This window comes from Myxococcales bacterium, assembly GCA_022563535.1.
Lineage (GTDB): Bacteria > Myxococcota_A > UBA9160 > UBA9160 > UBA4427 > DUBZ01.
Genome location: JADFNE010000038.1, coordinates 1 through 40,968 on the forward strand (window position 1 = coordinate 1; position 40,968 = coordinate 40,968).

The following is a 40,968-nucleotide window of genomic DNA, read 5'->3' on the forward strand; positions in this document are numbered from 1 at the left end:
TGATCAATGTTCGCCATGTGGTTTGTATTATAGTGGTTTTGTGACTCGGCTAGTGGAATTGGGGCGGCTCGGCTACAAGGAGGTGGGAGTTATTTGCGCTCTCTGCCGATGCTCCTGTTTTGCGAAGAATTCCTTCTTATTTAAATATCCACACGTATCCTTTGAGTCACAATCACGCGGCGCGTGAGGGACCTCGTCGGCGGAAGGGTTGAAGAATGAAGCGAGTTTACGCGACACAAATTCAGAACGGGCATCTTTGAGATCGCCGCGGGTTTCGCCAAAGCGTCATCCAAGGCAAGATTGCTCTTCCAATGGCAGATCCGAACCCCATCGCGAAGCAGGTGTTCGAAGATCGCAGTGACAAAGAGAGTCGTGTCCATGGTGAAGCAAGCAGGCTAGCAAAACCGCCGTAGACACGCGTGCTGAATGCCGCTGACCGTGCCATCCTTCGTGCGTCCACCTTCGCTAGACGACAACCCAAACTCGGCGACCCTACGATCTCACAATTCCTCGAACGACTTTGAATGAAACGACTTCGGATTGAGCGAAACGTGCAAGAGTCATCCCATCCCACAACATCGGACATAACAACGCTGGACATGCTGACGAGGCCGAGCTGGTTTGCTCCGCTGTTACTCGCGCTCGCCGCGGGTCTCTCGTACGTGTTTGCCGATCGAAATCTTCCGATCCCGGACGAGGGGGCGCTGCTGACCGCCGCCGTCAAAGTCCTGCATGGCGGCGTGTTCTATCGCGATGTCGACGCCTACGCGTTGCCCGGCGCCACGTATCTGCTCGTCGGCGCCATGTCGATCTTTGGCGAGCATCTCTCTGTCGCCCGGGCGCTGGCCGGATCGATATTCTGCGCGATGACGTTGGGGGTCTACGCCTGCGCACTCACGCTGGTCGACGCGAAGCGGGCGGCGCTTTGCGGACTCTCGCTCCTCAGCCTCAAATTCTTCGCGTATCCGATCTACTCCACCTACTTCTATGCCGATCCGTCCCTTGCAGCGGCCATCCTCGCCCTCGCGATCTTCCTGCGACACAAGTTTGACGGAGCTTCGGCACGGCTCTTCTGGGTCGGCATTTTCGTGGGACTGTCCATCGTGACCAAACAGTCGACCGGAATCTATGTTGCGGCCGTATTCGCGCTGGTGCTCTGGTTTCCCGTGCTTGCCCACGGCCCGAGGCGACAGGGTAGGCGGGTCGAAGAGGTTTCCGCCTACAGTGCAGGACTGCTGCTCGTCATCGGTTCGATGTCCGGATATTTTGCGAGCCACGGCCTTTTGGCAGAGATGGTTCACAGCGCGCTGGTGCGCCCGTTTACGGGCTACCTGGGGACGAGCAACATCCCATTTGCACCTGCCCTCGAATGGTGGAATTTCGGCGCGCTTCGCAGTGAGGGCACCGTCTACCTGGCGCAGCACTACCAGGAACTCGTCTACACTAACTCGCTGCCCGGTGGCGCCGCGCTGCAGAACCTCTATTGGACAGTGGGCGAGTTGGCTTCGCGGGTGCTCTACGGCGCGATCCCGATCGTGTTCGGGACGTGTGCGTGGTTGTGGATCCGCGCGTTTCGCGAAGCGCCCAGTAACGCGGACACGCCGCAGTCTGTCCTCGCGCGATCGCGGTTTTTCATCGCAGCCGGCGTCACGCTGGGCATCACGGCCTCTGCGTTTCCGCGGGCAGATTTCACTCACATCATTACGATCTATCCCGCAGTCGTGTTGATCCTGTTTGCACTCTGCCGCCCTTCCCTGCTCGGCACCGGGTGGAAAGGAGGAGCCGAGGCAACGCCGGGTAACCAGATGCGGCGATTGAAAATCGAAGCCGCCTTCGTCGCGCTGCTATTGATGACCACGACGGCACTTGCCGTGCGCTATGACGCAAGACTGACCCATCGCCTCTCGATGGATCGGGCGGATCTCTGGGTGAGGACCGAGGACGCATGGCTAAAGCCGTTGATCGAGTACATCCAGCGCGAGGTTCCAGAGGGCGAACCCCTTTTCATCTACGGCCATGAAGCACAGTGGTACTACCTGTCCGATCGCTATACCCCCCGTGCTTTCTCCCAGCTATATCCCGGAATGACCGGCGACGACACGGGCGAGAAAATCGCAAGCTTGATCCGCAAGACCCGGCCGCGCGTCATCGTTCGGGGCATCCTGAAATGGAAGGGCGTTCCCCCGGTCGTGGACTACACCCGGAAGGTCAAGGATACGATCCCCCTGCTCTACAAGGACGTTCCCCAGATAACCCAGCTACGGCCGCACCCATGGGTATTCGGGGTCTGGCGGCTTCGAGGTTGAACGCTCGCTCAAGAGCACGCGCAAAACAAATCGAGTGCACAATTTGTCAGGGCACAACCAGGGTACCTATCCATGACCACAATCGGGGCATAGGGAAATCAAGAGGGATTTCGCATCTCACTGCCAACTAGCGGACTGCCAATCGCTCCGAGTTCATGTGAGTTTTGGCCCGATGCGGGGCACCGGCGCTGGAATCGCGTTCCAACGGGGTCTGGGAACGGGCTTCTTGTCGTGCAGCCCGAAGACAGGGGTGGCTCTCTCATTTCAAGTTTTGACATAAGACCCGATATCGGCCATTTCTTCAAATTCGCGGCTTAATTTTACTATTCCCGACGAACTCATGACACCGAGCAAGGAGCCCACCGGTGGATTCTATATCATCGAAGTCGAATCGATGAATGAGGCGGTGGAGTGGGCGAAAAGAGGGCGATTTCGACCCGGGGCGAACGAAGTGAGAGAACTCCGAGACGATTGAGAACGCGCCGTCGAGCGGACGGGGAGGGCAGGGTGAGATCGAACTCGAAACATTCCGCAGGGCGTTCGAGCGCGCTCACACGGGTGTCGTTGCTGATCGGCTTCTGGATCGCGGGGTGCGCAACGCCACCTGTCGCCTCGGTCCCCGTGGATTGGAACGCTGTCGACGATTGGTCGGTTCACGTCGTCACCGAAGACGCCGATGGCGATCTGCGGGTCGCACGCATCTGGATTGTGGTGCTCGATGGCGCGGGAGTCATCCGAACTCAGCAGAGCCGCTGGTGGAAGAACATCCAACGCGGCTCATTCTGTCGCATTCGCTTCGACGGTCGCGAGTTTCCCGTTGACGTAGAAGTGTTGACCGATCTGGCGGTTCGCCGTCGCGTAGATATCGCCTTTGCCGAGAAATACGGATGGCAAGAACGAATGGTGATCGCCAGCGACCGAGCCGCGACAGACGACCACTACATGCTCCTCACGGCCAAGGGGAGCTAGGAGCCTCTCCTCAAGCCGCCGGTGCAGAGGCTTCCTAATCGTGAGCGTCTAGCTTCCCCGGAACGTCACCCCTACCAGCCATCTGTTTTCCCGCAAATTCACATGCCCGCCACCGCTGCTTTCCCGAAATGTCAGGGTCTGCCTACCCCGTGCTTTCCCGAAATATCACTCTCTATTCTTTATATAGGGTGACATTACGGGAAAACTAGGAGTGAGCCGTGAGGCACGTGAGTTTGCGGGAAAGCGAGGGATGGGGCGGGGCGGACTGAGTGGAGCGAAAAGTGTTGCTTAGCGGAAGTCATGCCTGGTCCAGATAAGCCCGACGACCTAGACCCGTCGATACGAGAGCTACACTAAAAGGATGGCGACGGACTTCGACAGTGCTGGCGTGTACTTCTTGAGCGTCGAGGAGTTCGAGGGGTGGCCGGAGAACGACAACCCCGATAATTCTGCCGGAAAGAAGAGTCGGGCCGCCGAAGGTAGACGTGGCAGCAACACTGCGGGTGAGCAGCGGGAGATGCCCGTCGATACAGCTTCGATTTCCCGAAGACAGGGATGGTTCTCTCATTTCAAGTTTTGACATCAGACCCGTTATCGGCCATTTCTTCGAATTTGCGGCTTGATTTTACTATTCTCTGCGGCCACTGGCGGCGGATGACCTTCAGCCACGCCGAAGACGGGCAGCCCTGGGACGGCGGCGAGGAGAGAGAATGAGTTCGTGTCCTGCAAGGCGATGCGGAGTAGTGGCTTGATTCTGTGTTTCAATCTTTGGCAGATCTTGCGATTGCCACGGAGCGCGCCATTGTCGATACTCCCGCCGGCTGGGGTCGATTGATTCCCGGTCAATGCTTGGCTTTATGGCAAGAGGTGTAGGCATGCTTTGGTGGCATTGGATGGTCCTGGGGAGTGTTTTCCTGGGCGCTGAGATTGTAGTGGATGCCGAGTTCTACCTGGTCTTTCTAGGCGTGTCCGCATTGCTCGTAGGCTTGTTGGGAACGACCTCGGTCGCTCTGCCGATATGGGGTCAGTGGTTGCTCTTTGCCGGGGTCTCGGTGGCCAATCTGGTCATTTTTCGAGCGAAGGTCTACAAAAAGATTCGAGGGCAGGTTCCTGACCGGGTAGAAGGAGTCGATGGTGAAATCGCTCTGGTCAGTGAAGAAATTCCTCCCGGCGAAATGGGCAGCGCCAAGCTCCGAGGCGCAGACTGGCAAGCTCGCAATATCGGAAGCGAGCCCCTCGCAGCCGGCAGCCGAGCCATCGTTCAGCGGACCAACGGCCTCGTCCTCGAACTTCGTGCCGAGCCCTGACCCGCTTGGATTCTGAGCCAGCTTTCTTTAATCGAACAACGGGCACCCAGCCAAGGAGGAACCGATGGAAAATATTGGATTCATAGCGGCAATTGCAGTTGCGTTTTTGGTCATCGTCACGTTGGCCAAAACGGCGCTCATCGTACCCCAACAGAGTGCTTATGTGGTCGAGATACTCGGCAAGTACAAAAAAACCCTTCGAGCGGGTTTCCATATTCTCATTCCGTTTATTGAGCGCGCTGCTTACAAGCACTCCCTGAAGGAGCACGCGATCGATATCGAAGAGCAGGTCTGTATTACAAAAGACAATGTCCAGGTCGGCGTCGATGGTGTTCTCTACCTGCAAGTTATGGATCCCGAACGTGCGTCCTACGGCATTGGGAATTTCATCTTTGCAATTTCTCAACTCGCCCAGACGACCCTGCGCAGCGAGATCGGAAAGATCGACCTGGACCGGACCTTCCTCGAACGCGCCAGCATCAACGCCAATGTCGTGGAGGCGGTCGACCAGGCCTCGGAAGCCTGGGGAGTCAAGGTGTTGCGCTATGAGATCAAGAACATCAAGCCGCCCGTAGATGTGCTGGCTGCCATGGAAAAGCAGATGCGCGCGGAGCGGGAGAAGCGCGCGATGGTTCTCACCTCAGAAGGTGTACGGGACTCCAAGATCAACGAAGCAGAGGGCCAAAAACAGGAAGTCATCAAGCGATCCGAAGCGGACCAGTTGAAGCAAATCAACGAAGCCAATGGACAGGCAGCGGCCATCCTGGCCATCGCCAATGCAACCGCCGACGGCCTCCGGACGGTCGGCCTTGCGATCAACGCGGAGGGAGGCGAGTCCGCGATGAAGTTACGGATCGCGGAGCAGTATGTGAAGAGTTTCGGTGAACTCGCCAAAGAGGCCAACACCCTGGTGATCCCGGCCAACCTGGCCGATATCGCTTCCATGATTGCGCTGGCGACCAATGTTTCTTCCTCGACGAAAGTCCCGGCAACGGGTCCGAGGTCAATCCCAGGTAATTGAGCGAGGTGTGATCGGTCGTTTCGAGATCGAGAACAATGAAAGAAAAGTCGCAGCACCCCATGAGTCAACATCAGATCCTGGCGTTGGTGCATGGATAGAGGCTCGGAAGTGGTGAACGGCACCAGAACGCTTCGGATCTCAGCAGACGCAATCGGCTCCGGGAAACCAGCGCCGCACGAGGGGTCGAAGTCGTCGTTCCACCTTCGAAGAGTGCGACGCGATCGCGTCAACGAAGATCGCGGTCGAGTACTCGCGATCGTACGATCAGGAGGCACCTCGATGACGACCGAGTCCCCCGGCACCTCAACCGGTGGCGCCGCGCCTCCGGCGCCTTCGGTAATCAAGGCGTTGGCGCGGGTGCACGTGTTTCTGAATCGCCTGACCGGCGGCCGCCTGTTCAACAGCATCAGGGGCGACGACGTTTGCTTCGTCACCATGAAGGGCGCGAAGAGTCGCCGCACCTTAACGATCCCCCTGATGTACGTTCCTTACCGGGAGGGTGTGCTGCTAGTCGCATCGCTGGGCGGCGCCCCGAGGAACCCGGCCTGGTACCACAATCTCGTGAAGCACCCCGAGATCGAGGTGAGATACCGGGGCCGCCGCATGAAGCTCAGCGCCCGCCTGGCCGAACCCGAGGAGAAGTCCAAGCTCTGGCCGATCTGCGACCAGCACTACGCCCCCTACGCCGACTACCGAAAGCGCACGGTCAGAGACATCCCCATCTTCGTTTGCGAGCCGCCGCCTTGAGAATCGCCAGCTGCGAGGCCTCGGCCGCCTCCGCCGCACCACTTGCCAGCGCGCCACCCGCAGCCAATCCCAGCGGCCAGGCCGGCGGCAATCACATGGGCAGAGCATGCCTGCTCTAATTCAAGCGCCTGCGCCTGGCTGCGAGCCCCACGAGTCCGATTCCGAGTGACCCAATCGCCAGTAGGCCGTGGCTCCGAGGAGCGTGAGCAGAATTTCCACGGTCGTCGTCTTTGGCAGATCGAGCCTCCGTAACACGCGAAGGGTGAAGGAGCCGCCGTCTATTTTTCTAGAAGATCAGCCGGGGGCGGGACATTCCCCCTGCGGACCGGAAGATGCGCTATCGCCGAGCACGCCCCCGGGTTCGGCTTGCCGCTGGGGTCCGGCAAAGGCCTGTGATTTTCTCGGTTTCAAGCGCATTAAGCCAGGCGCGCTGCGTTCGGCAGACCGCTTGAAAGACGGAGCATTTCTGGCCTGCGTCACAGGTAAGACTGGCCAGCGGGCATCCTTGCAACGGGAGCGGTCCCTCGACCGCCTCGACGACGTCGCGGAGCGAGGTCTGCTCCGGGTCGCGCGCGAGCGAAGTGCCACCGCCCACCCCTCGGTGGGTCTGAAGGATTCCTGCCGAGGCCATGCGCCGAAACACCTTCGAAAGCGATGCCTCCGGTACTCCCTCCGCGTTGGCAATCCGGGAAATCTGGAACACCGTGCCGCGCGGGTGGCGGAGCAGAAAGCGCAGACCGCGAAGCGCGTAGTAGGTTTCCTTTTTTAGCTGCATATCCCCGGCCTAGTGCAACAGGGGGTCGTTCCCGCGCGAGGCGACCCGCACGCGGTGGAACTCATCGCGAGTACTGTCCCTGAGGTCATCATCATCAATCAAGCACGGGAGGCCGAGCGCGACGGCAATCAGAACTCCCTCCCCCGGAGTACAGCGTACCGCAGTAACCCCGTCCGGCCCCTGCAGGTAGACTAGAGCCACCACTACGCCGGGCGCTTCCCTCTCGAATCTGATTTGGCGAGGAACTTCGCCGCGCTCACGAGAGCGGTCTAGGAAATGGTCGACAAGCGACGGTGGACCCCCTTCGAAGTCCTCAAGCAGTGCGCCGACGGCAGCCTCGACGCGCACCCCGAGGGCTATCCCCTCGTCGAGTGGACCTGCCCCAGCAGCGCAGGGTAGGAAGAGCGCCACGATCTGGTGGCAATGAGAGCAGTGTTGCAATCCGACGATCCGCACTTCCATTGCGGGCTCCTCTTTGCTCACAAACCGTCTAAAGTTAGCATTCTATATCTACAATGCTGACGGCGCGTAGAACTTCTCGCTGATCTATCAGGATGAGGGCGAGCCGGAGGAGAATTGAACGAGTTCGTCTGTGTTCCGCACGATGGACGTAAGTCTTCACCGACGAGTCGAGACGTTGAGGTCTTACGTCCGCCGCGCGGAGGAGTTCAAAGACCACGCCGGAGAGGGGCTGCTGTGAGTCCGAGCCCCGGCCCGGCACTGGCTGTCCGTCCTCAATATCGGTCCGTCCCGGAATCGTTGAGCTATTTCCCCGCCCGTCCAACCCATGCAGGCTACTCCTGCCATCCGTTCGGCCCGTAAATTGCCCCCGCGGCTCCTCTCAGATCCCCCGTCAGTGAAGGCATCTAGTTGTAGAGGCCCTCGTTGTCGGGTAATTCGAGAGGGCGCGAGGAGCGGAATCAGGCATCGCCTCCGTGTGAGGCTTCCACGGAGCGATTGAACCGTGCCTAGCCCATCTCGCGCTCGACGAAATCCGCAAAGCTTCGGGGGATCTGCGACCGAGCGTTGGGCCACCAGCGTTTGACACCAGGCTGTTTGATGACCCACCGGAGTATCTCCTTCTGCGCTTCCCACGACTCCGAATCCAAGTTGCCGTCGCGGTGTAGGTCGTACATGCGCGAGAAGCCGAAGAAGAATCGCGTGAGCAGTAGCGAGAAGCGCAGCCGCTCGGCGCGACTCAGATCACGCGAGTCTGCGAGGCCGAGTTCGTAGAGGCTCGCAGTATCGGAGTCGCCAGTGACTAGGTTGATGAACCCCGACATGGACATGTCGCCGAGGATTTCTTGCTGGGCAGAACTTCGAACGGCGCGTGTGTTCTGGCGGATCTGTGTCGCTAGGTACAGCAACGATACGATCACGCCGATCGCGCCGACGAATTCGCCGATATTCCCGAGGTCTTGGAGTGTCACCGTACGCCGCCTAGCTTTTAGGCTGCGAGCCTTCGACCGCGAAGGCAGCAGTCTTCGCAGCATCGTAGCAGTGTGGGGAACGGCTCGGCAGCACAGAATCCCATTTGGGATTCGGGGTTTCCTGGTTCCATGCGGTGGCGAGGGCTTCGCTTCCCCCGTTCGTATTACACGGTTGAACGCTTCATCTACTTGTAGAGACCCTCGTTGTCGGGTCATGGGACCCAGTTGCTAAACGATCAGAGTAGTGATGTGGCGTCGATTCCTATTCGGCCATCTAGCCTATTCATACGACAGAGAACGGATGTTGCGGAGGAACCGCGAGTCTCACAACGACCCGCCGGGAGGCTGCGCCGAGAGTGCCTACCACCAGCAGCCTGTATAGTAGTTGAGCAGGCGAGCGACCATTAGACGGAGTGACCTGCCGAGGAGTTCTTCCATTGCCGTCAGCCAGGTACCCGCGCGCATCCAAGTACACAGACCTTGATCTGGTCTACTCCCAGTGCAGCGGCCCGGGCGGGCTTGAGCTTGCAGAGTTTCTCGGCGATCGCCTTGAACTCTCGCCGGGGATGCGCGTCTTGGACGTGGGCTCGTATCGCGGCTACCAGAGCTGCTTCCTTGCGAGAGAATATGACGTTCAGGTGGTCGCCATCGATCCATTGGACGACCGTGAGGACGGGCGTCCAATGGCCGAGCACACCCTCGCCAACGCTGCTTCCTGGGGAGTGGGAACATCGGTGCTTCCACTCAAGCTGCAGCTGAAGCCCAGTCCGTCAGAAGGCCACTCCGTCCCGACTACGCCATTCGCTGAGAATACTTTCGATGCAGTGTATTGCACTACGGCACTTGAAATGGTTCGGTCGTACTGGGGTGAAGCTGGCTACCAGAGCTGCCTCGCCGAGATTAGGCGAGTCCTTCGACCCGGTGCCGTCTTCGGGTTGGCGGAACCCATGCATCATGACAGGCCGATCCCGGAGGATCTCTTGCCCCACGTGTCACAGAAATTCGGGTGGAAGGAGTGCTTTCGAAGCCTCGGACATACCGTCGAATCTGTGGACGCAGCGGGGTTCGTGACGCTCGAGTCGGGCCACGCACCCGACGCACAGGCTTGGTGGCAAGCTTACGCTTCCCACGATCCTTTCTGCAAGCTCAAGCCGGATGGGGATCCCAAAACCCTCGCTGTCGATGCCGGCCGCTGGGTGAGCTTTGGGTACGTTGTCGCTAGAAATCCCGAATGATCGGCCTACCGATCGGCGTCGGCGTGGTTGCCCTCGATCCCTGCACCATCCGGATTACCAGCGAGAGCGTGCATCTACTCGTAGAGCCCCTCGTTGTCGGGTGATTCGAGTGACAGGGTGGCGGCAATATTCCCGCAAGGGAGAGGGATGCCGTTGCGGTTGGAATCAGAGTCTATCCGGCCCGAACTCACATCAGATCCGACCCTAGGGCAGAGTGGCGGGTCGAAATACTCCCATTCTCGATCCCCCGTCAGTGAAGGCATCTAGTTGTAGAGCCCTTCCCGCGTGATACCGAGTTCTTTTGCGGAGCGGGCCCGCTTGCCGGTGTTGTTTGCCAAAGTGCGCCGGATGACCTGTGCTTCGACCTGGGCCACGATCTCGCGCAGGGTCTTGCCGATATGCTCTTCACTGTCGATCGGAGTTCTGACGTCGCAAATCGACTCCGACAGAAACTCTGGCGTGATGAGGGATAGGGGACCCGCCAGGGCGATTGCCCGCTGAATCTCGTTTTCGAGTTCGCGCACATTTCCGGGCCAGGGATAGGTGAGAAAAAGTTCGGCGGCCGCCTGAGAGAGTTCGGCCGGTCGTTGATTCGGCGAGGCTTTACCACCGCCGTTGCTGTACAAGCGCAGAAAGTGTTCGGCGATCAGGATGATGTCGCCGTTTCGCTTGCGCAGCGGTGGGATCGAAATTGGAAACACCGCGAGCCGGTAGTAGAGGTCTTCGCGAAATGCCCCGCGTGAGGCTTCGACCCGAAGGTCTCGATTGCTCGCGGCAATGATGCGGACATCTACCTTCCTGACCTTGCTGCTCCCGACGGGCCGGATCTCCTTTTCTTGCAGCGCGCGCAGCAGCTTGGCCTGGAGCGGCGCGGAGGTTTCCCCAATTTCGTCGAGGAACAAGGTGCCGTGTCGAGCCAACTCGAAGAGACCAATTTTGTTCGTGTTGGCTCCGGTAAAGGCGCCGCGAACGTATCCGAACAACTCGCTTTCGAGCAATGCATCGGGGATCGCGGCACAGTTCAAGGCGACGAAGTTTTCCCCGGCTCGGGGACTCATCTGATGGATCGCCTTGGCAAAGATTTCCTTGCCGGTGCCTGTCTCTCCGTAGAGCAAAACCGTTGTGGATCCGCTGGCCGCTCGTTCGGAGAGATCGAACGCCGCGAGAATGGCTTCACTGCGACCGATGATCTTGTGACTCGCTGCGCCGCGACCCTCGGCTGTGTGTTGCGGGGCGACTCGCAAGCCGGTTCGACCGCGGTCCAGAACGACTTTTGCGATTCGTGCGCACAACTCTCGTCGCCAACGGGCGCCCTGAAGGCGCGAATCCGAAATCAGGATCTCGCCTCCCCCAAGCGGGATGTGTTGGCGCAATTCCATAGCCGCAGCGGCCGGTGCGAGAACCAGGAGCGGTGGCATGTCCTTGATTGCGATCAGCTTCGCGATCGCATCGGGCACGGGTTCCATTTCTTCGAGGGCCAGCACCGCGGCTTCAAAACTCGAAACCGGAAGGTCTGTGGCTGTCTCGACATCACGAGCCCAGACGACGTCGAGGCTTTCGGCTTCCAGCAGTCCGTTCTGGACCAGGCCTTGCTCCGGACCGATCCATAGGATGGTATGAATGGCTTGCATGACTCATCTCCAATATTCCCAGTGTGTTGGCTGTCGTGGAGATGGCAGCAATTGCAACCGGCATGCCGAGTCTGTTCGACCGCTGGGGGCGAACTGATGCGCCGCCGCGCTTGGGTCGTATGCGACATCGAGCCAAACGTGACACGGGAATTGATCGAGGGTGTCGTGCTAGGCGCGGTTTCCCAGCGCACGGTCCAGGTTGAAGGCGGCGCTGATGAGTACGAAGTGGGTGAACGCCTGTGGGAAATTGCCGAGTGCCTCGCCGTTGCTTCCGGTTTCTTCCGCGTAGAGGCCCAGATGGTTGCCGTATCCGATCATCTGTTCGAAGAGGAGACGCGCGTCATCCAGGCGTTCGGGGTCGTCGACGCCGGCTCGGGTCATGGCTTCGACCAGCCAAAAGGTGCACAGATTGAAGGTGCCCTCGTTACCGCTGAGGCCGTCCTCGGTCTTCGAGACGTCGTAGCGGCGGACCAGGCTGTCGGAGACCAGGCCTCCATTCGCGGGCGAATGGTTGATCGCGTCGATGGTGTTGAGCATGCGGGGATCACTCGGAGAGAGGAAAAACACCAGGGGCATCATCAAGCTGGAGGCGTCCAGGGCGTCGCTGCCGTAGCTCTGGACGAAGGCCTGGCGTTTGTCGCTCCAGCCCTTCTGCATGATTTGCTCATAGATTTCATCGCGGACGCGCAACCAGCGTTCTCGATCTGCGGGAAATGAGCGTTTGTCCGCCAGTCTCAGGCCTCGGTCGATCGCTACCCAACACATGAGTTTCGAATAGACGAAGTGCTGTTGGCCTCCGCGCACCTCCCAGATGCCTTCGTCGCGTTCCTGCCAGTGATCACAGACCCAGTTGATCAACTTTCTCAAGCTGGACCAGAGGTCGAAACTGATGGGAGTCCCGTACTTGTTGAAGAGGTAGACCGAATCCATCAGCTCGCCGTAGATGTCGAGCTGCATCTGGTCGAAGGCTCCGTTGCCGATGCGCACTGGACGCGATTCCCGGTAGCCCTCGAGATGATCCAGGGTTTCCTCGGGCAAATCGTGGCGCCCGTCAATGCCGTACATGATCTGGAGAGAACCATCGGGATTGAGTTCTCGACAACGCGCCTCGAGGAAGTGCATGAACGCCTTGGCCTCTTCGGTGAAGCCGATACGCAAAAACGCGTATACCGTAAACGCCGCGTCGCGTATCCAGGTATAGCGGTAGTCCCAATTCCGCGACCCGCCCAGGGTTTCGGGCAACGATGTCGTGGGCGCCGCGACGATGGCGCCCGTGGGCTCGTAGGTGAGCAGTTTGAGCAACAGCGCGGAGCGGTGGACGTGTTCGCGCCAACGTCCTGTATAGGTGCACTGGGAGAGCCACTTGCGCCAGTAATTCACGGTGCGCTTGAACAGCATGTCACTCGTTTCGTCGTCGATGCGAGGGCCCGGACCCTGGCCGCACTCGACTTCGCGCAGGGTAAGCACCAGGCTTTCGCCTTCCTGCAGCTCAAACTCGGCCTGGGCTCCCTTGCCGTCGGTTGAAAGCGGGGTGGGGGAACAGAGTTCCAGACTCAAATCTGCGGATTCAAAAACGGCGCCGGTCGGGGAAAGGCTCACTGTGTGTTCGTCGCGAGCAAAGTTGAAGGCGGGGGTGCAGTCGAGTCCGAAAGTCATGTTGCCCCGCACGACGTGGACATGGCGCACTATCCAGCAAAATCCCGTCTCACCCTCTGCGAGGCCGACTGGCATGTAGTCCGTAATCTGTGCGACGCCGTGGGTCGACAAAAAGCGTGTCACCAGAATGTTCGTTTCGGGCCAGTAGAGTTGTTTGAAGGTGATGTCCGGGCCCAGGGGCGCCAATTTGAAGCTGCCGCCCTTTTCTTTGTCGAGCAGCGCGCAAAAAACCGCTGGCGAATCAAAGCGCGGGAAACAGAGCCAGTCCAGCGAACCGTCGGTGCAAACGAGCGCCGCCGTGTGCATGTTGCCGATGATTCCGTGTTCTTCGATCGGAGGATACGCCGATGCCATTAATCAATTCTCACCGTGTCACAGTTGCTTCGTTTCCGAAGTGAGTTGCTCGCCGGCCGCGTGATCGATCAAATACAGCAAGCTACCCGGGTTGGGTTGGACTCCCTGAGAGGGATAGCGGGAGAAATTTTCGGGACCTTCGAGAACTGCAGCCAGCGCCTCTGCCTTGGCTTGGCCCGGAATCATGAACACGACGCGATCGGCTGCATTGATCAGCGGATAGGTGAAGGTCATGCGTGAGCAACCCAACTTCGCAACTTTGTTGCCCACGACCCAGCGTTCTCCCTCGTGCAGGGCGTGGGTATCGGGAAACAATGAAGCCGTGTGGCCATCGGCGCCCATGCCCAGCAGAATCAAGTCGAAGCTCGGGGGCGGATCTCCCGCCAAAATGCCGAAGCCTTCTGCGATCTGGTCTTGATACATGCGCGCCGCTTGATCGAGATCGACCTGCTCGGCACACATGCGGTGGATTTGAGAATCGTCGACCCGGAGTTCGTTGAGCAATGTGTCTTTTGCCATTCGGAAGTTCGATTCCGAATGTTCGGGATGCACCGTGCGCTCGTCTCCAAAGTAGAACTGGATTCGGTCCCAGGAGATCTTCTCTCGATACGGGCTTCGGGTCAGGATGCGGTGCAGGCGACACGGCGTCGAGCCCCCGGAAAGCGCCACCCGAAAAACGGACCGGGCGTCGAGCGCCGCAATGTAGCAACGGACGAATTCCTCCGCGGCTGCGGTGCATACGGCCTGGGGGTCCTCGAGACATTGCACTTCTCGTTTCGGCAGCTCGCTCAAGTTCCCAGCTCCATCGCCATTGCCCGCGCAATCCCAAGGGCTTTGCGAAATTCGGCCTGTCCGGTGCGATTTGCCAGCTGCCAGGCCAGCATCAGGATCGGGGGATCGTTGGGCGTGGATATGAAATTCTCGGTTTGTGTTCCGTGGTCGATTCGGATCGCCACTCGCTCGCTGTCCAGCGCTTCGAATTCTGCTTCGAGTTTTGCTCCCGTCGGTCCGACGCCTCGTGAGGTCACGGTCGCGCGGCGAATCTCTGCCGGTCCCCCGTCGTTGCGAGAGATCTCGACCTGTACGGGTCCGCTGGCAGACAAGAACTTCATCATGAGGTGCTTGTTCGAACCCACTTTTCCGCCTTGAGGCTTCCAGGACAGGCAGTGAGCCAACCAGCCGATGAAGAGCCAGACCATGGGCAAGGCGTGGGGGCCGTGTTCGAGTTCAATGCGCTCGATGTGATTCAGGGCTCCCGGCAGCACGTGCGGTGCCAGCGATTCGCAGAACAGGCGTCGCCAGAACCGCGAGCGCATCCACGCGAGGTCCGTCACCAGACTCCGCTCTCGCGTTCCGAGCACCCAATTTGACGTCGCGATCAAACCGGTGCGCGGGTCGCGCCATCCCCGACTGTCATAGATGATGCTGCTCGCCATTTCCTGGAGTTCCAGGAACAGGTCTCCGCCGGTCGGCGGCGGTTGGATCGAGTTCCACCAGAGCGAGGTCGGCAGATCGCCAATCAACAGGGGGCGAGCGGCGGAGGCGAGCCTGCCCAGCCCGTCGGCAGATGCGCTGATGCGCACCTGTTCGCTGCTGATATGACGTCGCTTGCCCAACTGGGTCACGCCGGCGGTAACCTGGGCCACGATTCCTTGCGACTGTTCCGGATCTTCCCCCACCAACAAGATGATGCGCGCCGGATGGCGGCGGGCCATCAAGCTGAACTGCGGAGCCAATGCATCGGCTTCAGCGGGGTTGTCGCAGTAGACGATCAGGTTCGACATACACGCACGGGTTATGGGCTGATTATCGGCTGATGTGGCGTCGATGTTACACGGCGCTGCGAGCCGCAACCTGACGAACTCCTCCTCGACATGCTGCAACTCGACTGCGCGGGGCGGGGCCAGCGCTTCGTAGTCGTGAGGAGCAGAGACAGGAGAAGCGCTCACAGGGCTCTCCACTTGCGGCCGTCGCCTTCAATCAAGCGATCGGCTTCGATCGGCCCCCAGGTGCCAGCGCGGTATTCGGGCAGCCAGCGCGTACCGCTTCCCTCCCAGGCATCGAGAATGTTCATCACCCACGACCATGAGGTTTCTACCGTGTCCCGGCGCATGAACAGTGTGGCGTCTCCGGCCATGACGTCGAGCATCAGGCGTTCATAGGCCTCGGGGGATTGGTCGCCGAAGGTACTGCCGTAGCTGAAGTCCATCTTGACCGGATAGATCTGCACCTTGCTGCCGGGAAGTTTGGTCGCGATGCGCAGCGAAAGGCCTTCATCGGGTTGAATGCGCAGAACCAGGACGTTGGGTTCGAGCGGGACTTCTGGGTCCACGTTGAACAGAACGTGTGGTACGGCTTTGAACGTCACGGCAATTTCGCTCGCGCGCTTGGTCATGCACTTGCCCGTGCGCAGATAGAACGGAACCCCGGCCCAGCGCCAATTGTCGATGTAGCACTTGAGTGCGACAAAGGTTTCGGTGGCGGAATCTGCCGCGACATTCGCTTCGCGACGATAGCCCGGGACCTCGAGTCCGTGCATGAAACCCGCTCCGTATTGAGCGCGGACAACGCATTGGTCGACGTTTGCGGGGTCGATTGGGCGCAGGCAGTTGAGCACTTCCTGCTTTTGGTCTCGCACGACTTCGTCGGCCAGGGACCACGGGGGTTCCATCGCGGTCAGACACAGCAACTGCAAGATGTGGTTTTGGACCATGTCGCGCAGGGCGCCGGCCTCTTCGTAGTAATTGCCCCGGGTTCCAACTCCGACTTCTTCGGAAACCGTGATTTGCACGTGATCAATGTACTTCTGGTTCCAAAGGGGTTCGAATATCGCATTGGCAAAGCGCATGACCAAAATGTTCTGCACGGTCTCTTTGCCGAGGTAGTGATCGATTCGATAGATCTGGCTCTCGTCGCAAACCCTGGACAATGTCGCGTTGATGCTGCGCGCGCTTTCGAGATCGTGACCGATCGGCTTTTCTACAATGATGCGAGAGAATTTGCTCGTGTCGGTCGGATCGCTGATCAAGCCGGCCGTCTTCAAATTCTCGAGACTCACCTCAATCAGGCTCGGTGCAATGGACAAGTAGTAGATGCGGTTGTTGGGAATGCCGAAGTTCGGTTCGAGTTCGGCGAGTCGTTCGACCAGGGCCGCATACGCCTCGGGTTCGTCAAAGGGCCCCGATACCCAGTGCAGGCGCCTCACGAAGTCCGACCAATAGGGCTCTTGAATAGGCCGTCGAGAAAACTTCTCGATCGATTCCCGCGCCAGTTCTCGATACTTTTCGTCGTCGAGGGCGGTACGAGCAAATCCGATCACACAAAAATTGGCCGGCAAGACTCCGTCGAGGGCCAGGTTGTACAGGCCCGCCAGAAGTTTTCGCCGGGACAGGTCCCCGGCACCGCCGAAGATCACGAAGCTACAGGGCTGAGGTTGTAGTTGGGTGCTGAGACCAGCCAGCAGCGGATTCTCGGTCGTGAGGTCAATCATCAAAGATGCTCCTGTCGCGGACCAGCACGGGGTGAACTAATTGGTTTCGACGTGACCGCCGAACTTGTGTCGCATCGCGGAGAGGATCTTCTCCGCGAAGGTGTGGGACTGGCGCGAGCGGAAGCGGGTGTAGAGGGCGGCCGTCAAAACGTCGGCGGGTACTGCCTGTTCGACCGCGGCATTGATGGTCCAGCGTCCCTCGCCGGAGTCCGTCACGTAGCCCGAGTAGTCTTCGAGATCGGGTTGCTCGACCAGGGCCTGGGCCGTGAGATCCAAAAGCCACGAACCCACCACGCTACCGCGGCGCCATACCTCGGAGATGTCGCCCAGGTCGAGGTCGTAGCGGTAGAGCTCGGGCACCGTGTCGGCGCCGGCGGAGCGCATGATGTCGAAACCCTCTGCGTAGGCCTGCATCAGTCCGTACTCGATACCGTTGTGAATCATCTTGACGTAGTGACCGGCTCCGGCGGGGCCGCAGTGCAGATAACCTTCTTCCGCCGTTCCCTTGCCTTCTTCGCGTCCCGGTGTTCGGCCGACATCGCCGCGTCCCGGTGCCAGGCACTTGAAGATCGGGTCGAGGTGTGAGACCGCATCGGTGTCGCCGCCGATCATCAGGCAGTAACCGCGGTCAAGTCCCCAGACACCACCGCTGGTACCACAGTCGAGATAGCGGATGCCCTTCGGTGCCAGTTCCGCGGCTCGGCGGGCGTCGTCTTTGAACATCGAGTTGCCGCCGTCGATCATGATGTCGCCCTTGGCGAGCAAACCCGAGAGTTTCTGAACCACAGATTCCGTGATCTCGCCCGCAGGCACCATGATCCAGACTGCGCGGGGTGCGTCGAGCTTCGAGACGAGTTCTTCGAGGGACGACGCTCCGGTGGCACCTTCGTTCTCCAGTTCTTCGACGTTCGCCGGCGTCTGGTCGAACACCACGCATTGGTTTCCCGCACGCATGATGCGGCGAACCATGTTGGCACCCATCTTCCCCAGGCCGATCATTCCGAGTTGCATTGTTTCTCTCCTGTCTCTCGTCTCGCTCATGTTGTCGTGTTAAAGCCACGGGATGCATTTTGCTGCTCACGGGCTCGGGTTCATCGTTCTCGTACCTCGACCGCGTCGCCGTCCTGAATGATCACGACGTCGGCCATTTGAATGAAGAGTCCAGTTCCGAGGACTCCCGGGATGTCGAGGATGGCGTGTTCGAGCTCGGCTGCGTTCTGGATTGGAGCAATTTTGCAGTCGAGGATGTAGCCGCCGTTGTCGCTGATGAATGGAGCGCCCTCGTCGGTGCTGCGCCGGGCGGGCTCACATCCCAGGCTGCGCAGCGCTTCGCGACAGTGGGCTTCGCCAAACGGGAGGACTTCGACCGGAAGTTTGCCGCGGCTGCCCAGGACTTCGACGAGTTTTTCGGCACCCACCAGGATGATCAACTTCGAAGAACTCGCAGCGACGATCTTCTCGCGCACATGCGCTCCGCCGTAGCCTTTGATCACGTCGAGATTGGGCGCCACCTCATCGGCGCCGTCAAAGCACACGTCGATCGACCCGGCTTCTTCGAGGGTCATGAGCGGGATGTCGAGTTCCTGGGCGAGTTTCGCCGTCGTTTCCGAAGTGGGCACCCCCGAAACGTTCAAGCCGCTCTGCACGCGAGCGCCCAATGCGCGAACAAAAGCGGTCGCCGCCCGGCCGGTTCCGAGTCCGAGGATTTGTCCGTCACGGACCCATTCGAGGGCCTTTTCCGCTGTCGCGAGCAGGCCGTCTGCATTCCCAGTGTCCGATGATTGATTGCCGCTCATGATTCCCCCAGCGCAAACTCCGCGTTAGTCCCAGTCCTGGTTCGATGGTTCAAATACTCGTGCAGTCTGATTTGGGGCGAAGTCTGCGCCGTAGCGTGTGCGTCCCGCTAAGCGCCACCCCCATGTTTTTCGATCTGCTCCTTTGCCGATGCCGCGATGCGATCCACGGTAAAGCCAAACTTGTGCTGGAGCTCGGCGAGTGGTGCCGAAGCTCCAAAGGAATTCATTCCAATACAGCAACCTTCATTGCCGACATAGCGCTCCCAGCCAAAGGTCGAAGCCAGCTCGACCGAGACGCGCGCCCTGATGTGCGGGGGCAAAACTTCCGCTCGGTACTCTGGACTCTGCTGCTCGAAGAGTTCCCAGGAAGGCATGCTGACCACGCGAACCTTCACGCCCTCGCCACTGAGTTGTTCACTCGCCTCGAGGCAGAGCGAAACTTCAGTGCCGCTCGCAATCAGGATGACTTCGGGTTCTCCTTCGCTGGGGTCGGATAGAACATAGGCCCCTTTGGCAACTCCCGAAGCGGGGGCCAGATTGGCTCGATCCAGGGTCGGCATGGCTTGGCGACTGAGAATCATGGCGACGGTCTCGTGGCGCAGCGCCATGGTGACCCGCCAGGCTTCGGCGACCTCGTTGGCGTCCCCCGGCCGGAACACAATCAGGCCCGGAATCGCTCGCATCGACGGCAGCTGTTCGATGGGTTGGTGGGTGGGCCCGTCTTCGCCCACGCCGATCGAGTCGTGGGTGAAGATGTAGATCACCGGGAGCTCCATCAGTGCGCTCAGCCGCATGGCGCCTCGGGCGTAGTCGCTGAAGATCATGAAGGTCGAACCGTAGGGGCGCAGTTTTGCGGCCGACATGCCGTTCAGAATCGAAGCCATGGCGTGTTCGCGGACGCCGAAGTGAAAGTTTCGTCCCCCGTATTCATCGGCGCGGAAGTCGCCGGCGCCTTCCGCCTTGATCCGGGTGAGGGTCGAGGGGGCGAGATCCGCCGAGCCTCCCACCAGCCACGGCACCCGGCCGGCCAATTCATTCAGCACGATTTCGGACGCCTGGCGCCCGGCCATGCCCTTGGCGTCGGGCTCGAACTTCGGGATCGCCTTTTCCCAGTCGGCCGGGAGCTGGCGGTGTTGCATGCGATACAACTCGTCCGCCAGTTCTGGATACTGTTCCTTGTATCGCTCGAACTGAGCCATCCAGGCGCCTCGTAGGGCAGAACCCCGATCGCCGATGCCGTCGGCAAAATTTTCGCGCACCGCTTCGGGGACCAGGAACTTTTCGTCTTCTGGCCAGCCGTAGGCTTGCTTGGTCAGGCGTATTTCTTCGTCGCCCAGCGGGCTGCCGTGGGCCGCGCTGGTGTCTTGCTTGTTGGGTGAGCCGTAGGCGATATGACTGTCGACAATGATGAGGGTAGGGCGGGAACTCTCGGTCAGAAACGCATTGAACGCGCGATCGAGACGGTCGACATCGTTGGCATCTCCGATTCGCAGTACGTTCCAGCCATAGGCCATGAAGCGCGTGGCCACGTCTTCCGAGAATGCCAGATCGGTGTGGCCTTCGATCGTGATGTGATTGCTGTCGTAGATCCAACACAGATTCGACAACTGCAGATGGCCCGCGAGGGAAGCCGCTTCCGATGAGACATCTTCCATCATGCAGCCATCGCCGCAGAGCGAGTAGGTGTTGTAGTCGAACATGTCGAAACCCGGTCGGTTGAAGCGGGCCGCCATGTGTCGCGAGGCGATGGCCATGCCGACACTGGTCGCTAGCCCCTGGCCCAGGGGACCGGTGGTGGTTTCGACGCCCGAGGTCCAACGATATTCGGGGTGACCGGCGCACTTGCTTCCCAGTTGGCGGAAGTTTCGGATGTCGTCGAGGGTGACGGCCTCGGTCCCCAGTTTTTCGTACTTTCCGTTGACCGCTTTGACGCCGGTGAGGTGCAGCATCGAGTAGAGCAGCATCGATGCGTGTCCGGCGGAAAGGATGAAACGGTCCCGGTTTGGCCAGATTGGATCTTCGGGGTCAAAGGCCAGAAAGTGTTGCCACAGGGTGTAGATTACGGGTGCCAGGGACATCGCCGTACCCGGGTGCCCCGAGTTCGCGGCCTGTACTGCGTCCATGGACAGCGTTCGAATGGTGTTGATGGAGGTGAGTTCGATCCCAGTAGCTTCGCTCATGCGTGCATCCCCTATGACCCGCGTCGAGGCGGGTCATTCCCAATGTTGCAAATTGATGGATCAAAGTCGCGCGGGCGAGCGCGGGTCTTCGACCCAACGATGTCGGCTAGATTTCGGCTATGGGAGCGTCAGCTTTGGAGAGCGCGATGTACTGCTGCGGCGAGATGTTCCAGTCCGGCGCGGACGTCCGCGCCGAGATGAATGCGTAGGGCGCGACGTTCGCGCCCCGCCAGGACTTCCAGATCCCCTTGCGCCTGTGCGCTCTTGAGGACCCCAAATGTGTACTTCTGACCGGGGATCGCGAGATCGTTTGCATCGTCCGCGGTCACCTGGAGAAAGACTCCGCGATTCGGGCCGCCCTTGTGCAGCTGTCCGGTCGAATGCAGAAAACGCGGGCCGTAGCCGAGGGTCGTGGCCACCTTGTAGTGATCCCGCACTTCGTGTCGCAAGCGCTGGAGCGGCTCGTCGTGGCTGTTGTTCATCTCCACGTAGGCGTTGATGGCGAAGTAGTCTCCGCGTCCAATGCGGGCCAGATGAGACTTCACGATCGCATCGAGGTCGTCTCCGCTGATTGCCTGGGCGTTTCGTTCGTCGGCATACACCGAGATGCCGTCCGCCTCGAAGATCGCCGTCTCTGCCGGCAATGAGCCGTCTTTCTCGTAGGCGTCCATGAGCGCTTTGGCTGCAATCTTGGCGGCCTCGACGTCGGGCTGATTGAAGGCGTTGATTTTGAGAATCGATCCCGCCACCGCGGTGGCGACCTGCCAGCGGAAGAATTCCTGGCCCAGATCGCGTTTGTCTGCGAGTTCGAGACGAACCACCGGATGCCCTGCTGCTTCGAGCGCGCTGACGGCGGCGTCCTGGTCGGCGCACGCATCGCTTGCGAGGCGAATGTAAACGAACAAACGGTCGTCCCCGTATTGATCGGGAGGCGCCAGCTGTTCGCCGTCCACGGGAACAATGCCGCGGTCCTGCTTGCCGGTGGACTCGGCGATCAGCTGTTCAATCCACGCGCCCAGGGTTCCAATTGCGGGGGATGCCACCAGGGTGAGTTTGTCCCGGCCCTGTCGCGCCAGGATGCCGAGGATCACACCGAGACGGATGCCCGGGTTGTGGGCTGGGGGGACCGAGCGCGAACAGGAGTCGACCATCAGCTGGGTGCGCGCGAGGAAGTCTTCGACGTCAATGCCGAGACACGCGGCCGGCAACATGCCGAACGCCGAAAGTGCCGAAAAGCGTCCGCCGATCGACGGGATGCCGTACACGATCGATGAGAATTTTTCGCTCTTCGCCTGTTCGTCCAGCTTCGTGCCGGGGTCGGTGATGGCGACGAAGCGAGTTTCTGCGCCTGAGCCGCCCAGCGCTGCCGAGACTTTGTCCCAGAAGTAGGCTTTGAAGGTGTTGGGTTCGATGGTGCCACCGCTCTTGGAGGGCACGACGAACAAAGTCTTGGTGAGATCGATTTGCGATTCGACTGCGGCGATCTGGGATGGGACCGTCGAGTCGAGGACAAGCACTTCGGGATAACCGCTGGCAGGACCAAAGGTTCGGCTCAAGACGTCCGGGCAGAGACTCGATCCGCCCATTCCCATCACCACGACGTGGGCAATGCTCTCGTCTTTTACACGAGCAGCAATCGTTTGCAGGCTGGTGAGGTTGTCCCGCCAGCTGTCGAGCACAGGCAGCCAACCCAGCCACTCTGCCTCGTCGTCACCGCTCCACAGCGAGGCGTCGCCGTCCCAGAGCCGGCGAACGTTGCCGTCGGCGCGCCAGTGATCCATTTCGATCGCCACTGCGTCGGCGCTCTCACCGAGCTTGGCGTCAAACTTGGCCAGACGGTTCCCTAGCGCGGATTCGCGCTTGGATGCCACCGCTGCGAGCAAAGTGTCAAACGCGTCACTGAAGAGTTGGCAGCCCTTGGGAAGCAGTTCGTCGGTGATCTCCTTGAGGCTGATCCCCACTTCCTCGAGATCGCTCAGAATCTTTCGCGCGTCGGCAATCGACGCCTGCTTGTCGGCTCCGAGGGCATCGCTCGCGGTACCTTCGGCGCGAAATGCGTCGAGGGTTGCGGTGGGAACGGTATTGACGGTGAATTTTCCGATCAGGGCATCGACGTAGAGAGTCTTGGGTAGATCGGGGCTCTTGGTCCCGGTGCTGGCCCATAGAACCCGTTGGGGCATGGCGTTCTTGGCTGCGAGCGCCTTCCAGCGATCTCCCGCGATGACCTCGTCGAAGTGGGCGTACGCCATCACTGCGTTGGCGATTGCGACCTTGGAGCGAAGACCTTCGAGGGTTGCGCGTTTGCTTGCGTCTTTTTCGTTCTCGAGCAACTGGCTCAACTGCGCATCCGCCATGGCGTCGATGCGACTTACGAAAAAACTCGCGACACTGGCCACCCGGCTCACATCGCCGCCATTGGCCGCGAGGGTTTCGAGGCCCTCGATGTAGGCGTCAGCCACCGCTTTATAGGCATCGACTGCGAAGAGCAGCGTGACGTTGATGTTGATTCCTTCGCCGATCAGCTGGGCGATCGCGGGAACGCCCGCGCTCGTGGCCGGAACCTTGATCAAGAGATTTTCGCGATCGACCGCTTTCCACAGACGGCGCGCCTCAGCGAGAGTGCCCTGGGTGTCATCGGCCAGGTATGGAGAAACTTCCAGGCTCACGTAGCCATCGACTCGGTTCGTCGAGTCGTACACTCCGCGAAGCGCATCGGTTCCCATTTGAATGTCGGCGATGGCGAGGTGTTCGAAGAGCGTGACCGCCTCTCCGATCCCTTGTCCGACCAGTTCTTTGATCGACGGGTCGTAGTCCGATGAACCGCCGATCGCCTTCTCGAAGATCGCTGGATTCGAAGTGACGCCGAGAATTCCGTCGTCGCTGATCAGGCGCGCCAATTCGCCGGAAGAGACGAGTTCGCGACTGATGTTGTCGTACCAGATGCTCTGACCAAAATCTTGGACCTTTCGAATCGGATTACTCATTTCGCGTACGTCCTCGTTCCCAGCTCGCAGGGGGTCGGTGTCACATTGATGTTTGTCGCTTCGTTGTCGCGCAATGCTACGGAGTAGGTCAGCTAGGTCGCGCAGGCAATACTCGGTGAATTTATCGGTCTGCGTAGTTGAAACCTCACAGAAAAGTGATGGGTTGGACGGAATCTGGCGTCGATGTCGAACTTCATTCCCAGAAACTGCTGAAACTTCCGCAGTCGATCTCAGGGATTTCCCCGGGTGCCTCTACCGGGTTTTCAAGAACCACGGGTTCGCCGTTTCGGAACCGCAGGTCGATCCGCCCATCGAAGTCGGTGTCTTCGTCTTGCTGGACGACCGTTTGTCCCCGATATATCTGCACGACGTCGGGCCGCCCGTCACCGTTGGTGTCGGCTTCGACCCCGACCAACTCACCGTTGCGATAGAGCTCGCGCCGGTCCGTCACGCCCCGGTTTTCGCTGTCGATCAACGCGTGGGAAGCCACCCCGTTTGCGAATGAGAGTTGCACCTCGAAATCGCCGTCGCCGTCCTTGTCTGTGCATTGACGGGTCACCTGGCCGGAACTGGCATAAAAAACCTTCTGGTCCGGCCTGGCCGTCTTGCCCCTTGCCATCTCCTGAATGACGAGCTTCCCCCGCTCATCGAATTCGTAGAGGAGATGCGCACGACCGCGTCCCTCGGTGTCTCGCGCGCGGCGAAACAGTCGCCCGTTCTTGTAGTAGTTCCACTCGTCGTATTTACAGTCGCCATCGGAGTCTTTCTCTTCGGCCGTGACGTCGCCATCTTTGTTCAGCCAGCGCCGGATGTCGACGCAGTTTCGGCCGGCACTGCGCATCTCGAGCAGGTTCGCGCTGCCATTCTTGTAAAACACGGTCAATTCGATCTCGCCGTCTCCGTCCGCGTCCGTCTCGCTGCGAACGACCTGACCGGCTTTGAAGTGACGCGTGGTTTCGAAGCGTCCGTCGAAGTCCGCGTCGTCCTGGCTGCGGGTGATCGTGGTGCCGTCGCTTGCGAAGTGGGTGCGGAGATCCGCCTTGCCATCGCGGTTGCGGTCCTCGAGTTGCTCGACCTTGCGGCCCTTCTCATAGACGAGCTTTGCGATCCAGGCGCCGGCGAGATCGCCGTCGTGAATTGTGGTCTCGACGAGTGTGCCGGCTATGTATCGGCTCACCTCTTCGAAGCGTCCGTCGAAATCTCGATCACGCTCCTCGCGTTGAATCAGACCTGCTCGGTGAATTCGTACCGCGTCGATTTTGTTGTCAAAGTTAGTGTCGAATTTTTCGCGCAGGGGTTTTCCGGCGGCATCGAGTTCCACCCATAGGTCGATCGCGCCGTCCCCGTTGCGGTCGCGCTCCTGGCGAACCTGCTGGTCTGCGGAAAAGTAGAGCGTCGAATCGATCTGACCGTCGCCGGTCGTGTCGATTTCTTGTCGCACCCGAATTCCCGCTTCGAAATAGGTCACGATGTCGAAGCGACTGTCTGCCCGGGTGTCTCGCTCTTCCAGGATCTTGCTGTCGGCTTCGAAGTGTTGGCGCAAATCGAACAGGCGATCGCCCGTGGTGTCCCGTTCAAATACGCTGACGCGGCCTTCCGGATCGAGTTGGCCTCGGGTTTCAAACCGCCCATCGTAGTCGTCGTCGCGTTCGTAGCGGATCGCGACTTCGTCCACATGGAAGAAGCGCTCGTCGGTCTTGCCGTCGGCATTTCGATCTCGATCGACCCGCTGGAGTTTTCCCAGTTCGTCGTTGTAGCGAAACGTGTCGGCGTCACCGTCGCCGTTGCTGTCGCTAAAGACCGTGAGCGGTTGTTTGCTGTCGGGGTCGAAAACGATCCACAGGTCTACCCATTGGTCGTGATTCTGGTCTTGTTCGCGACGAATGAGGGCGCCCACAAAATCGCCTTCGGATGCATAGAAACTCCAGCTGTCGATTTCGCCGTCGAAATTTTCGTCGAGTTCGACGCGAATCAGCACCCCGTTCTCGTAGTACTCGGTGCGGTCGGGCTTGCCGCGCCGGCGAGAATCGATGCTGCGCTCGACGATCAAACCCTCGTCGAATAGGCTGGTGGTTTCGAAAAATCCGTCGGGCTCGCTGTCGAGTTCTTCCCGGCTGATCCTCTCTTCGAGGTCGAACTGGTAGCGGACGTCGACGTCGCCATCGCCGTTGCGATCCTCTCCCTGATGCGTTTTGCGGCCTTCGGTAAAGAAAATTGCGGTGTCGAGTTGGCCGTCGCCGTTCGAATCCACGTGCTGTTCGCTGATGAGTTCATCTCGGAACAAGGTGACGAGGTTGGGGACTCCATCGCCGTCCGGGTCTTCGACTTCCTTGGTTTTCACACCCCCTTGATAGAATCGGGTGATGTCTGGGTAGCCCGCGTTCTTGGTGTCGATCTCCTCGCGCTCGAGATTGCCAGCCGGGTCGAGGAACGCGTGGACTTCTGGCCGGCCGTCGAGTTTGGAGTCGAAGATTCGTTCTCGCTGGATTCCCAGCCGGTACTCGATCCGGGTGTCGAAACGGCCGTCTCCAGTGGTGTCGGCTCGGCGCAGTGTGATCGACGAATCCGCATAGGTTGTGACGACATCTTTGTTGCCGTCTCCGGTCGTATCTTCTTCGGCGCGAATGGTTTGGCCGTCGCGGAAGTAGAGCGAGAGGTTGAATTTGCCGTCCCCGTTGTTGTCCTGGTGCTCCAGCAGTTTGCTGCCGTCGAGATCGAATTCGGCGTGGAGATCGACTCGCCCGTCGCGATCCCGGTCTTCTTCCACAACGCTCGGCTTCCCGCCCAGGTAAAAGGTCCAACGATCAAAGCGCCCGTCGAAATCGCGATCCTCTTCCCGCCGGCTTGCCTCGCCGTCAATGAATTCGCTGCGGATGTCTACCTGGCTGTCTGCGTTGGTGTCGTCTCGCTGGCGCACTGGGAGATCGTCGGCGTAGTCGATCCAGCGATCGACGGCGGCGTCGCCAGTGGTGTCGAGTTCGCGCAGACGAATGTGGCCGTCTGCGTACTGGCTCCACGAGTCGAGCCGGCCATCGTGATCGCGGTCGCGCTCGGAGCGCACGGGCTTGCCTTGCTCGTAGAAGACGAACTCATCGTGGCTGCAATCGCGGTTGGTGTCGCTGCGTCGTTCGCTCAATTCTTCGTTTTCGTCGTAGAGCAAGACGATGGGGATGCACTCAGTCTCGGTCGCTCGGGCGGGTGTGGTGAAACCGAGTCCCAATCCAATCATAACTCCAATTACAGCTTCAATTACAACTCTAATAGCAACAGCGGCGATCAAGAGAAAATTGCAGGGCGTTCTGCGCGTCATAGGGCGAGGAGAGTAAGCAATCTCTCAGGGCACTTCAGGATTGCTGAAGGTAAGCCTGAAGATTTTTTCGGTAAGACAGCGATTTTTGTCGTTGAGGGGTGGGAACGGCGCAGCGTTCCGGTAGGCGATCATGGCACTTTCGGCAAAGGGTCGGCTTGTCGATTCGATCATCTCGAGCTTCGCGATAGATCCCGATTGATCGATCGCGATACGAAACTGGACCACGTCGTCGGGGCTGGCGTCCAGCGGGGGCTCCCATCGAGCGTAGGTGCGGCGCGTGATTTCATCCAAATAGCGCTGAACAAAAGCACTCTGCAGGCAAGAGATCGTGGCGACGGCGTTGGGATCACCGCCCGCAAATCCCGCGGCAAGGTATTCGGCGGAAATCCCTGTCGCGATCGTGGTCCCGCCAGTTTCGCTGCCTGCGATGGCCGTCGGCACCGCAGTCGCAGCTCCCTTGTAATGGGTCGCGTTCAGCTCCGACAAAGTATCGAAGGCATGTGGGGCGACGAGGTCCGTGGCCGTCCGGATTGCAACCGCGCTGGGACCGCTGATCTCGACCTCGGGTGCGACGAGATCGGCGGCGGCGATTTCCAACGGTTGAATTGCGCTGATGTCTGCTGCGCTCGGGGTAGCGTGGATTTCGGCCTGGGGCGCCAGCGGAGCGTTCATGACCTCGGTCAGATCCAGTGACTTGGGCGCGACGAGATCGAGGCTCGTTGCTTCGATCCTCGGTGCGGGAACCGCCGCGAGGTTGACCGGCTCCATCGCTGGAGGGACGACGCTGGCCATCGGCGCCGAGAGCAGCTTGGGAATCGGCAGGGGAGAGGGATCATTCGAGCCCGGCAGTTCGATCGGCTCGTTCAAGATAACGACCGGAATCAATTTTTCGGCCGCCTGTTTCGCGATGGTTCCCAGCAAGGCGATGCTTGTGATGATCAAGATGTGAAGCAGTGCCGACGCCGCGCTGGAAATCAAAATCCGCCTGCGGTCTTCGGGTTCGGGCATGCTGAGCCCCGGCAGCGCAGCCGCGCTCGCGGCAACGACCAGGGGGTCGAGCGGTTGACCGGTCTTGAAAATGCTCCCGGGCGCGCCCATGCGAAGTCGGGGTGCTGTGTGCACTCTCGATCGTTTGCGATTCGATTTCAGGCTGCGACTCATCGCTCGCTTGGGTCCCTCACCGGTAGGCTCAGTACGCTGCGGGTCATCGGGGAAGCAGGGCAGTGCTGCGATCCATTCCCCTGGATCACGAGATAGCGCACTCGAGGCGGCTCCGGGTAGGACGCTGCTCCGCGCCGCTCGGTTCCCGTCCACACAGACTCGAAACTGGTACCTCGGGTTACCGAGCCCGAGCCTGTGCAGGTCACTTGGGCCTCCGTTAATCTCGGGTGCCGACGACCGCCCTGATCCCGCGCAGATTCTCGAGAGGGAAGTCCATGTTTACAAGCGAGCACTTCATCGATCTCATCATCATGGGATGGCTATCCAACATTCCGCTGGCGATCGGTTCCATCATCAGCATCTCCGTGTTTTGCGAGCGGCTCGTGAGCTTCAAAGGTCTCGAAGCGTCGTCTCGCCGGATGGCAGCGTCGACGATCGATGCCATCGTGCGTCGGGACCTCGAAGCTGCAAAGCGCATCTGCGCCGATTCGAAACTTCCGGTGGCAGCGGCGTTTCACGAAGCCCTGGGTTGGAACAACGTCGCGGCCGAAGATTTGGATCGCGTCCTGGCGACCCGGCGCGCTGAACTCGCCAGTGGACTCAAACGCGGCGTCTGGATGATTGGTACCGTCGGATCACTCGCGCCCTTCGTCGGATTGTTTGGCACGGTGGTGGGCATCATTCGCGCATTCGGGGTGATGTCGAGAAGCGGCGATACCGGCTTTCAGGTGGTGTCGGCGAACTTGTCTGAGGCGTTGATCGCAACGGCCGCCGGGCTCGGGGTAGCGATCGTCGCCCTGATCTTCTTCAATTATCTGCAGATCCGGATCGGATCCCTGAACGCGGTCTACGCCCGGGCGAGCGAACGGCTCGTGCAGGCGCTCATCTATGTAGAAACCAACGCAGAAACCAGCGCCGGCGAAAGCGAGTCCTGAGATGGGCGCCAAACCGATTGGCGGAGGAATCGAAGATGTTGGCGACGAGATCGTCGCCGAGATCAACGTGACTCCACTCACCGATATTTTTCTGGTTTTGTTGATCATCTTCATGGTCACGAGCAGCGTGATCGTGGAAGAGGGCAAGAACATCGATCTTCCGGACGCCTCGGTGGCGGAGGACACTACACCAAACGGTGTTATTGTTTCGATGAGCGCCGAAGGGGAAATTCTGATCAACGATCAGCTGGCGGAACCCGGATCGGTGTTGCGGTTGCTCGAAGTTGCGCTCGAACAGGCGGACGACAAGATCGTGATTCTGCGGGGCGATGCGAGTGTTGCGTTGGGGCGAGCGGTCAATATTTTGGATCTTGCACAGCAGGCTGGGGCCAAAGGGATTGCGATTTCGACGGAGCAGCCTACGGGAGCTTTGGAGATTCAATAGAGGGATTTGGTTTTGACTTTGGTCGGGGGACGCCAGAATCGGCGGAGCGAAGGGGGGCTGCGGTCTAAATTTTGTGGGTTAGGACTGGCGGTGGTGGAGCCAGGTCAGGCCTCCGGCGATGAGCAGGATTTCTGGGATCAGGAGGCCGACTCCGTAGAAGGCCTTCAATGAGTTGGCGATGGGGACGGGGAACTGGATCAGCCCTGCACTTTTGGGGCGCAGGGTGATGCGATCTTGGCGGGCTACGGCCCAGTGCGCTGCGTTCATGACCAGGTCGAGGTTGTAGAGGGCGCGCAGGTAGCGGTTTGACGCGAAGTCGCGGTCGCCGAAGGCAACGATTCGGGCCTCGCCACCCGAACGCGGGTAGCGGCCGGCGACGCCGAGATACTGGTAACCCACGCTGATGCCCGGCGGCATGGTTGGCGGTTCGCGTGAACCGAGTTCGAGTGGACCTTCGTGCAGCCAGGCGTGAGCGCTGGTGTAGACCACGGCCTGGAGATCATCGCGCGGTTGCGGTTTGTGCAGTGCGAAACTTCGAGCGCGACGAAAGACCGTATTGCGGTTGCGCTCGAGGCCTTCGGTGACGGGGTGTGTCGCGTAGTTGAACACGATGGGACTCAACCCGCGGATATCGCCATCGACCGGGTCTGAGATTGGATCCACCACCAGGGCGTCCGGAGATTGCAGACCGAATTCGGCCAACAGTCCCTCGAGCCCGCTCTGGACCCCGGGTTCGATGAAGGCGAGCAGACTGCCGCCGGAGTCGAGGTAGCCACGCAGCGCCGCGAGCGCATCGCTGCGCATGTTGCGCTGTGGACCGATCGCGACCACCAGATCCGCGTCTTCGGGGATCTCGCTCATGACCGCGCTGGGCAGGGTGCGGACATCGAAACCCTCGGTCTGAAAGCCCACCGCCAGGCCTGAAAATCCCGACGCAGATCCATCGTCGATGTTGCCTTCTCCGCTACCCGTGGTGATGTAGAGAACGATGTCCCCGCGCCGAGCGAGGCTGGCGAAGGCTTCGAACAGCGCACCTTCGGTGGGACGTGACACTCGAATCCAGTCGTCGCCATGTTCTACGATGACGGTATTCGAGGAACCGATCCCGAAGCGATCCTCCGCTCCGGGTGACTCTTCGATCAAGAGCGTGTGGATCTGGACAGGGCGGTCCCGGGCAATTTCTCCGAGCAAAAGCCGGGTGCGGCGGATGCGGGGATCGCCCGGGTCGTGAAACAAGGTCAAGGAAACCGGACCCTCGAGCCGCGCAAGGGCGTCGCGGGTAGCCGGGGCAATCTGGAATTCCCCCTCGAAGGTCAAGTCGAAGCGCAGCTCGGATTGCGCGGCCAGCCGTTCCAGCAAGACGACACTGCCCGAAAGCACCACGGTATAGAGCAGCACCCGGTAAACGGATTCGAGCCGCACCCCGCGCCTCGTCCGGCGAATCTTGTGAAGTGTTGCGACCGCTGCGAAGAGCAGTGCAGCCAGGCCGATGACGAGATGCGCCGTCGCAAAGACGCTGAACTCTCCCTGTAGGCGATGACTTGCGAGTCCAAAAGCCGCGGCGATGCTGCCGAGAAGAAGGGCTTTGCGATTCATATGCCCACTCGTCGCAGCTCAATGGATAGCCGGGTCAACGCCGCCGAGATCATCACGAGCGCGAAGAAGTAGACGAGATCTGAGAGCAGGATCAAGCCCTCGGACATGTGCGCGAAGCGCTCGTGAAGCGCGATGGCGTCGAGCGAGATCGCCACCGATTCACTGACAAAGGCGTGGGTCCAGCCGAAATCGTAGAGAATGAAGGTGAAGGCCACGGTCGTTGCCGCCGCCACGATCTGGCTCGAGGTGATTGCTGAGCACACGAGCCCAATTGCGGCGATCCCAGTGGCGAGGAGCGAGAGTCCGAGAAAAACGCTTGCGAGGTGCTTCCATCCGAGGCCACCCTGCTCGATCGCCGTCGCGGGGTAGACGAAACTTACGGCCATCATCAAGACCACGAACCCGAGGGTCACGCTGTACTTCGAGAAGATGATCTGGGCGGGGGTCAAGCCGCTCGTCAACAGAAGTTCGTCGGTGCCGCGTTGTCGCTCTTCGGCAAAGACCCGCATGGTGACCAGCGGGATGGGGATGATGAGCAGTACACCGAGTTGTTCCATTACGGGGTTGAAGACCGTATCGATCAAGTTTACGTGGGTTGGAATCGTGTCGGATTCGAAGCCGCCCATGGTATTGCTCGCAAACAGAAAGAGAATCTGGTTGTAGAGGCGCAAGTGTTCGAAGAAGGTGATCGCCGTGACCAGAGTCACCATGAAGAGCACGCCGTACGCGATCGGCGATCCAAAGAGCACGCTGCATTCTTTGCGCATCAAGGCCCAGGTTCGAATCATGGTGCTGCCGCCTCGGGTGCTTTGGATGCAAAGACGCCGCGAAACAAGTCGAGACTCTGGCCATCGCCCAGGATCTCCTCGGTTGGCCCGAGCGCGACGAGCCTTCCCTCGAACAGGATGGCCACGCGTTGGGTCAGCGCCCGGGCTTCCGCCAGGTCATGGGTACACAGAAGTAACGTCTGATGGCCGCGAAGATCCGCGAGGCTTTTGTGTACGTACGCGCGCTGTAGTGGGTCGAGGCCGCCGGTCGGTTCGTCGGCGATCACCAGAGTCGGTTGGTGGATGAAGGCCTGGGCGAGAGAGACGCGCTGCTGAAAACCCTTTGAGAGGTTGCCGATGCGCCGATCGCGCACGGAAGTGAGGTCGAAGCGTTCGAGCACATGGGACATCGCGCTCGCCAACGCGTCGCCTGCGAGTCCGCGAATTCCCCCGGCAAAGCGAAGGAAGCGAGTAACCGAGAGTTCGGGGTAGAGCAGCGAGGATTCGGAAACAAAGCCCAAACGCTCCTGGACAGCGCGAGGTTCGAGTACCGGTGAGTGACCATCGACGGTGATTTCGCCGGCGCTCGGCACCAGAAAACCCGTGACCATGCGGATGAAAGTCGTCTTGCCGGCACCGTTTGCCCCGAGCAGGCCAAAGCTTTCACCGGGTTCGATCTCTAGTTGGATGTCTGCGAGAGCGACGTGGTCGCCGAAGCGTCGTTCCAGCCCGCGCGCCACCACTCGTGCGCCTGTTCGGGTACCTGCCGGGGCACCCACCTCCACCTATAGATCCTCCAGCACGTCGAAGAAATTGCCCCACGTCTTCGAGACACAGCTCGGGTCTTTGATGCTGATCCCGGGAACTCGCAGCCCCGCCAGGGCAAAGGACATGGCCATGCGATGGTCGTCATAGGTTTCGATGGTCGCGTTGTGGAGCGGCCCGGGTTGAATGCGCAGCCAATCTTCTCCCGCTTCGGCGCGTGCGCCCATGCGACACAATTCGGTTTCGAGTGCCGCCAGCCGGTCGGTCTCCTTGATCTTCAGGTTCCAGATGTCTTTGATCAGCGTGGGCCCGTCGGCAAACAGGCACACCACCGCGTAGGCGAGGGCAGCATCCGGCGAATTGTTCATGTTGACTTCGCCGAGACTCGTTAGTCCATTCTTGGGTCCGATGAGTTCGATTGCGTTTGCTTCGCGGCGCACCTGACAGCCCATCCCTTCGAGGAGATTCAGAATGGCGAGATCCGCCTGGATCGAATCTGCCGGAATGCCTTCGATCAGGACGCGCCCCCCGGTGATCGCGGCGGCGCAAAGGGGATAGACCGCGGACGAGGCGTCTGGTTCGACGTGATACACCCTGGGCTGATAGCGCTGACCCGACTTCACCAGCAGGGTGTTCTCTCCGAGTTCGCCTTTTGTGGCGCCCCACTTTGCCTCTACCCCAAACGCACCCATCACTTCGAGGGTGAGATCAATATAAGGACGCGAGACGATGGCCCCGAGAAAGTGAATCTGCACGTCCTGTCGGGCGTAGGGGGCGACCATGAGTACGGCCGAGACGTATTGGCTCGAGGCAGAAGCGTCCATATACACGCTGCCCCCCGGGAGGCCGCCGCCCAGCACCTTGATTGGCGGGCATTCGTTTTTGCCGAGGATCTCGACCCGGGCGCCGAGGCCTTCGAGCGCGTCGCGCAGATGCGAAATAGGCCGCTCGCGCATGCGTTCGTTTCCGTCGATCACGACCGGGCCCGCCCCCAGCGTCATGACCGCCGTGAGAAATCGCGCGGAGGTCCCGGAGTTCATGACGTAAAGAGGGTCGCTCGGCGGGGCGAATTCCGGACCGTGGCCAGTGACGAGAAAAGTGCTGCCATCGACATCCACTTGTCCCCCCAAGGCCCGCAGTGAGTCGCACATGACCTGGGTGTCATCGCTCGAGAGGCAGCCGCCGAGTTCGCTCTGCCCGTCGGCGAGAAAAGCAATCGGGAGCGCCCGGTTGGTGATGCTCTTGGATCCGGGAACCCGCACCCTCGCGTCGATGGGGCCGCGGGGTCGAATCGCGAGAGGTTCGAGAACGGATCTCATCGCTGCAGCCAAACGCCGGACCCGAGTGGGCGAATTTGTTGGGCGCAGCGGGGTGAATGGGCTTCGGAATTCATCATTGACTCGATTGGGCTGGTTTGGGCGCGGTTCTTGGGTGGTTTAGCAACTCCCCCGCCTCTTGGCGTCGGCGCGGGCAAGAGGGCAAGCCGGTTGCGAACTGGGGAGAATCGGGACCGGGACTGAAGCCCGCCTGTGCCGCAACTGGGATTGGCAATTGACACCCTCCACGGGCTCAGGCAAACTTTGCCACCGCACCAAAAGCATTGCGACGACGAGGGTTTAGCTTAACTCGGCTGGCTAACTCCGGCACGCGCACGCGCGCCGCTGAAATTGGATCCAACTTGCACGATTGCGCGGACTCGCGTCGAGGGAAAGATAGATAGGGTTAAGAAGTGTCGGCCACGCGCCCCGATCGAAGGCCTTTTGCGCGGGCAGTGGACGACTGAGGAGAAACCAGTTGGTCAAGGTACTGGTATCGGACGATCTCGCTGCGGAGGGCCTCGAAGTTTTTCGACAGGCTCACGGGATTGAAGTCATCGAAAAAACGGGGATGTCGCCGGGCGAACTGCTCGAAGTCATCGGCGATATCGAAGGTCTGGCAATTCGCAGTGCGACCAAGGTCACCGCGGATGTGATCGCCGCCGCCGACAAGCTTCGGGTCATCGGACGTGCGGGCATCGGGGTAGACAACGTAGATGTCACCGCCGCGACGAATCGCGGAATTGCCGTGTTGAACACGCCCGAGGGCAACAATATTACGACGGCTGAACACGCAATTGCGTTGCTCGTCGCACTGGCACGTCACATTCCTCAGGCCACGGCATCGATGAAGTCCGGCAAGTGGGAAAAGAAGAAGTTTCAGGGCATGGAACTCTTCAATCGAACGCTCGCGGTCGTGGGTCTCGGTAATATTGGAAGGATCGTCGCGTTGCGCGGCAAGGCGCTCGGGATGAAGGTCATTGCCTACGATCCCTTCACGACCCTCGAGCGGGCGCGGCAACTCGATATCGAGTTGGTCTCAGACTTTGACGAGATTCTGGCGCGTGCGGACATCATTACCGTGCATGTTCCGAAAACCAAGGACACTACCGGGCTCTTGAACCGCGAGACATTTGCCAAGGCGCGCAAAGGGCTGCTGGTGATCAACGCGGCCCGAGGTGGGATCGTCGACGAAGAAGCTCTGCTAGAGGCCCTCGAATCCGGCCAGGTCGGAGGTGCTGGGCTCGACGTGTTCGTCGAAGAGCCCCCCCCCGCGGACCATCCATTGCTCAACCACGAGCGCGTAATTTGCACGCCGCATCTCGGCGCGTCAACCGAACAGGCGCAGATCAATGTGTCGGTCGCGGTGGCGGAACAGATTTGTGACTACCTGCTCAACGACGTGGTGCGCAATGCGATCAACATGCCCTCGATCTCGCCCGAGTTGCTGAGCGAAGTTGGCCCCTTCCTGCGCCTGGCCGAAAAGCTCGGTCGTTTTCAGGGTCAGTTGTGCGTGGGGGCGATCGAACAGGTTGAAGTCGAGTACGCGGGTGAGGTGGCGGAATTGAACGTTGCGCCCATTACCATCGCGGTTCTCAAGGGCATCCTCGAGTCGGTTCGAGAGGGCGTCAACATGGTCAATGCCCGAAATGTGGCCCAGGAGATCGGGCTCAAGGTGATTGAGTCCAAGGTCACGGTGCCCCAGGACTTTGCGAGCCTGGTGAGCGTGCGGGTTCGCGGTTCCGAAGACCGGCTGATCGCCGGCACGATCTTTCACGGCGGGCAGCCACGCATTGTTCGCATCGACGACTTCATGCTCGAGGCGATCCCCGAAGGCCCGACGATCTTCATTCAAAACCACGATGAAGCGGGCGTGGTGGGCAACATCGGTACAATTCTGGGCGATGGTGGACTCAATATTTCCCGTATGCAGCTGGCACTCTTGCCGGACCGCAACCTGGCGGCGATGTTGGTGAACGTGGACGAACTACCGAGCGACGAGATCATGGAGCGGCTGCGCCAAAGTCCACACATGATCGCGGCACACCTGGTGGAGCTTTAGTATCTGGACGACGACTGGGATTTGGTAGTCATGGGAGTCACGAGAACAATGGGAGCAGCAGGCCAATGGCGACCGTAGTCGCGGTAGGCGCCCAGTGGGGCGACGAGGGTAAAGGGAAAATTGTAGATTGGCTGGCGCCAAGAGCAGACCTGGTCGCACGCTTTCAAGGCGGTAACAACGCCGGGCATACGCTCGTGGTGGACGGGGAAAAGACCGTCCTGCACATCGTGCCGTCAGGTATTTTGCACCCGGGCAAGATCAATTTGATCGGTCCGGGGGTTGTGGTCGATCCCGGCGCGCTGTTGATCGAAATTGCGGCCTTGACCGAGCGCAAGATTCTCAAGGATCCTTCGCGGCTCCGGGTTTCCGGGCGTGCGCACGTCATCTTGCCGTGGCACCTCGTGCTGGATCAGGCCCGCGAAGGTGCCGCGAGCGAGGACAAGAAGATCGGCACCACCGGCCGAGGCATTGGTCCGGCCTACGAAGACAAGGCGGCTCGCCGAGGGATCCGCATGGCCGATCTCCTGCACCCCGAAGAACTCGCGGCCAAATTGCGCGGGTTCGCCGAGTGGAAGAACTTCGAGTTGGTGAACTTCTACAAGGCCGACCCGATCGACGTAGAGGTGTTGATCGAAACGGCAGTCGGGTGGGGGCGCGAACTCGAGCCCTACATCGATCACACCGGAAGGATCCTCGATCGCACCCTGCGCGAAGGCAAGAGCGTGCTCTTCGAGGGCGCCCAGGGCACCTTCCTCGACATCGATCACGGGACGTATCCCTTTGTCACGTCTTCCAATTGCGTGGCCGGCGCCGTGTGCACCGGTTCCGGGATCGGGCCCACAAAGATTGATCGGGTACTCGGTATCACCAAGGCCTACACCACCCGGGTGGGTGCGGGACCCTTTCCCTCGGAACTCGACAACGCTCTCGGCGAACGCCTGCGGAAAGCGGGCTCGGAGTTCGGTGCAACGACCGGACGCCCAAGACGCTGTGGCTGGCTCGACGTCGTGATGTTGCGCGAGGCGGTTTGTGTGAACGGCATCACGGATCTGGCGATCAACAAGCTCGATATTCTGAGTGGCTTCAAAGAAATCCAGATCGCCACCGCGTACCGGATCGACGGCAAGCTCACCCATGATTTCCCCATGACCATGGCCGAGGTATCGCGGGCTGAGCCGGTGTACGAGAGCATGCCGGGTTGGGACGAGGACCTGAGGGAGGCCAGGCAGATCGAAGATCTGCCCGATCGTGCGCGTCGCTACATCGAGCGCATCGAGGCCCTGGTGGAAGTCCAGGCGGCGTTCATATCGGTCGGCCCAGGACGCGACGAGACTATCATGTGTACGGATCTCTTCAGGAGTTGAGCCCAGGAGCACTGAGATGAACCTGCGGCACTAAACTAGAGGTTCTATCTGACCGATGGATCAGGGGTCGTTGGCGCGTTGCGGGCATGTGCACAAAGCGGGCATTGACGGCGAGAATCATGAGGAATGACCGCCGTTGGGCAAAGCTTTTCGCATCCTGTCCGCCAATCTCAAGAACGGCGGTGCCGACCCCGAGGCCTTTGCCAACCTGGTCGCGTCACTTTCAGTGGACGTGCTGGCCCTGCAGGAGGTCTCCTTTGGACAGGCCGAACCCCTGACAGAACTATTTGACCACGGTGAGATCTACCCCGACGACAATTATGTTGGGCGAGGGCTGCTGAGCCGTTTTCCAGTCTGCGTTGAACGCATTCCAATGAGCTGGGGTTTCGTGCTGACGGCCCGCCTCGAGTCCCGCGATTGGAACCACCTGAGTGGCCCCGTCGAGATCACGAATCTCCACGTGGCCGCGCCCCACATCCTGGCTCCGCGCCCCGGCCTCGCTTTGCGCTGGCATCAGGCGCGCGAACTGGACGCCTACCTGGAACGGGCCGATCAAGAGACGCAACCCGGTCCCGCGAGACTCATGGTCGGCGACTTCAACGCGACGCCCGGCTGGCCCTGGTACCGGCGCATGGCTTCGCGTTTTACCGATGCCGCCGCCGAACTTGCGGCCAAGGCCGGAACCTCGACCGTGCCGACCTGGGGTCCGTGGCTCGGTGGACCCAAGCTACTGCGCATTGACCACGGGTTCATACGCGGACTGGAAGTCGAGGCATTCGAGGTTCTGGAGATCGCGGGTTCCGACCACAGTGCGCTCGTGATCGATCTCACCTACCCGGATTGAGCGCGAGAGCGTCTTTCTACCTACTATCTGCCCATCTGCCCATCTGCCGCTCGCGACGAATACCGCGGATTTCGGCATCAGAATCGTGCGCAGAGTACCAGTAGTAGAAGCGCGACAAACGTGAGGGCGGGGCAGGGTGCGCCCGCGCTCCCCGGCCCCGCTTTATGGTTGTTGGTGGGTGACATCAACTCAACGACCTCTTTGCTGCGTGCTTGTTTTCTTGTTCGCGTTCGTAACGTCAACCTGCGCGCTCGACTAGCGACGCCGGTGCTGGCGGATTGATTCCCAATTCACCGGTGCGGTGGTTACGACTGCCGCGCAGGCGCGGAAATTGCCCGGGGTGTGGACCTGCGAGGCATTGGCTGCAGAGTTGGCAGCTGATTTGGCAGTTTTCATAGACGCTCGATTCAATCCAGACCGTTGTGCATTTCGCATGGTTCTTGCTCTCCCTCTCCTTGACGTTTCCTTGTCGTTGCTCAGGAATAAAATTGGTGCGGGCGGGAAGTGATCTGAGGGGGTCATCTTCCCACCCGACTTTTTCTTTTCTTTTATTTTCTTTCTTCCTTCTCTACTTCTCTCTTCACGTCGCTCTTTTACTCGCTGCTGTTCCCCCGAGCTCTCGGAGTTAGGTGGCGTTCGAGGAGCCGCCGGCAGTTGGTTCCTCGAATGAACCCGTGCAGACTCGATTCACAGTACGCGAAAATAAAGCGAAAACAACCGTGAGGCGAAAATAAAGCGAAAAACTTTCGAAGTCGCAGGCGACCCTCCTTTAACCCGCGAAATCACTCACCATTCTGGCTCGACACGCCCACAGGGCAGTGGTACCCACTGCCCGGGCCCATAGCTCAGTTGGCAGAGCAGTGGACTTTTAATCCATCGGTCGGGGGTTCGAGTCCCCCTGGGCCCACCATAAAATCAAGTAGTTACAGTGTTTTCGGCTCTGATTTGGGGTCCGTTTGGGGTCGCTTTGGGGTCCATACACGCGGATGCGTCAGGAGGTCAGTAGGGACCTGCCAGTTGAGAAGTTCAGTCGGCGACCGCCAAGCCTGCTCTTCACGGCGCGAAATCCACTTTGCGTACCGCTTTCGGAACATCGCCCAGGATCCTGGCGCATGCCCCATCCACCGCATGATCTGAGTCGTATCCCAACCGGCGGTCAGCAGGTGAGACGCGAACGTGTCCCGCAGATCCTTTGGGAGACGGCGGCCCAACCCGGCTGCTTTTGAGAGATCCGCGAAGACCTTCCGCTGGAAGTAGTCCTCGTGATGTGGCCATGCGGCAATCAATGGCTCAGTGTTGGATCCCAGCGCGAAGAACTCCCGAACGTGGCAACGGATCCGCCAGCTCATCGGCACCCATCTCGTCTGACCACTCTTGGGCAACTCGGCAGCGAACCCCATCGGCCGATTTTCCGCAACTGCCAGGACCCGCGAGCGGTCTCGCATGTTCTCCCCGAGCTGGCAGTCAATTCGGCGAGTCGCGAAAGCTTCACCACGCCGTAGACCAGCGTCCAGCATGAGCAAAATCAACAAGTGCACATACTCGCAGCCCCGCTTCCGGCTCTCGTCCAATAGGGCTTCGACTTCGTCAAGCGATTCAATCGGGTTCCGTGTGTCTTCCTGGCGGTCGGCTTTGGTACGTGCGGTCCCTCGCATCGTTCGCCGCACCGCAGCCGCGGGGTTGTCGATCTTGAAGCCCGACTGCGCCGCATACTGATATACACAACTAATTGCACTGAGGTATCGCTGTCCAGTTGCAGTTGAACGATTTCCGCCGACGATGAATCTTTCCCACCAACCCATGATTAGTTCAGGGGTGATTGTGTCGATTGGTATGTCGGCGAACTCTTCGTTCAGCACGGTCAGGCGCGTGCGCTGAGTCTTTACGGTTGTAGGGGCAAGCTTGTGGAGTTTTACCCCGCCCTTCAGGTATCGGTCCGACATCAACCTGAATGATGGGATGCCGAGCGCGGCCTTTCCGAGCGTACCCGTGGCCTGGACTTTGTCGAGCTTCTCCTTGATTAGCTTTGCGCGACGGTGATTCTCGGGTGTTGGCGGCCCGATCAGCGTGGTCGCCTTCTTGCCCTGGTATTGCGAGACGACGACAAGCCAATCGGCTTTCGGGCTGTGCGCCCGATCCTTCCCCTTGACTTCGACGTATGTGCGAATGCGTGTGCTCATGGACCGCATACTAGCCGCCGATCCGCTCGAGAATGTCAACAACCTCGGCATCAACGTTGATTTCCTTTTCCGCGCGGGGATTTCCGAAGGTTTTCTCTACATCGTCGTAGTCTAGAAGCACAATCTGGCCGACTTTCCACCAACGCACAGACCCCTTGGGTTCCATCCGGTCAGAGATGAAGCGGCGGCTCACACCGAGCAGCGAGAGCAACTCTTCGATGCGATATGGTGGCTTGTCGCGCAGACTCACGCTGCCCCTTTGTAACCGAGCAAGAGCAGATTGTTCTCCGGGCAAGGCACCCCAGTACCTTCTACAGACCTTGAGGAGCGGGGGTTGGGGAT

At 60.1% G+C, this 40,968-nt stretch carries 32 protein-coding genes and 1 tRNA gene; 14 read left to right on the forward strand and 19 right to left on the reverse strand.

What is annotated here, in order from left to right; genetic code table 11:
- The first annotated feature begins 524 nt into the window (after positions 1-524).
- The 7 genes from IH881_12635 (at position 525) to IH881_12665 (ending at position 6,350) form a co-directional block, all read left to right on the forward strand.
- Entirely contained in the window at positions 525-2,306 is a 1,782-nt protein-coding gene (locus IH881_12635) for a hypothetical protein (protein MCH7868533.1), read from the forward strand.
- A gap of 340 nt (positions 2,307-2,646) precedes the next feature.
- Positions 2,647-2,781 (forward strand): hypothetical protein, encoded by a 135-nt coding sequence (locus tag IH881_12640; protein MCH7868534.1) that lies wholly within the window; start codon positions 2,647-2,649, stop codon positions 2,779-2,781.
- Positions 2,782-2,813: 32 nt separating this feature from the next.
- A complete protein-coding gene (locus tag IH881_12645; protein ID MCH7868535.1) occupies positions 2,814-3,275 on the forward strand; it encodes a DUF2255 family protein in 462 nt (153 codons plus the stop codon).
- Between the two features lie 361 nt (positions 3,276-3,636).
- The gene (locus IH881_12650; protein MCH7868536.1) at positions 3,637-3,855 is read left to right on the forward strand and encodes a hypothetical protein; all 219 of its coding nucleotides are present in this window, start codon (positions 3,637-3,639) and stop codon (positions 3,853-3,855) included.
- A 295-nt stretch (positions 3,856-4,150) separates the two neighbouring features.
- Positions 4,151-4,582, forward strand: a complete 432-nt coding sequence (locus IH881_12655) for an NfeD family protein (GenBank protein MCH7868537.1) — start codon at positions 4,151-4,153, stop codon at positions 4,580-4,582.
- A 64-nt stretch (positions 4,583-4,646) separates the two neighbouring features.
- A complete protein-coding gene (locus IH881_12660; protein MCH7868538.1) occupies positions 4,647-5,603 on the forward strand; it encodes a paraslipin in 957 nt (318 codons plus the stop codon).
- A gap of 279 nt (positions 5,604-5,882) precedes the next feature.
- A complete protein-coding gene (locus tag IH881_12665; GenBank protein MCH7868539.1) occupies positions 5,883-6,350 on the forward strand; it encodes a nitroreductase family deazaflavin-dependent oxidoreductase in 468 nt (155 codons plus the stop codon).
- 337 nt (positions 6,351-6,687) lie between these two features.
- Here IH881_12665 and IH881_12670 read toward each other — a convergent pair whose 3' ends face one another.
- Both IH881_12670 and IH881_12675 read right to left on the reverse strand, forming a co-directional pair.
- On the reverse strand, positions 6,688-7,125 hold the full coding sequence (locus IH881_12670) for an Rrf2 family transcriptional regulator (protein MCH7868540.1): 438 nt from the start codon (positions 7,123-7,125) through the stop codon (positions 6,688-6,690).
- 968 nt (positions 7,126-8,093) lie between these two features.
- Positions 8,094-8,555, reverse strand: a complete 462-nt coding sequence (locus tag IH881_12675) for a hypothetical protein (GenBank protein ID MCH7868541.1) — start codon at positions 8,553-8,555, stop codon at positions 8,094-8,096.
- A 437-nt stretch (positions 8,556-8,992) separates the two neighbouring features.
- Between IH881_12675 and IH881_12680 the strand changes: the two genes are divergently transcribed.
- Positions 8,993-9,790, forward strand: coding sequence for a class I SAM-dependent methyltransferase (locus tag IH881_12680; protein MCH7868542.1), 798 nt, complete (start codon positions 8,993-8,995; stop codon positions 9,788-9,790).
- A gap of 263 nt (positions 9,791-10,053) precedes the next feature.
- Here the strand turns inward: IH881_12680 and IH881_12685 are convergent, their stop codons facing one another.
- The 11 genes from IH881_12685 to IH881_12735 all read right to left on the reverse strand — a co-directional run bounded on the left by IH881_12685 (position 10,054) and on the right by IH881_12735 (position 28,313).
- Positions 10,054-11,421 (reverse strand): sigma 54-interacting transcriptional regulator, encoded by a 1,368-nt coding sequence (locus IH881_12685; protein ID MCH7868543.1) that lies wholly within the window; start codon positions 11,419-11,421, stop codon positions 10,054-10,056.
- 168 nt (positions 11,422-11,589) lie between these two features.
- Positions 11,590-13,431: a glycoside hydrolase family 15 protein gene (locus IH881_12690; GenBank protein MCH7868544.1), complete on the reverse strand. Its 1,842-nt coding sequence runs from the start codon at positions 13,429-13,431 to the stop codon at positions 11,590-11,592.
- 18 nt (positions 13,432-13,449) lie between these two features.
- The gene (gene pgl / locus IH881_12695; protein MCH7868545.1) at positions 13,450-14,223 is read right to left on the reverse strand and encodes a 6-phosphogluconolactonase; all 774 of its coding nucleotides are present in this window, start codon (positions 14,221-14,223) and stop codon (positions 13,450-13,452) included.
- Positions 14,220-15,380, reverse strand: coding sequence for a glucose-6-phosphate dehydrogenase assembly protein OpcA (locus IH881_12700; GenBank protein MCH7868546.1), 1,161 nt, complete (start codon positions 15,378-15,380; stop codon positions 14,220-14,222). Before IH881_12700 ends, pgl begins: the two co-directional genes overlap by 4 nt.
- Positions 15,377-16,921 carry a glucose-6-phosphate dehydrogenase gene (zwf, locus tag IH881_12705; GenBank protein ID MCH7868547.1) on the reverse strand — a complete coding sequence of 515 codons (1,545 nt, stop codon included), beginning with the start codon at positions 16,919-16,921 and terminating at the stop codon, positions 15,377-15,379. The genes IH881_12700 and zwf overlap by 4 nt, the downstream gene beginning before the upstream one ends.
- Positions 16,922-16,957: 36 nt before the next feature.
- On the reverse strand, positions 16,958-17,932 hold the full coding sequence (gene gnd / locus IH881_12710) for a decarboxylating 6-phosphogluconate dehydrogenase (protein ID MCH7868548.1): 975 nt from the start codon (positions 17,930-17,932) through the stop codon (positions 16,958-16,960).
- 80 nt (positions 17,933-18,012) lie between these two features.
- The gene (rpiA, locus tag IH881_12715; GenBank protein MCH7868549.1) at positions 18,013-18,717 is read right to left on the reverse strand and encodes a ribose-5-phosphate isomerase RpiA; all 705 of its coding nucleotides are present in this window, start codon (positions 18,715-18,717) and stop codon (positions 18,013-18,015) included.
- 107 nt (positions 18,718-18,824) lie between these two features.
- Positions 18,825-20,897 carry a transketolase gene (gene tkt / locus IH881_12720; protein MCH7868550.1) on the reverse strand — a complete coding sequence of 691 codons (2,073 nt, stop codon included), beginning with the start codon at positions 20,895-20,897 and terminating at the stop codon, positions 18,825-18,827.
- Between the two features lie 128 nt (positions 20,898-21,025).
- Entirely contained in the window at positions 21,026-23,881 is a 2,856-nt protein-coding gene (locus IH881_12725; GenBank protein ID MCH7868551.1) for a bifunctional transaldolase/phosoglucose isomerase, read from the reverse strand.
- Positions 23,882-24,074: 193 nt separating this feature from the next.
- Positions 24,075-27,110: a hypothetical protein gene (locus IH881_12730; GenBank protein MCH7868552.1), complete on the reverse strand. Its 3,036-nt coding sequence runs from the start codon at positions 27,108-27,110 to the stop codon at positions 24,075-24,077.
- A 105-nt stretch (positions 27,111-27,215) separates the two neighbouring features.
- Positions 27,216-28,313, reverse strand: a complete 1,098-nt coding sequence (locus IH881_12735) for a TonB C-terminal domain-containing protein (protein MCH7868553.1) — start codon at positions 28,311-28,313, stop codon at positions 27,216-27,218.
- Between the two features lie 314 nt (positions 28,314-28,627).
- On the opposite strand from IH881_12735, the gene IH881_12740 reads away from it, so the two are divergent.
- Both IH881_12740 and IH881_12745 read left to right on the forward strand, forming a co-directional pair.
- Complete coding sequence (locus IH881_12740; GenBank protein ID MCH7868554.1) at positions 28,628-29,287, forward strand: MotA/TolQ/ExbB proton channel family protein; 660 nt, start codon at positions 28,628-28,630, stop codon at positions 29,285-29,287.
- A 1-nt stretch (position 29,288) separates the two neighbouring features.
- Positions 29,289-29,732 carry a biopolymer transporter ExbD gene (locus IH881_12745; protein ID MCH7868555.1) on the forward strand — a complete coding sequence of 148 codons (444 nt, stop codon included), beginning with the start codon at positions 29,289-29,291 and terminating at the stop codon, positions 29,730-29,732.
- Between the two features lie 78 nt (positions 29,733-29,810).
- Here IH881_12745 and IH881_12750 read toward each other — a convergent pair whose 3' ends face one another.
- The 4 genes from IH881_12750 to aroA are packed head-to-tail and all read right to left on the reverse strand — an operon-like array spanning position 29,811 to position 34,179.
- Positions 29,811-31,328 carry a Gldg family protein gene (locus IH881_12750; GenBank protein MCH7868556.1) on the reverse strand — a complete coding sequence of 506 codons (1,518 nt, stop codon included), beginning with the start codon at positions 31,326-31,328 and terminating at the stop codon, positions 29,811-29,813.
- Positions 31,325-32,116: an ABC transporter permease gene (locus tag IH881_12755; GenBank protein MCH7868557.1), complete on the reverse strand. Its 792-nt coding sequence runs from the start codon at positions 32,114-32,116 to the stop codon at positions 31,325-31,327. The genes IH881_12750 and IH881_12755 overlap by 4 nt, the downstream gene beginning before the upstream one ends.
- A complete protein-coding gene (locus tag IH881_12760) occupies positions 32,113-32,880 on the reverse strand; it encodes an ABC transporter ATP-binding protein (protein MCH7868558.1) in 768 nt (255 codons plus the stop codon). Before IH881_12760 ends, IH881_12755 begins: the two co-directional genes overlap by 4 nt.
- Positions 32,881-34,179, reverse strand: a complete 1,299-nt coding sequence (aroA, locus tag IH881_12765; protein ID MCH7868559.1) for a 3-phosphoshikimate 1-carboxyvinyltransferase — start codon at positions 34,177-34,179, stop codon at positions 32,881-32,883. It lies immediately after the preceding gene.
- Positions 34,180-34,654: 475 nt separating this feature from the next.
- On the opposite strand from aroA, the gene IH881_12770 reads away from it, so the two are divergent.
- The 4 genes from IH881_12770 (at position 34,655) to IH881_12785 (ending at position 39,356) form a co-directional block, all read left to right on the forward strand.
- Complete coding sequence (locus IH881_12770) at positions 34,655-36,238, forward strand: phosphoglycerate dehydrogenase (GenBank protein MCH7868560.1); 1,584 nt, start codon at positions 34,655-34,657, stop codon at positions 36,236-36,238.
- 65 nt (positions 36,239-36,303) lie between these two features.
- The gene (locus tag IH881_12775; GenBank protein ID MCH7868561.1) at positions 36,304-37,602 is read left to right on the forward strand and encodes an adenylosuccinate synthase; all 1,299 of its coding nucleotides are present in this window, start codon (positions 36,304-36,306) and stop codon (positions 37,600-37,602) included.
- 136 nt (positions 37,603-37,738) lie between these two features.
- The gene (locus IH881_12780; GenBank protein MCH7868562.1) at positions 37,739-38,446 is read left to right on the forward strand and encodes an endonuclease/exonuclease/phosphatase family protein; all 708 of its coding nucleotides are present in this window, start codon (positions 37,739-37,741) and stop codon (positions 38,444-38,446) included.
- A gap of 834 nt (positions 38,447-39,280) precedes the next feature.
- Positions 39,281-39,356: transfer RNA gene (locus IH881_12785), tRNA-Lys, on the forward strand.
- 13 nt (positions 39,357-39,369) lie between these two features.
- Here the strand turns inward: IH881_12785 and IH881_12790 are convergent.
- Together IH881_12790 and IH881_12795 are read right to left on the reverse strand one after the other, a co-directional pair.
- Positions 39,370-40,626 (reverse strand): tyrosine-type recombinase/integrase, encoded by a 1,257-nt coding sequence (locus IH881_12790; GenBank protein MCH7868563.1) that lies wholly within the window; start codon positions 40,624-40,626, stop codon positions 39,370-39,372.
- Between the two features lie 10 nt (positions 40,627-40,636).
- The gene (locus tag IH881_12795) at positions 40,637-40,876 is read right to left on the reverse strand and encodes a hypothetical protein (protein ID MCH7868564.1); all 240 of its coding nucleotides are present in this window, start codon (positions 40,874-40,876) and stop codon (positions 40,637-40,639) included.
- Positions 40,877-40,968 lie beyond the last annotated feature (92 nt).

Coding starts and splice junctions, on each gene's coding strand:
- IH881_12755 (MCH7868557.1), bottom strand. CDS start 32,116: ATGATTCGAACCTGGGCCTTGATGCGCAAAGAATGCAGCGTGCTCTTT.
- IH881_12650 (MCH7868536.1), top strand. CDS start 3,637: ATGGCGACGGACTTCGACAGTGCTGGCGTGTACTTCTTGAGCGTCGAG.
- IH881_12640 (MCH7868534.1), top strand. CDS start 2,647: ATGACACCGAGCAAGGAGCCCACCGGTGGATTCTATATCATCGAAGTC.
- IH881_12690 (MCH7868544.1), bottom strand. CDS start 13,431: ATGGCATCGGCGTATCCTCCGATCGAAGAACACGGAATCATCGGCAAC.
- IH881_12660 (MCH7868538.1), top strand. CDS start 4,647: ATGGAAAATATTGGATTCATAGCGGCAATTGCAGTTGCGTTTTTGGTC.
- zwf (MCH7868547.1), bottom strand. CDS start 16,921: ATGATTGACCTCACGACCGAGAATCCGCTGCTGGCTGGTCTCAGCACC.
- aroA (MCH7868559.1), bottom strand. CDS start 34,179: ATGAGATCCGTTCTCGAACCTCTCGCGATTCGACCCCGCGGCCCCATC.
- rpiA (MCH7868549.1), bottom strand. CDS start 18,717: ATGAGCGGCAATCAATCATCGGACACTGGGAATGCAGACGGCCTGCTC.
- IH881_12635 (MCH7868533.1), top strand. CDS start 525: ATGAAACGACTTCGGATTGAGCGAAACGTGCAAGAGTCATCCCATCCC.
- IH881_12750 (MCH7868556.1), bottom strand. CDS start 31,328: ATGAATCGCAAAGCCCTTCTTCTCGGCAGCATCGCCGCGGCTTTTGGA.
- IH881_12685 (MCH7868543.1), bottom strand. CDS start 11,421: ATGCAAGCCATTCATACCATCCTATGGATCGGTCCGGAGCAAGGCCTG.
- IH881_12670 (MCH7868540.1), bottom strand. CDS start 7,125: ATGCAGCTAAAAAAGGAAACCTACTACGCGCTTCGCGGTCTGCGCTTT.
- IH881_12655 (MCH7868537.1), top strand. CDS start 4,151: ATGCTTTGGTGGCATTGGATGGTCCTGGGGAGTGTTTTCCTGGGCGCT.
- gnd (MCH7868548.1), bottom strand. CDS start 17,932: ATGCAACTCGGAATGATCGGCCTGGGGAAGATGGGTGCCAACATGGTT.
- IH881_12775 (MCH7868561.1), top strand. CDS start 36,304: ATGGCGACCGTAGTCGCGGTAGGCGCCCAGTGGGGCGACGAGGGTAAA.
- IH881_12740 (MCH7868554.1), top strand. CDS start 28,628: ATGTTTACAAGCGAGCACTTCATCGATCTCATCATCATGGGATGGCTA.
- IH881_12665 (MCH7868539.1), top strand. CDS start 5,883: ATGACGACCGAGTCCCCCGGCACCTCAACCGGTGGCGCCGCGCCTCCG.
- tkt (MCH7868550.1), bottom strand. CDS start 20,897: ATGAGCGAAGCTACTGGGATCGAACTCACCTCCATCAACACCATTCGA.
- IH881_12730 (MCH7868552.1), bottom strand. CDS start 27,110: ATGATTGGATTGGGACTCGGTTTCACCACACCCGCCCGAGCGACCGAG.
- IH881_12790 (MCH7868563.1), bottom strand. CDS start 40,626: ATGAGCACACGCATTCGCACATACGTCGAAGTCAAGGGGAAGGATCGG.
- IH881_12745 (MCH7868555.1), top strand. CDS start 29,289: ATGGGCGCCAAACCGATTGGCGGAGGAATCGAAGATGTTGGCGACGAG.
- IH881_12725 (MCH7868551.1), bottom strand. CDS start 23,881: ATGAGTAATCCGATTCGAAAGGTCCAAGATTTTGGTCAGAGCATCTGG.